The sequence below is a fragment of the Micromonospora sp. NPDC018662 genome (assembly GCF_044391475.1).
Taxonomy (GTDB): Bacteria; Actinomycetota; Actinomycetes; order Mycobacteriales; family Micromonosporaceae; genus Micromonospora.
The window spans coordinates 1-56,937 of the sequence record NZ_JBISAC010000013.1 but is presented as its reverse complement, the minus strand read 5'-3'; the positions used below and the strand labels follow the sequence as shown (position 1 = coordinate 56,937).

The 56,937-nt window shown below is 72.8% G+C and carries 52 protein-coding genes and 2 pseudogenes (1 of these 54 only partly in view); 32 read left to right on the top strand and 22 right to left on the bottom strand.

The annotated features are described in order from the left end of the window. Together ACH495_RS27885 and ACH495_RS27880 are read left to right on the top strand one after the other, a co-directional pair. Positions 1–1,540, top strand: partial view of a tetratricopeptide repeat protein gene (locus tag ACH495_RS27885; protein WP_396860678.1) — the 3' portion only. Its footprint begins 1,070 nt before the window's first position; 1,540 of the gene's 2,610 nt are visible here — the last part of the coding sequence; the start codon falls outside the window, past its left edge; it ends in the stop codon at positions 1,538–1,540. Between the two features lie 236 nt (positions 1,541–1,776). Next, complete coding sequence (locus tag ACH495_RS27880) at positions 1,777–3,852, top strand: heavy metal translocating P-type ATPase (protein ID WP_396860777.1); 2,076 nt, start codon at positions 1,777–1,779, stop codon at positions 3,850–3,852. Here ACH495_RS27880 and ACH495_RS27875 read toward each other — a convergent pair. The 9 genes from ACH495_RS27875 to ACH495_RS27835 form a co-directional block, all read right to left on the bottom strand. Then, positions 3,836–4,078 (bottom strand): DUF6357 family protein, encoded by a 243-nt coding sequence (locus ACH495_RS27875; RefSeq protein WP_396860677.1) that lies wholly within the window; start codon positions 4,076–4,078, stop codon positions 3,836–3,838. The genes ACH495_RS27880 and ACH495_RS27875 overlap by 17 nt on opposite strands. Further along, positions 4,002–4,382: a hypothetical protein gene (locus tag ACH495_RS27870; RefSeq protein ID WP_396860780.1), complete on the bottom strand. Its 381-nt coding sequence runs from the start codon at positions 4,380–4,382 to the stop codon at positions 4,002–4,004. The genes ACH495_RS27875 and ACH495_RS27870 overlap by 77 nt, the downstream gene beginning before the upstream one ends. Before the next feature lie 57 nt (positions 4,383–4,439). After that, positions 4,440–5,840, bottom strand: coding sequence for a GH1 family beta-glucosidase (locus tag ACH495_RS27865; RefSeq protein WP_396860676.1), 1,401 nt, complete (start codon positions 5,838–5,840; stop codon positions 4,440–4,442). Continuing rightward, positions 5,837–8,077 carry an alpha-xylosidase gene (gene yicI / locus ACH495_RS27860; protein ID WP_396860675.1) on the bottom strand — a complete coding sequence of 747 codons (2,241 nt, stop codon included), beginning with the start codon at positions 8,075–8,077 and terminating at the stop codon, positions 5,837–5,839. The genes ACH495_RS27865 and yicI overlap by 4 nt, the downstream gene beginning before the upstream one ends. Then, on the bottom strand, positions 8,074–8,949 hold the full coding sequence (locus ACH495_RS27855; protein WP_396860674.1) for a carbohydrate ABC transporter permease: 876 nt from the start codon (positions 8,947–8,949) through the stop codon (positions 8,074–8,076). Before ACH495_RS27855 ends, yicI begins: the two co-directional genes overlap by 4 nt. Position 8,950: 1 nt before the next feature. Beyond that, positions 8,951–9,925 (bottom strand): carbohydrate ABC transporter permease, encoded by a 975-nt coding sequence (locus tag ACH495_RS27850; RefSeq protein WP_396860673.1) that lies wholly within the window; start codon positions 9,923–9,925, stop codon positions 8,951–8,953. A 67-nt stretch (positions 9,926–9,992) separates the two neighbouring features. Continuing rightward, complete coding sequence (locus ACH495_RS27845) at positions 9,993–11,297, bottom strand: ABC transporter substrate-binding protein (RefSeq protein ID WP_396860672.1); 1,305 nt, start codon at positions 11,295–11,297, stop codon at positions 9,993–9,995. A gap of 85 nt (positions 11,298–11,382) precedes the next feature. After that, positions 11,383–12,411, bottom strand: coding sequence for a LacI family DNA-binding transcriptional regulator (locus tag ACH495_RS27840; protein WP_396860776.1), 1,029 nt, complete (start codon positions 12,409–12,411; stop codon positions 11,383–11,385). Between the two features lie 173 nt (positions 12,412–12,584). After that, on the bottom strand, positions 12,585–13,196 hold the full coding sequence (locus tag ACH495_RS27835) for a DedA family protein (RefSeq protein WP_396860671.1): 612 nt from the start codon (positions 13,194–13,196) through the stop codon (positions 12,585–12,587). 420 nt (positions 13,197–13,616) lie between these two features. Between ACH495_RS27835 and ACH495_RS27830 the strand changes: the two genes are divergently transcribed. From ACH495_RS27830 to ACH495_RS27820, 3 genes are all read left to right on the top strand, one after another. After that, positions 13,617–15,095: an endo-1,4-beta-xylanase gene (locus tag ACH495_RS27830; protein WP_396860670.1), complete on the top strand. Its 1,479-nt coding sequence runs from the start codon at positions 13,617–13,619 to the stop codon at positions 15,093–15,095. A 23-nt stretch (positions 15,096–15,118) separates the two neighbouring features. Then, positions 15,119–15,892 carry a hypothetical protein gene (locus ACH495_RS27825; protein WP_396860669.1) on the top strand — a complete coding sequence of 258 codons (774 nt, stop codon included), beginning with the start codon at positions 15,119–15,121 and terminating at the stop codon, positions 15,890–15,892. 89 nt (positions 15,893–15,981) lie between these two features. Beyond that, positions 15,982–16,128, top strand: a complete 147-nt coding sequence (locus tag ACH495_RS27820) for a hypothetical protein (RefSeq protein ID WP_396860668.1) — start codon at positions 15,982–15,984, stop codon at positions 16,126–16,128. Between the two features lie 73 nt (positions 16,129–16,201). Here ACH495_RS27820 and ACH495_RS27815 read toward each other — a convergent pair whose 3' ends face one another. Further along, entirely contained in the window at positions 16,202–16,516 is a 315-nt protein-coding gene (locus tag ACH495_RS27815; RefSeq protein ID WP_396860667.1) for a hypothetical protein, read from the bottom strand. Between the two features lie 71 nt (positions 16,517–16,587). Here ACH495_RS27815 and ACH495_RS27810 point away from each other — a divergent pair, with 71 nt between their 5' ends. The 6 genes from ACH495_RS27810 (at position 16,588) to ACH495_RS27785 (ending at position 24,917) form a co-directional block, all read left to right on the top strand. Beyond that, a complete protein-coding gene (locus tag ACH495_RS27810) occupies positions 16,588–17,397 on the top strand; it encodes an ABC transporter ATP-binding protein (protein ID WP_396860666.1) in 810 nt (269 codons plus the stop codon). Next, positions 17,382–19,226, top strand: a complete 1,845-nt coding sequence (locus ACH495_RS27805; RefSeq protein WP_396860665.1) for a hypothetical protein — start codon at positions 17,382–17,384, stop codon at positions 19,224–19,226. The genes ACH495_RS27810 and ACH495_RS27805 overlap by 16 nt, the downstream gene beginning before the upstream one ends. A 2-nt stretch (positions 19,227–19,228) precedes the next feature. Further along, complete coding sequence (locus tag ACH495_RS27800; RefSeq protein ID WP_396860664.1) at positions 19,229–19,888, top strand: M23 family metallopeptidase; 660 nt, start codon at positions 19,229–19,231, stop codon at positions 19,886–19,888. Positions 19,889–20,047: 159 nt separating this feature from the next. After that, positions 20,048–21,994: a GTP-binding protein gene (locus tag ACH495_RS27795; protein ID WP_396860663.1), complete on the top strand. Its 1,947-nt coding sequence runs from the start codon at positions 20,048–20,050 to the stop codon at positions 21,992–21,994. A gap of 463 nt (positions 21,995–22,457) precedes the next feature. Continuing rightward, positions 22,458–23,957: a SulP family inorganic anion transporter gene (locus ACH495_RS27790; protein WP_396860662.1), complete on the top strand. Its 1,500-nt coding sequence runs from the start codon at positions 22,458–22,460 to the stop codon at positions 23,955–23,957. Between the two features lie 72 nt (positions 23,958–24,029). After that, positions 24,030–24,917 (top strand): hypothetical protein, encoded by an 888-nt coding sequence (locus ACH495_RS27785; protein ID WP_396860661.1) that lies wholly within the window; start codon positions 24,030–24,032, stop codon positions 24,915–24,917. A 216-nt stretch (positions 24,918–25,133) separates the two neighbouring features. On the opposite strand, the gene ACH495_RS27780 is transcribed toward ACH495_RS27785, so the two are convergent. Next, on the bottom strand, positions 25,134–25,571 hold the full coding sequence (locus ACH495_RS27780) for an OsmC family protein (protein ID WP_396860660.1): 438 nt from the start codon (positions 25,569–25,571) through the stop codon (positions 25,134–25,136). Between the two features lie 30 nt (positions 25,572–25,601). Continuing rightward, positions 25,602–26,885, bottom strand: coding sequence for an alpha/beta hydrolase family protein (locus tag ACH495_RS27775; protein ID WP_396860659.1), 1,284 nt, complete (start codon positions 26,883–26,885; stop codon positions 25,602–25,604). 169 nt (positions 26,886–27,054) lie between these two features. Here ACH495_RS27775 and ACH495_RS27770 point away from each other — a divergent pair, with 169 nt between their 5' ends. Continuing rightward, a complete protein-coding gene (locus ACH495_RS27770; RefSeq protein ID WP_396860658.1) occupies positions 27,055–27,906 on the top strand; it encodes a hypothetical protein in 852 nt (283 codons plus the stop codon). 14 nt (positions 27,907–27,920) lie between these two features. Here ACH495_RS27770 and ACH495_RS27765 read toward each other — a convergent pair whose 3' ends face one another. Continuing rightward, entirely contained in the window at positions 27,921–29,915 is a 1,995-nt protein-coding gene (locus ACH495_RS27765; RefSeq protein WP_396860657.1) for an acyl-CoA dehydrogenase, read from the bottom strand. 174 nt (positions 29,916–30,089) lie between these two features. Between ACH495_RS27765 and ACH495_RS27760 the strand changes: the two genes are divergently transcribed. Next, on the top strand, positions 30,090–31,370 hold the full coding sequence (locus ACH495_RS27760) for a serine hydrolase domain-containing protein (protein WP_396860656.1): 1,281 nt from the start codon (positions 30,090–30,092) through the stop codon (positions 31,368–31,370). 26 nt (positions 31,371–31,396) lie between these two features. Here ACH495_RS27760 and ACH495_RS27755 read toward each other — a convergent pair whose 3' ends face one another. Continuing rightward, positions 31,397–32,803: an alpha/beta fold hydrolase gene (locus ACH495_RS27755; protein WP_396860655.1), complete on the bottom strand. Its 1,407-nt coding sequence runs from the start codon at positions 32,801–32,803 to the stop codon at positions 31,397–31,399. Between the two features lie 354 nt (positions 32,804–33,157). Between ACH495_RS27755 and ACH495_RS27750 the strand changes: the two genes are divergently transcribed. Together ACH495_RS27750 and ACH495_RS27745 are read left to right on the top strand one after the other, a co-directional pair. Next, positions 33,158–33,358: a helix-turn-helix transcriptional regulator gene (locus ACH495_RS27750; protein WP_396860654.1), complete on the top strand. Its 201-nt coding sequence runs from the start codon at positions 33,158–33,160 to the stop codon at positions 33,356–33,358. 377 nt (positions 33,359–33,735) lie between these two features. Continuing rightward, a complete protein-coding gene (locus ACH495_RS27745) occupies positions 33,736–34,494 on the top strand; it encodes a helix-turn-helix domain-containing protein (protein WP_396860653.1) in 759 nt (252 codons plus the stop codon). An 84-nt stretch (positions 34,495–34,578) separates the two neighbouring features. Here the strand turns inward: ACH495_RS27745 and ACH495_RS27740 are convergent, their stop codons facing one another. Beyond that, entirely contained in the window at positions 34,579–35,922 is a 1,344-nt protein-coding gene (locus ACH495_RS27740) for a GAF domain-containing protein (RefSeq protein WP_396860652.1), read from the bottom strand. A gap of 475 nt (positions 35,923–36,397) precedes the next feature. Between ACH495_RS27740 and ACH495_RS27735 the strand changes: the two genes are divergently transcribed. From ACH495_RS27735 to ACH495_RS27705, 7 genes are all read left to right on the top strand, one after another. Beyond that, on the top strand, positions 36,398–39,232 hold the full coding sequence (locus tag ACH495_RS27735) for a Na+/H+ antiporter subunit A (protein WP_396860651.1): 2,835 nt from the start codon (positions 36,398–36,400) through the stop codon (positions 39,230–39,232). Further along, a complete protein-coding gene (locus ACH495_RS27730; protein ID WP_396860650.1) occupies positions 39,229–39,693 on the top strand; it encodes a Na(+)/H(+) antiporter subunit C in 465 nt (154 codons plus the stop codon). The genes ACH495_RS27735 and ACH495_RS27730 overlap by 4 nt, the downstream gene beginning before the upstream one ends. After that, positions 39,690–41,261, top strand: a complete 1,572-nt coding sequence (locus ACH495_RS27725; protein WP_396860649.1) for a Na+/H+ antiporter subunit D — start codon at positions 39,690–39,692, stop codon at positions 41,259–41,261. Before ACH495_RS27730 ends, ACH495_RS27725 begins: the two co-directional genes overlap by 4 nt. Continuing rightward, on the top strand, positions 41,258–41,863 hold the full coding sequence (locus tag ACH495_RS27720) for a Na+/H+ antiporter subunit E (protein WP_396860648.1): 606 nt from the start codon (positions 41,258–41,260) through the stop codon (positions 41,861–41,863). The genes ACH495_RS27725 and ACH495_RS27720 overlap by 4 nt, the downstream gene beginning before the upstream one ends. Then, the gene (locus ACH495_RS27715; RefSeq protein WP_396860647.1) at positions 41,860–42,123 is read left to right on the top strand and encodes a monovalent cation/H+ antiporter complex subunit F; all 264 of its coding nucleotides are present in this window, start codon (positions 41,860–41,862) and stop codon (positions 42,121–42,123) included. Before ACH495_RS27720 ends, ACH495_RS27715 begins: the two co-directional genes overlap by 4 nt. Next, a complete protein-coding gene (gene mnhG, locus ACH495_RS27710; RefSeq protein ID WP_396860646.1) occupies positions 42,120–42,497 on the top strand; it encodes a monovalent cation/H(+) antiporter subunit G in 378 nt (125 codons plus the stop codon). Before ACH495_RS27715 ends, mnhG begins: the two co-directional genes overlap by 4 nt. 68 nt (positions 42,498–42,565) lie before the next feature. After that, positions 42,566–42,988 carry a cold-shock protein gene (locus ACH495_RS27705; protein WP_396860775.1) on the top strand — a complete coding sequence of 141 codons (423 nt, stop codon included), beginning with the start codon at positions 42,566–42,568 and terminating at the stop codon, positions 42,986–42,988. A gap of 30 nt (positions 42,989–43,018) precedes the next feature. Here the strand turns inward: ACH495_RS27705 and ACH495_RS27700 are convergent, their stop codons facing one another. The 3 genes from ACH495_RS27700 to ACH495_RS27690 all read right to left on the bottom strand — a co-directional run bounded on the left by ACH495_RS27700 (position 43,019) and on the right by ACH495_RS27690 (position 44,891). Beyond that, positions 43,019–44,062, bottom strand: a complete 1,044-nt coding sequence (locus ACH495_RS27700) for a polyprenyl synthetase family protein (RefSeq protein ID WP_396860645.1) — start codon at positions 44,060–44,062, stop codon at positions 43,019–43,021. Positions 44,063–44,069: 7 nt separating this feature from the next. Beyond that, entirely contained in the window at positions 44,070–44,477 is a 408-nt protein-coding gene (locus ACH495_RS27695) for a hypothetical protein (RefSeq protein ID WP_396860644.1), read from the bottom strand. 99 nt (positions 44,478–44,576) lie between these two features. Further along, the gene (locus tag ACH495_RS27690; RefSeq protein ID WP_396860643.1) at positions 44,577–44,891 is read right to left on the bottom strand and encodes a TraR/DksA family transcriptional regulator; all 315 of its coding nucleotides are present in this window, start codon (positions 44,889–44,891) and stop codon (positions 44,577–44,579) included. Positions 44,892–45,244: 353 nt separating this feature from the next. On the opposite strand from ACH495_RS27690, the gene ACH495_RS27685 reads away from it, so the two are divergent. Further along, a complete protein-coding gene (locus ACH495_RS27685; protein WP_396860642.1) occupies positions 45,245–45,391 on the top strand; it encodes a hypothetical protein in 147 nt (48 codons plus the stop codon). Positions 45,392–45,439: 48 nt separating this feature from the next. Continuing rightward, positions 45,440–45,670, top strand: a complete 231-nt coding sequence (locus tag ACH495_RS27680) for a potassium transporter TrkA (RefSeq protein ID WP_396860641.1) — start codon at positions 45,440–45,442, stop codon at positions 45,668–45,670. Positions 45,671–45,673: 3 nt separating this feature from the next. On the opposite strand, the gene ACH495_RS27675 is transcribed toward ACH495_RS27680, so the two are convergent. Next, on the bottom strand, positions 45,674–46,903 hold the full coding sequence (locus ACH495_RS27675) for a PucR family transcriptional regulator (protein ID WP_396860640.1): 1,230 nt from the start codon (positions 46,901–46,903) through the stop codon (positions 45,674–45,676). 188 nt (positions 46,904–47,091) lie between these two features. On the opposite strand from ACH495_RS27675, the gene ACH495_RS27670 reads away from it, so the two are divergent. The 7 genes and pseudogenes from ACH495_RS27670 to ACH495_RS27640 all read left to right on the top strand — a co-directional run bounded on the left by ACH495_RS27670 (position 47,092) and on the right by ACH495_RS27640 (position 53,656). After that, positions 47,092–48,642: a phenylacetate--CoA ligase family protein gene (locus tag ACH495_RS27670; protein ID WP_396860639.1), complete on the top strand. Its 1,551-nt coding sequence runs from the start codon at positions 47,092–47,094 to the stop codon at positions 48,640–48,642. Between the two features lie 2 nt (positions 48,643–48,644). Beyond that, entirely contained in the window at positions 48,645–49,085 is a 441-nt protein-coding gene (locus ACH495_RS27665; protein ID WP_396860638.1) for a DUF4188 domain-containing protein, read from the top strand. Then, complete coding sequence (locus tag ACH495_RS27660) at positions 49,082–50,164, top strand: GNAT family N-acetyltransferase (RefSeq protein ID WP_396860637.1); 1,083 nt, start codon at positions 49,082–49,084, stop codon at positions 50,162–50,164. Before ACH495_RS27665 ends, ACH495_RS27660 begins: the two co-directional genes overlap by 4 nt. 1 nt (position 50,165) lies before the next feature. Beyond that, positions 50,166–51,203, top strand: a complete 1,038-nt coding sequence (locus tag ACH495_RS27655; RefSeq protein ID WP_396860636.1) for a nitroreductase — start codon at positions 50,166–50,168, stop codon at positions 51,201–51,203. Positions 51,204–51,320: 117 nt separating this feature from the next. Further along, positions 51,321–51,716, top strand: a pseudogene (locus ACH495_RS27650) (glycoside hydrolase N-terminal domain-containing protein); the annotation flags it as partial. After that, the gene (locus ACH495_RS27645) at positions 51,671–51,943 is read left to right on the top strand and encodes a cellulose binding domain-containing protein (protein WP_396860635.1); all 273 of its coding nucleotides are present in this window, start codon (positions 51,671–51,673) and stop codon (positions 51,941–51,943) included. The pseudogene ACH495_RS27650 and the gene ACH495_RS27645, both read left to right, overlap by 46 nt. 63 nt (positions 51,944–52,006) lie before the next feature. Then, positions 52,007–53,656 carry a cellulose binding domain-containing protein gene (locus tag ACH495_RS27640; RefSeq protein WP_396860634.1) on the top strand — a complete coding sequence of 550 codons (1,650 nt, stop codon included), beginning with the start codon at positions 52,007–52,009 and terminating at the stop codon, positions 53,654–53,656. A 121-nt stretch (positions 53,657–53,777) separates the two neighbouring features. Here the strand turns inward: ACH495_RS27640 and ACH495_RS27635 are convergent, their stop codons facing one another. Then, complete coding sequence (locus ACH495_RS27635; protein ID WP_396860633.1) at positions 53,778–54,494, bottom strand: hypothetical protein; 717 nt, start codon at positions 54,492–54,494, stop codon at positions 53,778–53,780. Positions 54,495–54,567: 73 nt separating this feature from the next. On the opposite strand from ACH495_RS27635, the gene ACH495_RS27630 reads away from it, so the two are divergent. After that, the gene (locus ACH495_RS27630; protein ID WP_396860632.1) at positions 54,568–55,395 is read left to right on the top strand and encodes a PIG-L family deacetylase; all 828 of its coding nucleotides are present in this window, start codon (positions 54,568–54,570) and stop codon (positions 55,393–55,395) included. 18 nt (positions 55,396–55,413) lie between these two features. Here the strand turns inward: ACH495_RS27630 and ACH495_RS27625 are convergent, their stop codons facing one another. Continuing rightward, the gene (locus ACH495_RS27625) at positions 55,414–56,580 is read right to left on the bottom strand and encodes a glutamate--cysteine ligase (RefSeq protein ID WP_396860631.1); all 1,167 of its coding nucleotides are present in this window, start codon (positions 56,578–56,580) and stop codon (positions 55,414–55,416) included. A gap of 94 nt (positions 56,581–56,674) precedes the next feature. Continuing rightward, a pseudogene (locus ACH495_RS27620) lies at positions 56,675–56,937 on the bottom strand (type I glutamate--ammonia ligase); the annotation flags it as partial.

Sequence of the window (56,937 nt, the reverse complement as noted above, 5' to 3'; positions counted from 1 at the left end):
CCAGCAGCGCCTCGACCTCAGCGTCGAGCTTGCCTTCGACCTGTCCTACCAGCACCTGCCCGCCGACCGGCGCCGGCTGCTACGCCTCGTGGCCGCACACCCGGGCGACGACTTCGACGCCCCGGCCGTCGCAGCGCTCACCGGCATCCCCACCTGCGAGGCGCGGACCCAGCTGCGTCACCTTCACCGCGACCATCTGCTGCACCACGCCGCCCCCGGCCGCTACGCCCTGCACGACCTGGTGCGCGCCTACGCCACCAGCCGATGTACCGACGAGGACCCGCCGTCCGAACGCCGCGCCGCCCTGACCCGCCTGTTCGACTACTACGTGGCCGGCGCCCTCGCCGCCGTGGACGTCCTCTACCCCGCCGGGTCGCACCGCAGGGTGCCGTCGAACGGCGTCACCGTCGCCGCTCCGGCCGACCCGGACACCGCCCGCAGATGGCTGGACACCGAACGCCCGACTCTGGTCGCCGTCGCCGCGCACGCCGCCGCGCACGGCTGGCACTCCCACCCCGCGTACCTGTCGGCTGCCCTGTTCCAGTACCTGCACGGCGGACACCCCACCGACGCCCTCGCCATCCACGAGCACGCCCGTCACGCCGCACACCGTGCCGGCGACACGGTCGAACAGGCGCACGCCTCGACCAGCCTCGGCGCCACCTACACCCAACTCGGTCGGTACGGGCCGGCGGCCGAGCACCTCCAACGGGCCAGCACCCTGTTCCGGCAGAGCGGCGACCACGTCGGCGAAGCCCGCGCGCTGATCAACCTCGGCGTCATCGAGTCACAGCTCGGCCGCAACCGGGCCGCCGCCGACACCTACCGCCACGCGCTGGCCCTGTTCCGGCAGGCCGGTCACCGGGCCGGGGAGGCGCACGCGCTGAACAACCTCGGTGAGGTCGAAGCGCAACTGGGTGAATACCGCTCGGCCACGGAACACGTGCGGCAGTCGCTGATCCTCTTTCGGCAACTGGGCGGCCGGGCCAGCGAAGCCTGGACGCTGAACACCCTCGGCGACATCGAGATCCGGCTGGGACGGCACCCGGCGGCCAGGTCCCACCTGGAGCAGGCGCTGGCCCTGTACCGTCAACTCGGCAACCGCACGGGTCAGGCCTGGACGCTGAACAGCCTCGGTACCCTGCACACCCGCCTCGGCCAGCTCACCGACCACCACCAACTGTCGCTCGACATCTTCCGTGAGACCGGCGAACGGTACGGCGAAGCCAGCGCGCTCAACGGGCTCGCCGAAGCGGCCCGCCTGGCGGGAGAGCTGGCCGACGCGCTCCGCCACCACACCGCGGCCCACACGATCGCGGTCGACATCGGCGCGCACCAGGAGCACGCCCGCGCCCACGCCGGCCTCGGTCACGTCCACCGCGCCCTCGGGGCACCCACCGCCGCCCGCCGGCACCTCCAACGGGCGATGATCCTCTACACCGACCTCGACATGCCCGAGGCCGAACAGATCCTCGCCCACCTCGGCGCCCTCGACGACGACGGCGTCGCGCAGGGGAACCACACAGCCCTGCTCATGTGAGCACATGGGGCTGCCGTCGACCCTCGGCCGCGAGCCACCCGAACGATCCCGTCACCCTGCCCGCCGCGACACCACCCGGGGCCCGGCCCGTCGCATCGTCTGCCGGGGGTGGTTCCGGTCGCCAGGTGTCTCGTCCGGCGGGGCGGGTACTCCTTCCCGCCGGCGCCGCACGGCCTGCGCGGCGTACGAGCGGCATCGGTCAGGTACCCGTGCGGGGTAGCCGTGGTGGCGACCACATCCCCGAGGAGGAGCATCGTCGCAGCCGTACCCCCGGCGGGTACGTCTTCGGGGGCGGGGGTGGAGCCGTGACACGTCAGCACGCCGGGCACGACCCGGAGCGGTTCCGGCGCAGGTTCTGGCTGAGCCTGGCGCTGACCGTGCCGATCGTGGCCACCAGCCACATGGTGATGGACTGGTTCGGCTACCGGCTGGACGTCCCCGGCACGACCTGGGTCGGCCCGGTGCTCGGGACGGTGGTGTTCGCCTACGGCGGCTGGCCGTTCCTGGTCGGCGGCGGGCGCGAGGTCCGCGACCGGGCGCCCGGCATGATGCTGCTGATCTCGATGGCGATCACCGTCGCCTACGTCGCGTCCCTGGCCACCAGCCTCGGCGGGTTCAGCCTCGACTTCTGGTGGGAGCTGGCGGCGCTGGTGACCATCATGCTGCTGGGCCACTGGCAGGAGATGAAGGCGGTCGGTCAGGCCCAGGGCGCCCTCTCCGCGCTCGCCGCGCTGCTGCCCGACGACGCCGAACGCCTCGACGACTCCGGCCGCCCCCACCCGGTCCCGGTCGGTGAGCTGCGGGTAGGTGACGTGGTGCTGGTGCGCTCCGGTGGTCGGGTGCCGGCCGACGGTCGGATCGTCGACGGTGCCGCCGAACTGGACGAGTCGATGATCACGGGGGAGTCCCGGCCGGTGCCCCGCGCCGTCGGGGACCGGGTGGTCGCCGGCACCGTGGCCACCGACTCCGCCCTGCGGGTACGCGTCGAGGCGGTCGGCGAGGACACCGCGCTGGCCGGCATCGGCCGACTCGTCACCGAGGCGCAGAGCTCCGCCGGCCGGGCGCAGGTGCTGGCCGACCGGTTCGCCGCCTGGCTGTTCTACCTCGCCACCGCCGCCGCGCTGATCACCTTCGGCACCTGGTGGGCCCTCGGCGACCTCGACCAGGCCGTGGTCCGCACCGTCACCGTCCTGGTCATCGCCTGCCCGCACGCCCTCGGGCTGGCCATCCCGCTGGTGATCGCGCTGTCCACGGCCGTCTCGGCCAGAGCCGGCATCCTCGTCAAGGACCGCCTCTCCCTCGAACGCATGCGGGGCGTCGACGCGGTGCTGTTCGACAAGACCGGCACCCTCACCAGGGGCGCCCACACCCTCACCGCCGTCGCCGCCATCGGGGGACGCGCCGAGGACGACGTGCTGCGCATCGCCGGCGCGGTCGAGGCCGACAGTGAGCACCCCCTCGCCCGGGCCCTCACCGCCGCCGCCCACGCCCGCGGTCCGACGCCCGCGGCCCGCGACTTCCGGTCCCTGACCGGGCGCGGCGTGCAGGCCGTCGTCGACGGCACCGTCTACGCCGTCGGCGGTCCCGCCCTGCTGCGGGAACTCGACGCCACGGTGCCCGCCGACCTCGACGCCGACAGCGCCCGCTGGTCGGCCCGGGGCGCCGCGGTCCTGCACCTCGTGCGGCTGCCCGCCGACGGCCGCGGAGAACCGGTCGGCGCGTTCGCGCTCGAGGACGAGGTGCGCCCGGAGGCCCGGCAGGCCATCACGGAGCTGCGCGCGCAGGGCGTCAGGAAGATCGCCATGATCACCGGCGACGCCCGTCCGGTCGCCGAGGCGGTCGCCGCCGACCTGGGCTTCCGGCCCGGCGTGGACGAGGTGTTCGCCGAGGTCCTGCCCGCCGACAAGGACCGCGCCGTGGCCGACCTGCGGACCCGCGGCCTGACGGTGGCCATGGTCGGCGACGGGGTCAACGACGCTCCCGCCCTGGCCCGCGCCGACGTCGGCATCGCCATCGGCGCCGGCACCGACGTCGCCATCGAGTCCGCCGGCGTGGTCCTCGCCTCCTCCGACCCGCGCGGCGTCACCGGCGTGATCCGGCTCTCCCGCGCCTCCTACCGCAAGATGGTGCAGAACCTCGCCTGGGCCGCCGGCTACAACGTGGTCGCCATCCCCCTCGCCGCCGGCGTCCTGGCCTGGGCGGGCGTCGCCCTGAGCCCCGCCGTCGGCGCGGTGCTGATGTCCGCCTCCACCATCGTCGTGGCGCTCAACGCGCAACTGCTGCGCCGCGTACGCCTCACCCCAGCCGACTGACCGCGCCACGGGTCGCTGGATCTCCGACCGGACGGCGCGGGCGTGGGTTCCCTCCGGGACTACCGGGCACCGCGTCGACGACGCGCGCGCTCGAACTCGGTGGCTTCAGCTCGCCGTCCTCGCGGATCACGGTGGGGATCCAGCCGCTGCTACGCGTGAAGACGATGTCTCTCACCGCTCGGGCGCGGGTCGGGAAACCACTGCCCGAAGTGGTCGAGGCCGGCATAGCCGTTCTCGAAGAACAGCATCGCGCTCGGCAGGTAGCGGTTGCGCCGGTCGACCAGGAGGTGTGCCGACCGAGCGTCGTCCCCGTCCGTGATCCGGGAGATCACCCCCCGACGAGGCATGAGCACCAGACTCTGCCTCGCCGCCTCGTCCCGGATGGTGTAGGTGTCGGACTCTCGACCCCGGAAGAACGCGGAGAACGCCTCGTACGCCTCCTGGGGGTCGCCCACCGAGACGTGGTGATCGTCGCCATCACCGGCCGAGAAGACGAACTGCTTCGGGCCGGGACGGTAGGGGCGGGCCATGGGCGTCCTTCGTCGACGTGTGACAGCTCCGCTGAGCATAGGTGTGCTGCTCGGCGCTCACATGTCCGGCTGACCGGTGGTGGCCAGGTGGCGGTACCAGTGGGCGCTGTCCTTCCAGGTGCGCTCCTGGGTGTCGTAGTCGACGCGGATGATGCCGAAGCGGCGGTCGTAGCCGTAGCCCCACTCGAAGTTGTCCAGCAGCGACCAGACGAAGTAGCCCCGGACGTCCGCGCCCTGCGCGCGGGCGTCGGCGATCGCGTCGATGTGCCGGCGCAGGTAGTCGATCCGCCGGTCGTCGTGGATCCGTCCGTCGGCCGAGACCACGTCCTCGAACGCCGCGCCGTTCTCGGTGATCATCAGCGGCTGGCCCGGGTACTCGTGACGCAGCCGCAGCAGCAGCTCGGTCAGGGCCGGTGGGTCGATGTTCCACCCCATCGCCGTGTGCGGGCCGGGTTGCGGCAGGAAGTCGACGTCGTCGGCGCCCACCCACGGCGAGTGGGCCGAGGCGCCGTGCCCGTCGGCGTCGGAGCGGGCCGAGTGCCCGTCCCCGGCGCGGACCAGGGTGCTGGCGTAGTAGTTGACCCCGAGCACGTCCAGCGGCACCGCGATCAGCCGCTCGTCACCCGGGCGCACGAACGACCAGTCGGTGACGGCGGCGGTGTCGGCCAGCAGGTCGGCCGGGTACGCCCCGTCCAGCATCGGGCCGAGGAACGCCCGGTTGGCCAGGGCGTCGATCCGCCGGACCGCGTCGGTGTCGGCGGCCGAGTCGGACGCGCCCCGGACGACGTGCAGGTTCAACGTCACCGACAGCTCGGCGCTCGGCGCCAGCGTCCGGACCACCCGCCCGGCCAGGCCGTGCGCCAGGTTCAGGTGGTGCACCGCCGCCAGCGCGGCCGCCGGTTCGGTCCGGCCGGGCGCGTGTACGCCGGAGCCGTAACCCAGGTACGCCGAGCACCACGGCTCGTTGAGGGTGGTCCAGGTGTGCACCCGGTCGCCGAGCGCCGTGACGATCCCCGACGCGTACTCCTCGAAGCGCAGCGCCGTCTCCCGCACCGGCCACCCGCCGGCGTCCTCCAGCTCCTGCGGCAGGTCCCAGTGGTACATGGTCGCCACCGGCCGGACGCCGCGTTCCAGCAGGCCGTCGACCAGCCGGGAGTAGAAGTCCAGGCCGGCGGCGTTGAACCGCCCGGAACCGCCCGGCTGCACCCGGGGCCAGGAGATCGAGAAACGGTACGCGCCCAGCCCCAGCTCGGCGATGTGGTCGAGGTCCTGCGGCCACCGGTGGTAGTGGTCGGCGGCCACGTCACCGGTGTCGCCGTTCCACGTACGCCCGGGGGTGTGGCTGTAGGTGTCCCAGATGGACGGGCCGCGGCCGTCAGCGGTGGCCGCGCCCTCGATCTGGTACGCCGCCGTGGCCGAACCCCAGACGAAGCTCTCCGGGAAGTTCCGTGCCGTCATCGTCCCCACCTCTCCGTGCCGGCCACCACGCAGTGGTACGCCGACGACTCGCCCGCCATCAGCTCGGCGGTCGCCACCCCGTCGCGGAAGCCGACCTCGAACTGCGCGCCCGGCCCCTCGCCGGGCGCCGGGATCCGTACCCGTCGCCGTTGCCCCTCCGCCGGGGCGTAGAGCCGCAGCTCCACCCCGTCGGCCCAGTCGTAGTCGGGCCGGTCGGAGCGTGCCCCGAACCCGATGACCGCGCCGGGCCGGGCGAGCACCGGCAGGCTGTCGTACTCGTGTTTCTCGGTCACCCACGCCGGACCGGTGAGTTGCGCGCCGGTGACCAGGTGGGTCCACGTGCCGGCGGGGACATAGAAGGTGACCTGCCCGTCGGCGCTGAGCACCGGCGCGACCAGCACGTCCGGGCCGAGCATGTACTGCCGGTCGAGGTGCGCCACGGCCGGGTCGTCCGGGAACTCCACGACCATCGGACGCATCATCGGGATGCCGTCGCGGTGCGCCTCCTCGGCCGTCGCCGCCAGGTAGGGCATGAGCCGGAGCTTGAGCCGGGTGAAGTGGCGCAGCACGTCCACGGCCTCCTGGTCGTACGCCCACGGCACCCGGTACGAGCCGGAGCCGTGCAGCCGCGAGTGCGAGGAGAGCAGGCCGAACGCGATCCACCGCTTGAACACGGCCGGGTCGGGGGTGCCCTCGAAGCCGCCGATGTCGTGACTCCAGTAGCCGAAGCCGGACGACGCGAGGGACAGCCCACCGCGCAGCGACTCGGCCATCGCGACGAACGTCGACTCGCAGTCGCCGCCCCAGTGCACCGGGAACTGCTGGCCGCCGGCGGTGGCCGAGCGGGCGAACAGCACCGCCTCGCCCTCGCCGCGCTCGGTCTCCAGCAGCTCGAAGACCGCCTTGTTGTAGAGGTAGGCGTAGTAGTTGTGCATGCGCTGCGGGTCCGACCCGTCGTGCCACACCACGTCGGTCGGGATGCGCTCACCGAAGTCGGTCTTGAAGCAGTCGACGCCCATGTCCAGCAGCGCCTTGAGCTTGCCGGTGAACCAGGCGACCGCGTCCGGGTTGGTGAAGTCGACGAGCGCCATGCCGGCCTGCCACTTGTCCCACTGCCACACCGACCCGTCCGGGTTGCGCACCAGGTAGCCGGCCTGGCGGCCCTCCTCGAACAGGTACGAGCGCTGCGCGATGTACGGGTTGATCCACACGCACACCTTCAGGCCCCGCTCGTGCAGCCGCCGCAGCATGCCCTCGGGGTCGGGGAAGGTCGCCGGGTCCCAGACGAAGTCGACCCAGTGGAACTGGCGCATCCAGAAGCAGTCGAAGTGGAACACCGACAGCGGCAGGTCCCGCTCGGCCATCCCGTCGACGAACTCGGTCACCGTCTTCTCGTCGTACGACGTGGTGAACGACGTGGACAGCCACAGCCCGTACGACCAGGCGGGAACCCGGGCCGGCCGGCCGGTCAGCGCCGTGTAGCGGCGCAACACGTCCTTCGGGGTGGGCCCGTCGACGACGTGGTAGGTGAGCGACTGGCCGGCGACGCTGAACTGGGTCTGCGCGACGACCTCGGAGCCGACCTCGAACGACACGTGCTCCGGGTGGTCCACGAACACCCCGTAGCCGGCGCTGCTGAGGTAGAACGGCACGTTCTTGTACGCCTGCTCGCTGGCGGTGCCGCCGTCGGCGTTCCAGACGTCGACGGTCTGACCGTTCTTCACGAACGGGCCGAACCGCTCGCCCAGCCCGTACACCGTCTCGCCGACGCCGAGCGCGAGCCGTTCGTGCACGTACCGGTGGCCCTCGCCGTCGGTGACGATCCCGATGCTGCGCCCGGTGGACGCCGTGATCAGCCGGTCGCCGTGCCGGAACTCGACCCGCCAGCCGTCGACCAGCGCGACCCGGACGGTCAGCTCGCCGGTGGTCAGCGACGCGCTGATGCCGGTGATGTCGACGGTGACCGGGTGGGTGTCGTCGGTGCGCAACCCGAAGTGGGGTTCGCGGGGCAGCCCGCCGCTGTGGTGGCCGATGGTGACCCCGACCACGCCGGGCGCGGGGGAGAAGAAGCGGACGGTGACGACCGGCCGGTTGAGCGTGTCGCCGCGGCCGTTGATCTGACCGGCCGGCGCGAAGACGGTGAAGCCGCGCTCGTCCATCTCGACCGATTCGACAGTGCCGGGGCGCAGCACGCTGACCCCCGGGCGCAGTTGCCAGTACCCGTCGGTGAACTTCACTTCTCGGCTCCTGCCGTGATGCCGCGCGCCAGAGTGCGCTGGAAGATGAGGAAGAAGAGGATGGCCGGCACCAGGCTGATCAATGCGCCGGCGTTTGTCGTCGGGGCGTCCATCAGGCGGTCACCCTGCAACGACGCGAGGGCGACCGGGATGGTCTGCGTCTGGTTGTCGATCAGCATGACCAGCGGGATGAGGAACTCGTTCCAGGTCCAGATGAAGAAGAAGATGAGCAGGACGGCGAGGGTCGGCCGCAGGTTGGGGAAGACCACCCGCCACAGCACCGTCCACTTGCCGGCGCCGTCCAGCGCGGCGGCCTCCAGCAGGGAGCGCGGGAACGTGCCAAGCACCGAGGCGAGCAGGTAGGTGCCGAACGCGCTCTGGATGACGGTGAAGATGATGATCACCGACAGCCGGGTGTTGTAGAGGCCGATCTCCTTGGCGACGTAGTACAGCGGGTAGATCAACGCCTCCTGCGGCAGCATGTTGGCCAGCAGGAACACCCCGACGATCCACAGCCGGCCGCGGACCCGGCCGATGCCCAGGGCGTACGCGTTGAGCAGCGACACGACGACGCCGAGCACCGCCACGGACCCGGCGATGAGCGCCGAGTTCCACAGCTTGAGCGGGAAGTTCACCTCGGCCCAGTACGTCCGCAGGCCCCTGGTGTAGAACTCCGTCGGCCAGCTCAGCGGGCCGCCCGACGAGTAGTCACCGGGCGACTTGAACGCGTTGAGCAGCATGAACGCGAACGGCACCAGCATGACGAGCGCGCCCAGGGTGACTCCGGCGAGCACCACCCAGCGGCTGACGCCCCGGTGGTGCCGGTCGCGCACCGGCCGGCGGACCGGGGCCTCGGTGATCGTGATGGCCATGTCAGATCCCCCGGTCCCGGCGCTCGCTGCGGGCCTGCACCCCGATGAAGACCACTGCCACCACGACGATGATCACCGTGAGCACTGTGGAGATCGCGGAACCGTACCCGACCTGGAGCTTCTTGAAGAACGTGTAGTACGCGAAGTACGACGGCACGTTGGTGGCGTTCTCCGGGCCGCCCCGGGTCAGCGCGAAGATCGGCCCGAACACCTTCAACGCGGCGATGGTGCAGGTCAGCGCCACCACGAAGGTCTCTGGCCGGATCTGCGGCAGCGTGATCGCCCGGAACCGGTGCAACCAGTTCGCCCCGTCGACCTCGGCCGCCTCGTACAGTTCCGGGTCGACCCGCTGCAACGCCGCCATGAACACGACCACCGGGTAGCCGATCTGCACCCAGATCATCACCGCCATCACCGCCGGCAGCGCGGTGTCCGGGTCGCCGAGCCAGTCGTGGCGCAGCGCCCCGAGACCGACCGCGTCGAGCAGACTGTTGAACGCGCCGTCCGGGCGCAGGATCCAGCCCCAGACGATGCCGGCCACCACCACGGGCAGCACCTGCGGCAGATAGAACGCGGCCCGCAACGCCGCCGCCGTACGTGGCCTGAACCGACGTCCGACGACGTCGAAGAGCACCGAGGCGAGCAGCAGCCCGAGCACTGTCGGCACCACCACCATCGCGACGATCATCGCCACGGTGTTGCGGAACGACGCCCAGAACACCTCGTCGTGCAGCAACCGCTGGTAGTTGTCCAACCCGACGAAGGTGGGGTCACCGACGCCCGACCACCGGGTCAGCGACAGGTAGCCGGTGCCGACCAGCGGCGCGCCGATGACCAGGATGAACAGCGCCGCTCCGGGGAGCAGGTAGAGCCAGTACGCCGCGTTGCGGCCACGCGGTCGGCGGCGGGGCGGGGGCGCGGGGGTGGGGGTGGGGGACGCCGACGGTGTGGCGGCGACGGTGTCGGGGACTGCCATGGAAGATCCTTCCCGGCGGGGCGGGCGGGCGCGCCGGTCGTGCCGGTCGCGCCCGCCGCTCGCCGTGTCACTTGCCGGTGATCTCCTTGACGCCGTCGGCGTACGGCTTGGCGATCGTGTCGAGCACCTGGTCGGGGGTCTTGGACCCGTTGATCAGGGCCTGGAACCCGCCGACCAGCACGTCGTAGTAGCCGGGCACCGGCCAGTCCGGGTAGAAGGCCAGACCGTCCTGCTTGCTGACCGTGTTGAAGTCCTCGATCAGCTTGCGGTCCTTCGGGTCGCTGATCCTGGCGGGGTCACCGGCCACCGGGACACCACCGTTGTTGCCGATCAGGTCCTGGATCTCCGGACGCAGGGTGATGTCGATGAAGTCGTACGCCAGGCTCTTGGCCTTGCTGTTCGTCGGGACGACCCAGAGGTTGCCGGACGAGCCGGCGTTCAGCGTGTTGCCCGGGAACAGGAAGGTGTCCCAGTTGGCCTTCATCTCGGCCTTGAAGCGGCCGTACCACCAGCTCCCCGAGACGATCATCGGCGTCTTGCCGGCGATGAACGCGGTGCCCATGTCCTCGGCCTTGAGGCTCGCCGAGTTCTTGGCCACGTAGCCCTTCCGCACCCAGTCGGCGAAGGTGTCCGCGCCGTACTTCAGCGGGTCCGCCGTGAAGTCGACCGGGTTCTTGTAGAGCTGGTAGTCGTCGACGAACTGCCGGTCGGCCTTCGACAGGGCCAGCTGGTAGAAGAGCTGCCCGGCTGGGTACTCGGCGCCGGCCATGCCCAGCGGGGTGATCTTCTTGCTGACGAAGGTGTCCATCGCGGCGGTCAGCTCCGCCATGGTGGTGGGCACCCTGACGCCGTTGCGGTCGAACAGGTCCTTGTTGTAGTAGACCGTGACGTACTCACCGTAGTTCGGCACGCCGAACCAGTTGCCCGACCCCATCACGCCCTTGTCGCTGTAGCGCGCGGTGGTCTGGAGGCTGGGGCTGAGCTTGTCGGCCCAGCCGCGCTTCTCCGCCTCGCCGCTGAGGTCGGTGAGCAGGCCCTGAGAGGACAGCAGACCGGCCGTCGCGTTGCCCTTGTTGTACTCCATGATGTCCGGGCCCTCGGACGAGTTGATGATCATGCCGGCGTTCTGCTGGATCTGCTCGAACGCCTTGCGCTCGAAGCGCACCTCGACGCCCGGGTGCTCGGCCTTGAAGATCTCGATGGCCCGGTCCCAGCCGACTCCCATCGCGCTGTTCTCGCCCTCGTAGTGCCAGAGCTTGAGCGTCTTGGCCCCGCTGTCGTCACCGCTGTCGTCGCCGCTGCACGCGGCCACGGTGGTCGTCGCGGTCGCCGCCAGGGCGAGCGCCGCGACGATCCGGCGGAATCGCTGCATTGCTATCCTCCTCGTTGAGTATCGAGCCGGTACTTCACTGGGTCCGTCGTCGCGTTGCCGCGCGGCGACGGGCCGTTTCTACTGGTCAGCCCCTCATCGGTTGGGGGCGTCGTGGGGCTGCGGTCGAGCCCCGGATCTCGAGCGTGCACGGCAGCAGTTGCTGGTGGCGCTCGTCACCGGCCCCGTCCAGGTGGCGCACCAGCGCCTCGATCGCGATCCGACCCATCGCCGACCCGGGCGACGTCATCGCGGTCAGCGCCGGGGTGGCCAGCTCGGCGACCTGCGGCGAGGTGACCATCGAGACGACCGAGACGTCGTCGGGCACGGACCGCCCCCGCGCGGTCAGCTCGCCGAGGATGCCGAAGATCGCCGTCTCGTTCATGGCCACCACGGCCGTCAGGTCCGGCGCCCGCGCGAGGGCGGCGGCCAGCGCCGCCCGGCCGCCGTCGGCGCTGTCCTCGGCCGGGATCATGACCGGTTCCAGGCCGTGGCCGGTCATGGCCGTGACGAAGGCGTCCCGGGTACGCAGAGCCGGACCGTAACCACTGGCCAGGGTCTCGGCCGAGTGGTTGACGTAGACGATCTGCCGGTGCCCCAGGCCGACCAGGTGCGCCACCGCCGCCCGCACGGTCTGATCGAAGTCGATGTCGACGTAGGAGAGCCCGTCGGTGTCCCCGGTGCGCCCGATCAGCACCAGCGGCACACCGGCCTGCTGGAGCGCGCTGACCCGCTCGTCGGCGAGCTGCACCTCCATCAGCACGACGCCGTCGAACATCCGCTGGCTGGCCAGCCGGCGCAGGTCGTCGAGGTCACCGCCACCGCCGACGGGCGACAGCACCAGGTGGTAGCCGACGGCGCTGGCCGCCGCGGCGGCCCCGGTGACGAACGCCGTCTCGGTCGCGCCGAGGCCGCGCTCGTCCATCGGCAGCAGCAGGCCCAGGATCCGGCTGCGCCGACTGGCCAGGCCACGGGCCATGGCGTTGGGCTGGTAGTCGAGCTCGGTCATGGCCGCGAGCACCTTGGCCCGGGTGGCCTGGGAGATCGGCCGGGTGCCGGTGAGCACGTAGGAGACGGTGCTGACCGAGACCTGCGCCAGGCGGGCGACGTCATGCATGGTGGCCACCGCGCACCTCCTCCGGCCAGGCAGGGAACCGCATCCGAATGATCGTCGAAGCGGTTCGACGAAGCGGTTCGACAGACGCTAGGCCCCCGGTTACGGCGACGTCAATAGCCGATGTCGAAAGACGTCGCGTCGCCGCCCGTGCGCCGCGCTCCGCAGCGGGTGGCCTACGTCGGTTCGCCGCGTCGGCGGCGCACCAGTCGCCATCCGACGTAGCTGAGCGTGAGGACGACCGCGCCGGCGATCAGGTACCACTCGAACCGGTGCAGGTCCACGAGCACGGCGCGCAGATGGTCGCCGGTCAGGTAGCCGGCCGTCGTCCACAGCCCCACCCAGGCGGCGGCGCCGAGCGCGTTGAAGGCCACGAAGCGCCGCCACGGCATGCCGGTGGTGCCGGCGACGACGCCGTTGAACTGCCGCAGGCCGTCGACGAAGCGGGCGGCGGCGACCAGCTTCGGGCCGTGGCGGCTCATCACCGCCTCCAGGCGGGCGAACCGGTCCGGGCCGAGACGCAGGCGACGGCCGTGGCGCAGGACGAGCCGGCGGCCCCCGAGGCGGCCGATCAGGTAGCCGATGCTGTCGCCGATCACCGCGGCCAGGAACGCGGTGGCCGCCACGCCGACGACGCTCAGCCGGCCGTGCGACGCGTATCCGGCGGCCAGGACGATCGCGGTCTGGCCGGGTGCGGGGACGCCGAAGCCCTCCACGCCGACGAGCAGGGCGAGCCCCGGGTAACCGTAGTGGCCCACCAGGTCGGTGAGGACGCGGAACGGGCTCACCGGCCGGTCCTGGAGAGGCGGCTCGGCACGCCGACGAGCCTAGCCGGTGCGGGGCGTGGGCGAGTGGCCACGCGTTCCCGGCTCACCCCTGCGGGGGAGGGCGCGGACGGAGCCTGCCGTGCCCCGGCCCGCCGGAGTCGGCTCCCGACCCGATCTGTTGCATCGAATCAATTCGATATAGTATCGCGCCAGGGCAGCGTCACTCCGCAGGGGCGTACGCGACGGAGTGTTCGCCATCCACCGGGCGGACCGGGTAGCCGGCCGGTGGTCATCCATTCGGGCGCGGCCGGGCGGACGCCGGGACGGCGTCACCTGCCGCGTGCTGGTCCCGCCGTGAGCGCGGTGCGCCGACCGTCCACCGGCCGGATCCCGTGCCGCGTGCGGCAACGGATCAGACAGCACACCGAGGAGTAGGCACAGATGAATGACGTACCCGCTCAACCGCGACACCGGACCAGGCGTGCCGTCAGGCTGCTTCTGGGTGGGGCCTGCGCCCTGGCGGTCACCGTGTCGTCGATGGCCCTGGCCACCTTCGCCCGCGCCGACCTCAGCGGGCCACCCGGAACCACCCTGAAGGCCGCGGCCGAGCGCAGCGGCCGGTACTTCGGCGCCGCCATGGGAGGCGACCGTCTCACCGACTCGGGCTTCCTGACCATCGCGAACCGCGAGTTCGACATGATGACGGCCGTCAACGAGATGAAGCCCGACGCGACCGAGCCCAACCCGGGCCAGTTCGACTTCCGTGCCGGGGACGCGATCTACAACTGGGCCACCCAGCACGGCATGCGGGTCCGTGGTCACACGCTGGCCTGGCACGCTCAACAGCCGAGGTTCTGGGGAAGTCTCAGCGGCAGCGCCCTGCGCACCGCGATGATCGACCACATCAACGGCGTGATGGCCCACTACCGGGGCAAGCTGGCCTACTGGGACGTGGTGAACGAGGCGTTCGCGGAGAACGGCAGCAGGCGGTCGTCGAACCTCCAGTCCACCGGGAACGACTGGATCGAGGTGGCGTTCCGGACCGCGCGCGCGGCCGACCCGAACGTGAAGCTCTGCTACAACGACTACAACATCGAGAACTGGACGTACGCCAAGACGCAGGGCGTCTACAACATGATCAAGGACTTCAGGTCCCGTGGCGTCCCGGTCGACTGCGTCGGGCTGCAGACCCACTTCACCGGTGGCAGCTCGCTGCCGGGCAACTTCCAGACGACGCTGTCCAGCTTCGCCGCCCTCGGGGTCGACGTGGCGCTGACCGAGGCCGACGTCACCAACGCCTCGACCAGCCAGTACCAGGGCCTGACCCAGGCCTGCGCTAACGTCCCCCGCTGCGTCGGCATCACGACGTGGGGCATCCGGGACAGCGACTCCTGGCGCGGCAACGAGAACCCGCTCCTGTTCGACCGCAACAGCAACCCGAAGGCGGCGTACACCGCCGTCCGCGACGCGCTCAACGCCGCCTCCACGACGGTGCCGGGCACGACCCCGCCGCCGACCACCGTCCCGCCGACCACCGTCCCACCGACCACGACCCCGCCGACCACCGTCCCACCCACCACCGCTCCGCCGACCACGCCCCCTGGCACCGGGCAGCCGGGTGCGTGCACCGCGACGTACCGCACGGTCAACAGCTGGAGCGGTGGCTTCCAGGGTGAGGTCACCGTGGCCAACACCGGCTCCACCACGCTCACCGGATGGACCGTGCGGCTGACGCTGGCCGGTGGGCAGACCGTCGCCAACGTCTGGAACGGCATCAACACCGGCACCAGCGGCACGGTCAGCGTCCGCAACGCCGACTACAACGGGTCCCTCGGCGCGAACGCCTCGACCACCTTCGGATTCCTGGTCAACGGCAGCAGCAACGCCGCCCCCGGTGGATTCTCCTGCACCAGCCCCTGACCGACGAGACGTGGAGGACGACCATGCGTAGCTACCTCGCGGTGTTCACCGCCGCCCTGATCCTCGGCACCGCCGCCGGCAGCGTTCCGGCCGGCGCGTCGCCCGCCGCCTCGCGTTCGTGCCCCCGTGGCCTGCTCTTCTGTGAGGACTTCGAGCGACTGCCTCCCGGCGGGCCCAGCACGGTGAACTGGGGCGTCGACACCCGCCACGGCACGCTCACCGTCGAGCGGGCCCGCCGCGGCAACCAGGTGCTGCACGTCCACACCGTCGACAACGGTCGCGCCTTCCTGCGCGTCGACGACGTCGCCGCGCCGGGCAACCGCTTCTACGGCCGGATGCGGCTGCGCGTCGACGCCTTCCCCACCGCCCCGGACTGGGCGCACTTCACGCTGGTGGAGGCGACCGGCGCCGGCAGCGCGGAGGTCGTCCGTCCGGTCGGTGGCCAGTACGCGCCCACGGTCCCCGGAACCTTCTGGGGGATCGGCGCCGACGGCGGCCCGACCGGCGACTGGACCAACTGGCGGGAGTCCGCCCCGGTCACCGAGGACACCTGGCAGTGCGTCGAGTGGAAGATCGACCCGACGGACAACCGGGTCGCGGTGTGGATCGACGGCGTGGCGAACCCGGGGCTGACCGCCTCCACTACCGAACACGGTGGCAACGACGTGCCCTTCGTCCTGCCGGCGGTCGACACGGTGAAGATCGGCTGGCAGCTCTACCAGGGCGGCACCACGCCGGGCGAGTTCGACCTCTGGATCGACGACATCGCCCTGTCCGGTAAGCGGCTCGGCTGCTGACCCGACCTCCGGGCAGGCGCGGGTTTCCCGACCGGGTCGGCGGGGGTAGACATCGCACCGCCATCAGCCAACCTCCCGAGGAGACTGCCATGTCGGTGCAGGCGTTTCTCTATGTCGTCGCGGTCATCCTGCTCGTGCTCGCCGCGCTGCCCATTCCCACCCGCGGTTTCTCGCTCGCCCTGCTCGGTGCGGCGTGCGCCCTGCTGGCCTACGCCTGGCCGGTGATCACCGGTTAGGTGTCGACGGGTCGGGTCGAGGGCGGGCGGGCCGGGGTGGCCGCGCCCGCCCTCGTGGTCGAGGCCGCCGGGCTCAGGCGCAGCCGCGGTACTGCAACGCGGCGTCCTTCATGTACGCCCAGAGCGGCAGGCCGTTCCAGTAGTCGTAGGTGAGCGTCCAGCCGTTGGCGGTGTTGCCGGTCGGGCCGGTGACAACCTGCCCGTAGCGGCGGGTGCCGTACAGCGTCGACTCCTTGGGCTCGGTGTACATGCCCGCGTAGTCCCAGACGACGGTGAAGCTGCTCGTCGTGCACGCCGCCTGCGCCGTCCCGGCCGGCGTCAGAGCCGTCAGCGCGGTCGCCACGAGGCAGCCGGTCATCGTCCGCTGCAGAAGTCGTCGAACGGTCATCGCGTCCTCCACCTCATCGTCACTGATGAGTACCGTAGCGAGGTCGACGCCGAGTGACAGCGGGGGAAGCCATGGAGCCAGCGACCACCGGGTACGCCGGAGCGGAACGTCCTGACGCGCCGGGCCGGCCGGCGGCGCTGCGACTGTCCGGCCTGCACAAGGCGTTCGGCGCGAACACCGCGGTCGACCACGTCGACCTCGTGGTCCCGCAGGGCTCGTTCTTCGGGCTCGTCGGCCCGAACGGGGCAGGCAAGACGACGTCGTTGTCCATGGCGGTCGGCCTGCTCCGCCCGGACGAGGGCGCCTCGCACGTGTTCGGGGTGGACGTGTGGTCCGACCCGGTCGGGGCGAAGGCGCTGATGGGCGTCCTGCCCGACGGGCTGTCCATGCCGGAGCGGCTGACCGGACGCGAGCTGCTGACGTACCTCGGGCAGTTGCGCGGCATCGAGGCCGGCGTGCTGGCCGGCCGGGTCCAGGAGCTGCTCGACGTGATGGAGCTCGGTTCGGCCGAGCGCACCCTGGTGGTCGACTACTCCACCGGCATGCGCAAGAAGATCGGGCTGGCGACGGCGCTGCTGCACGGACCCCGGCTGCTGGTGCTGGACGAGCCGTTCGAGGCGGTCGACCCGGTGTCCGCGGCCGCCCTCAAGGCGATCCTGATCGACTTCGTGGCCGGCGGTGGCTCGGTGGTGCTCTCCAGCCACGTGATGCCACTGGTCGAGCAGTTGTGCGACACGGTGGCCGTGATGGCCGGGGGGCGGGTGGTGGCGGCCGGCCCGCTCGCCGAGGTCCGCGGCGACGGCACGCTGGAGCAGACGTTCGTCCGGCTGGTCGGCGGCGGCGAGCACACCCGGAAGGGGCTGTCGTGGTTGGCGTCCTGATCCGGATGAAGCTGACGATCATCAGGAACTCGATGACCGGTGGCCGGGCCGCGTGGATGCTGGTCGGCGCCGTCCTCGGTCTGCTGTTCGCGGCCGCCACCATCTGGCTCTCCCTGGTCGAGCTGCCCGACGACGACGTGCTGGGCGACCTGCTGGCGGGCGTCTTCGGGATGTGGACGCTCGGCTGGCTGATCGGTCCGCTGTGGAGCGGCTCGGCGGTGCTGCGCGCCGACCACTTCGCGCTGCTGCCGGTGCCGCGCCGCCGGCTCGCGGTGGGACTGCTGGGGGCGGCGTTCGTCGGAATCACCACGGCGGTGACCGCGCTGGGCTTCGTCGGCCTGATCACGTACGGGGCCCGGCAGGGTCTGGCCGCGGCGCTGCTGGCGACGCCGGTCGCGGCCCTGCAACTGATCTTCGTGGTGCTGCTGTCCCGGGTGGTCCACGCGCTGTTCGGCGTGGTGGCGGCGTCGAGGGCGGGTGCGGCGATCACCGGCGTGCTGTTCGCCGCGATGCTCGTGCTCACCCAGTCCGGCTGGATGATCGTCGTGGCCGTGATGTACTCCGACGTCCTCACGACCGGGTTCTCCCACGCGACCACCGTGACGCTGCGGGCGATCCCGTCGAGCTGGGGGGTGGTGGCGGTGGACGCCGCGGGCCGCGGGGACTGGCCGCTCGCGCTCGCCGCGCCGGCCGGCCTGGTCGTGCTTTGCGTGCTGCTGCTGCTCGTCTGGTCGGTCGAGCTGGGCAATCCGCGCCGGGCCCGGGCCACCATCCGGGGCAGCGCCGGTCGCGCCCCGGTGAGTGGCGGCCCGCTCGGCGGTACGACCGGCGCGGTCGTCCGCAAGGAGCTGCGCACCTGGTGGCGTGACCCGTTGCGGACCACCACGGCGGTGGTGCCGATCGTCTGGGCGCTGGGCACCGTGCTGCTGCCGCTGACCTTCGACACCCGGCTCCTGCTGCCCTGGGCCGGCCCGGCGCTGGCGCTCTTCGCGATCACCTCCGCCGGCAACCTCTACAGCCAGGACGGCACGGCGCTCTGGCAGACCCTGACGATCGGCGCCCAGCGCGCCGACGTACGGGGCCGGCAGTGGGCGTACCTGATCGTCTTCACGCCGCCGGCCGTCGCCCTGAGCATCGCCTTCGCCTGGTGGAGCGGTCTGACCTGGACCTGGCCGTGGGTCGCCGCGGCGGTGCCCGCCCTGCTCGGCGGCGGCGCCGGCCTGATCATCCATTCGTCGGTGTTCGGCCTGGTCCCGGGCCCCGACGCCCACAAGCGGCCGAGCAACCCGCTGGAACGCGCCGACACCACCGGCCGGTCCAACGTGCTGTTCTGGGTCGGGCTGCTGCCGCCGGCGCCCGCGCTCGTCCTGGTCCATCTCGGTGCCCGGTTCGACCAGCCGTGGCTGACCTGGGCCGGCGTGCCGGTCGGCGTGCTGACCGGCATCGCCGTCGCGTGGGTGCTGGGCGGTCTGGCGATCCGGAAGCTCACCGAGGACGGCTCCGACCTGCTGCACACCATGCGCACCGGCCGTCCCACCGTGGCCCGGAACGCCGGCGGCGCCCCGGCGGCCGGGAAGGGCGGCACGGTCGAGGGGCTCAGCTGGGGCCTCGGCTCGATCCTGCTGATCCCGCAGGGGATCGTCCCGCTGGTCTTCATCCTCTCCGACATCCACGTCAGGTCCTGGTTCCTGGCGATGTACGTGCGGCCCCGCTACGGCGTGCCGATCGCCGTGGTCGGCATCCTGGCCGGCGTCACGCTGTACGCCCGGGCGCTCATGACCAGGGTCGACCGGCGGGCCGACCAGGGCTCGCACATGTCACTGTCGTAGCCATGACCTCCCACCGTCCGCGCGACCTCCGGCCCCACCGTGGGCCGCACCGCCGCGCGATTCGCGTCGCGTCGGTTGTCGGCGGCCTCGCGGCACTGGTCGCCGGTGCGGTGGTCGTGGTGCCGCTACTGCGACCGCCGGGACCGCGGCCGGTCTTCCAGCTCCCGGTGACCTGCGGCGAGACGTGGCGGCTGTCCACCTATCCCGGGCACGACGACTACGACGTCGACCTCTTTCCGACCACGGGCGAGGCGTGGGGGCGGCCGGTGCTGGCCTCCGCCGCCGGCACGGTCACCGTGGCGGGGATCAACGGCTCGCTGGGCGGTCGCACCCCGCAGGATCCGGACGGGCCGAGGGGACGGGGCGGCGGATACTGGGTCACGATCGATCACGGCGGGAAGTGGGAGACCCAGTACCTGCACCTGCTGGAGCCGCCGCTGGTCGCCGCCGGCCAACGGGTGGCCCGCGGCGACCAGCTCGGGCGGGTCGGCAGCACCGGCAGCACCGGCAACTCCGGCGCCCCGCACCTGCACTACGAGCAGCGTCGGGGCTGGGAGAAGGTGGAGACCCACTTCGACGGCGTGCCGTCCGGCATCACGTCCGACGACCGCGAGTACACGGTCCGACGGACCAGCGTGAACTGCGACCCGGTCGGCCGGTAGCCGGAGCCGGCACGGGCAGGGATCGAAACCGGTGGTGGCGACGCCGTCGGTGTGCGAACCTGGAGACGGCCCACCGTTGACCAAGAGGAGTGACGATGCGAGCAGATTCCACGCCCCGGACCCTGGACCGTCCTACCGTGGAGTTCTGCCTTGGCCTTGTTGAATCTCGGAATCGTCGCCCATGTTGACGCCGGAAAGACCAGCCTGACCGAACGCCTGCTCTACGAGGCGGGCGCCGTCTCCCGCCTGGGCAGTGTCGACGCCGGCACGACGCGGACCGACTCGATGGAGTTGGAGCGCCGGCGCGGCATCACCATCCGGGCCGCGGTCACGTCGATCGCGATCGGCGACCTGAGCGTCAACCTGTTGGACACCCCCGGCCACCCCGACTTCATCGCGGAGGTCGAGCGTTCGCTGGCCGTCCTGGACGCCGCCGTGCTCGTGGTGTCCAGCGTGGAAGGGGTTCAGCCGCAGACCGTCGCCATCTGGCGGGCGCTGCGCCGCATCGGCGTGCCGACGCTGTTCTTCCTCAACAAGGTGGACCGCCGCGGCGCCGACGTCGACCGGGTGATGACCCAGGTCCGCCAGCGGCTCGGAGCGTCTCCGGTCATGCTCACCACGGTCGTCGGTCAGGGCGCACGTGACGCCCGGGTGCGGGCCGTACCCCTCGACGCCGAACCGGTGGTCGCGGCCGTGGCGGAGGTCGACGACGCGGTGGCGGCGCGGTGGCTGACCGACGAGCCGGTACGCGTCCGTGACGTCCGGCGCGCGATCCGCGACGCGGTACGCCGCGGCGAGCTCAGCCCGGTGGCGTGCGGCTCGGCGATCACCGGAGCCGGGGTCCGGCAACTCGTTCATCTCCTGGCCGACCTGCTGCCGCGCGGCGAGCAGCGGGACGGCCCGCTGGCGGGCACGGTCTTCGCCGTCGATCGGGACGGCCACGGCCGGCGGGCCTGGCTGCGGCTGTGGTCCGGGCGGCTCCGGGTACGGGACCGGGTCCGGCTCGCGGGGGCCGATCCCCAGACGGTGACCCAGATCGCCGTCACCGAACCCGACGGCGTCCTGGTGCGCCCCTCGGTGTCCGCCGGGCAGATCGCCGCGGTACGCGGCGTGTCGGCCCGGATCGGCCAGCACATCGGGGACCCGCCGCGGCGGCACGCCTACCGGTTCCCGCCGCCGACCCGGCAGGCGGTCGTCGAGCCGGTGGAGCCGCACCAGCGCCTGGCGATGTTCGCCGGCCTGGCCGAGCTGGCCGACGAGGACCCGCTGGTGGACCTGCGGCTCGACGAGCAGCAGGCGGAGGCGGTGATCCGCCTGCACGGTGAGGTCCAGAAGGAGGTGCTGGCCGCCCTCATGGAGGACCGGTACGGCGTCCGGGTGCGGTTCTCCGGCACGCTGACCGCCTGCATCGAACGGGTCGCCGGCACCGGCGCCGCCGAGGAGCGGGTACAGGAGCGGGGCAACCCGTACCTGGCCGGGTTGGGGTTGCGCATCGAGGCCGCGCCGGTGGGGCACGGCGTCGAGTTCCGCCCCGGGGTCGAGCCCGGCCGACTCCCGCCGGCGTTCGTCGCCGCCACGGAGGAGGGCGTGCGGGCCGGGCTGCGGCAGGGCCCGCACGGCTGGCCGGTCACCGACTGCACGGTCACCATGACGGCGTCCCGGTACGCCCCGCGCCAGAGCCGGCCGCACCAGAAGTTCGACAAGTCCATCTCGACGGTGGCGGCGGACTTCCGCAATCTCGCCCCGGTGGTGGTCGCCGCCGCGCTGCGCCGGGCCGGCACCCGGGTGTGCCAGCCGATCGAGCGCTTCGACGTCAACCTTCCGCAGCATGCGGTGGAGACCGTGCTGGCCCTGCTCGGCCGGCTCGGCGCGGTCGTCCACGACACCGCCGTCGCCGGGGGGTATCTCGAGGTGGGCGGCACCCTGCCGTCGGCGCGGATCCCGCAGGTCGTCGCGGCCCTTCCCGACCTCACCGGCGGCGAGGCGGTCCTGACCACCAGCTTCGACCACTACGCGCCGGTCACCGGTGCGGAGCCGCCGACGTCGCCCCGGCGCGGCCCCGACCCCGCCGACCGGGAGGAGTGGTTCCGGGCCGTGCCCCGGTAGACCCCGGCCGCGCCATCCAACCGGGTCCAAATGGTGAGCCGAACGTCTGCGCGCTGTGCGAATAATATTTATCCCGATATATTGGCGAGGGTTGCCGGCGAGCCGTCGCTGAAAGACCGGAATCGGATTCCTGATGCGCCTGGTCGTCGCTGGCGCCGGTGCGGCGTCGCTCGGTCGGTCGCCTTGGTCGCCGTGGGTCGACGCGGTCGCGGTCCAGTCGGTGGCACCCACTCCACCAGCGCTGACGCGACGACGGGAGGAGAGCAGTCCGGATGGGAACAGGGGATCGCCGCCCCCGGTCGCGGTTCCGCCCGCCGCGCCGTGACAGAAATGAACCTCGCTCTTTTTCCGGCACCCGACCACGCCTGTCGAATGGCGCTCCCCGTTCGCCGACAATGCCTTTCCCGCCGTGCTGCGTCTCGGGGAAAACAGTTGCCCCGTCCACTCTTTCCGGATGTGAACGATGTCGTCTCCGACCCTGCCCTGGCGTGCCGTGGGCGCCGACCTGTCCGCCTCCGTCGTCGTCTTCCTCGTCGCGCTCCCGCTCTGCGTGGGCATCGCCGTCGCCTCCGGCGTACCGGCCGAACTGGGCCTGGTCACCGGCATCGTCGGCGGTCTCGTCGTCGGATGCCTGCCCGGCAGCACCATGCAGGTCAGCGGTCCGGCCGCCGGCCTGACCGTGCTGGTCGCGGACACCGTGAGCCGGCACGGCCTCGGTGGCCTCGGCACGGTCGTGCTGGTCGCCGGCCTGATCCAGGTCGTCCTGGGGTTCCTCCGACTCGGCCGCTGGTTCCGGGCCATCTCCGTGGCCGTGGTGCACGGCATGCTCGCCGGCATCGGCCTGCTGCTCATCGTCGGCCAGCTCTACGTGCTGTCCGGCCGCGAGGCGCCGCATACCGGATTCGGGAAGTTCGCCGGTCTGCCCGGGTTGTGGAGCGACGTCCTCGGCTCCACCACGGTCCGCATGTCACTCGCCGTCGGCGTGGCCACCCTCCTGGTCATGCTCTCGTGGGACCGGCTGCCGGACCGGCTGAGAAAGGTGCCGGCGGCGCTGGTCGCGGTCATCGCTGCCGCCGCGGCGGCCGGCGTCCTCCACCTGCCGGTGGCGACGATCAAGGTGGCGGGCCTGCTCTCGGTCGTGCAGCCGTCGATCGGACACTGGACCATGCTGACGGAGCTGAGCGTGCTGGCCAGCGTCGCCACGTTCACCATGATCGCGTCGGCGGAGAGCCTGTTCAGCGCGGCGGCGGTGGACCGGCTCCACCACGGGCCGCGTACCGACTTCGACAAGGAGCTGGTGGCCCAGGGCACCGGCAACGCGATCTGCGGGATGCTCGGCGCGCTGCCGATGACGGCGGTCATCGTGCGCAGCTCCGCCAATGTCCGGGCCGGTGCGCGAACCAGGGCCGCCCGCGTCCTGCACGGGGTGTGGCTGCTCCTGTTCGCCGCCGCGGCGCCCGGCCTGATCGAGCTCATCCCGCTGCCCGCCCTGGCCGCCGTGCTCATCCACGCCGGGACGAAGCTGCTGCCGCTGCGGTCCATGCCCGAGCTGTGGCGTGGACACCGGGGGGAGGTGCTGGTGCTGGCGGTGACCGCCCTGACCATCCTCCTGACCGACCTGTTCGTCGGCGTGCTCGTCGGTCTCGGCCTGGCCATCGTCAAGACCGCCTGGGAGACCTCCCACGTGCGCGTCGGTGTGGACGACGGGGGCACCGGCCCGATCGACGTCACCCTCACCGGCAATGCCACCTTCCTGCGCCTGCCCACGATCCTCACCGCGCTCAACGCCCTCCCGGCCAGCCGGCCCGTACACCTGGACCTGGGTGGTCTGCGGCACGTCGACCTCGCCTGTCGGACGGCGTTGAACACCTGGATCGAGACGCACAACCGCAGCGCGGGCGTCCTGGTGCGGGTAGCCGGCGCGGACGGTACGCCGGACGGCCCGCCCGATGGCCGGGACTGACCGGCACCGGCATCGGCGAAGCGCTGGTCAGGGCTCGCGGAGCGGAAACCGGGCCGTGACATGATGACGCCCATGGGCGAGCAGCGGGACGCGGGCGGACACCACGGCGTGAGCGAAGCGACCGGGGCGGGTGTCGATGCGCGGCTCGCCCTCGCGCAGGACCCCGCCACGTCCCAGATGGCCCTCATCGACCTGGCGTCCGACCCGTCGGCCGTGGTCCGCAAGGCGGTCGCGACCCGCACCGACGCGCCGGCGCAGGCCCTGCGACCGCTGGCCCGCGACCACGACCGGCACGTCCGGGAGGCGGTGGCGCGGAACCCCTCGACCTCGGTGGGCAACCTCCTGCGCCTCGTGAAGGACGCCGACCGCTGGGTCCGCTGGGCGGTCGCCGGCAACCCGGCCTGCGACGAGTCGGTCCGCCGGGCGATGGCGGACGCCCCCGACAAGGAGCTGCGCGGTCTCCTGGCGGAGCGCCGCGACCTGGAGCCCGAGCTGGCCGCGCGGCTGGTCGACGACGTCTCACCCGAGGTACGGGAACGACTCGCCACCCACACCCACGACCCCGACACGATCACGGCCCTGATGGCCGATCGCACCGCACGGGTCCGCAAGGGGCTCGCCCGTAACCCGCGGACCACCACGACCCAGCGCAGCGCGCTCGCGCAGGACCCGGTGGCGGACGTCCGCGCCGCGCTGGTGCTCGCCGTCGAGCTGGACGAGGCGGACCTGCGACGCCTGCTCGACGACCGCTCGGTGCAGGTCCGGATGGCGATGGCGAGGTCGGAGCTGATCCCGGCGGACATCCGCCGGGCGCTCGGTCGCGACCCCGACGAGATGGTGGCCGGCGTCGCGCGGGACTTCCGCCCCGGCGCGAGCGCGGCCCCGGTGGTACGGGCCGCGCGCGGCGCTCGCCAGTCCTCCGGCGCCGGCCGGGGCCGACCGGGTGGCGCCCGGCGCTGAGGCCGGCGACCGGTCCGGACACGTCATTCGCGGCCGCCCATGGCCTCGACCGGCGGGGGGCGGAAACCCGTCCACAAACACATCGGCACCATCTTCGCCAAGCTCGGACTCGCCGTGACCGACAGCGGGCACCGGCGCGTGCTCGCGGTCCTCACCTACCTCAACGCCGCGGGCGGGACGAGCGGCGCCACCCGATGACGGCCATCGCCGGGCTCGTCACTCCTCGCCGGCGACGTCGACGATCGTGACGGGAGTGCCGAGCTGGACCGTACGGGAGACGGTACAGAGCCGGTCGTGCGACTGACGCAGTGACCGGGGGAGCGCCTCACGGGCCCGGTCGCCGTCCGGCCCCTCCGGGAACGTCACGGTGAACTCGACCCGGAGGTCGCGCATCCGGTTGCCGCCGGCCTCGTCGCGGATCTTCTCGCCGGTGACCTCGACCGCGAAGCGGTCCGGCTCGGCGCGGCGGCTGGTGATGTGGTCGACGTCGATGGCGGTGCACCCACCGATGGCGGCCAGCAGCAGCTCCACCGGCGTGAAGGTGTCGTCCTGGCCCGAGCCGAGGGAGATCGAACCGCCGCGGGCGTTCCGCACGGTGTAGGTCCCCAGGCCGGTGCGCTCGATGTCCACCGAGCGGAAGGTGTCGTCACTCATGCCCGCGAACCTACCCGGCGGCCGGCGTCGTCAGCGGATGAACGTGACGTCCGGGAGGGCGGGGGAGGGCCCGTCCAGCACCCGACCGTCCCGGCCCCGTAGCCACCTGTCGAAGAAGGCGGCGACGACCGTCTCCTCGGTGCGGACGGCCCGGGTCAGGTCGATGCTCCCGACGGCGGCGGTGACGAAGCTGTCGGGGAGGCCGAGCTGCCGGGCGATCTGCGGGATCAACGGCACCGTGTCCTTGTAGGAGTCCTCGCCCTTCGCGCCGCGCAGGTGCAGGTCGATGCGCCAGCCCCGGCTGTTGTCCCACAGCATCCTCCAGGACGGGGTCCGGTGGTGGTCGGTGCCGGGGTCGCCCATCAGCATGAACGGCCGGTCCAGGCCGTGCCGGGCCACCGGCCACAACCCGATGGGGTCCGGCAGGAGCGGTGACTCGACGTTGCCGCCCACGTCGACGCCGGCCCTGATGCGGGGGTCCTCGTCCATGACCCGCAGGGCGGTCATCCCGCCCGCGGAGACGCCGAGCATGCCGGTCCGGCGCAGGTCCACGGCGCCGGCGACACCGGCGGGCAGCGGCCGGCCCTCCGCGTCCGGGTTCGCGCCCCGGTTCAGCGCCGTGAGCTGGTCCAGCACGAAACGGGTGTCCGCGAGCCGGACGTCGAAGATCGTGGCCGCCAACCGCTGGAAGTCCTCGGGCTGCCGGGCCTCCTGGAGCAGCCGCGTCAGCACGCCGGCGGCGACCCGGCCGTCCGGGAACTCCACCTCGGACGCGTCGCCTGTGTGGTCGATGGTCACCACCACGTACCCGCGACTGGCCAGATCCTGCACCAGCGTGGTCCCCCAGGTCCGCGGGTCGCCGGCACCGGGCGAGTAGAGGATCACCGGGAACGGCCGCCGGTGCCGCGCCACCGGCGCGGCCCGGTGGCCGCTGGTCCGGGTCGCGGCGAAGTCCACCGACCCTGCCGGTATGCCGTACAGGCCGGGACCGGCGCCGTCGGCGCTGCCGAAGTGCGCCGCCGCGCCTGGCGACATGTGCGGCGTACGCGGGAAGCGGTCCACGTCCCGGGCGGGGTACCAGAGGCTGACCATCAGTTCGCGATCGACCGGGGTGGCCGTCCACGGATCGGCGCGGGACCGGTCGACCAGATGCAGCTCCACCGTGCCCACCGGGTACGGGCCGGTCGGCGCCGGCAGGGTCAGCCGGGCCGGCCCCGCGCCGTCTTCCGAAGCGGACGACGGCGTCGCGGAGCTGACCGTGACGCAGCAGGCGACCAGCGAGGCGAGCAGGGCGGTACGGACTACACGGATCATGGACGACTCCTCGGGAACCAGGGCCGCCCGGACGGCGGCCCCGCACCGGCTTCACGCTATGAGCGGCGGGCGTCCGGGATAAGGAGGCTGGCACCCGTTGTCGTGCCGGGGGCTGGCCCCCACCTCCCCGCGCGACGCAGCGTTGGCGGTCGATGTCTACCCTGGCCGCGTGACCTTCCTGACGGTCGTCGTCGCGATCCTGGGATTCGTCGGGTACGCCATGCTGGTGCTGGCGCCGGTATGGCTGGCCCTGGCCGTGTCGAGCGGCCGTCAGCACCGGTGGGTCCGCCGACACCCGGTGTCCCCGTGTGCCGCGCTGCGCCCGGGGACCCGGCTGCCCCGACGGATGGCCGTGTACGGCGAGACCGCGCCGGGGCCCGCCGGGCTGGTGGTCGCGCCGCTGTCCGGCGTCGAGGCGGTGTGGTTCCGCACCATGGTGTACACCGTCGACAGTTCCGGTGACCCGCCGCACACCAGCACGGAAGTGCTGTGGGAGCAGTCCGCGGGGGACCCGTTCGGGGTGGCCGACGCCACCGGCACAGCCGCGGTGTCGGCGCGGCTCCTCCAGGCGGCCACCAGCGACCCACGACTGTCCGCGTGGGCGCGGACGCGGCTGCCGGTGGCGCACGCCGGTCCCACGCCGGTACGGACCGTCGTCGGCGAGGAGACCACCAGTCCTCGCCGCCACGGCCGGTGGCTCCAGGACCTCATCGACCGCGGGCTGGTCCCCGCGGACGCGGCGCGGCGCGTGGAACGGGTGTGGGTGGTCGAGCAGGTCGTGCCCCCGGGCCTCCCGCTGCACGTGATCGGCCGGCCGGTGCTCCTCGACAGCGGGGCCGCCGCGCTCACGCTGCCGAGAACCGGTCGCTACCTCGCCGTGAGTTGGGAGCCCACGGAGACCGAGCGGGTACTCGCCGGCGATCGCAAGTACGGCATGGGGTGTGCGCTGTGGGCCGCGGTGGTCGGCGTGGCCTCCCTCGCCGTCGTCTGGGCCATCAGCAACTTCGCGATGAGCCGGTAGGCGGCGCGGGCGCGTCAGGTGGTGGCGGCGTCGTGGACGGCCATGGTCTCCTGTCGGTCGGGTTCCTCGCGCAGGACGGCGCAGTGCAGCCAGGCGTCCGGGATGGCGAAGCCGTCCACGAGCGTCCGCAGGTGCGGGCGCAGCTCCTTCAGCAGACCGTTCACCACCGCGGTGATCGCCTTGGCGCGGGCCGGGGTGAGCCGGCCGTGCTCCAGCAGCCAGCCCTTGTCGGCCTCGACGACGCTGAGCGCGTAGAGGTCGCAGACCCGGGAGAGCAGCGCCCGTACGGCCGGGTCCGTGGTGGCGTCGATGGCGGCGACGAACGCCTCGAGCGTCACCCGGTCGACGTGGGCGGCGGCCACGGCGAGGACGTGGTCCTGCACGTCGTTGAAGATGTCGAAGGGGCGGTCCTTCTTGGTGGCGGCGCCGTTGCGCAGCCGGCGGACCGCGCCGTCGAGGCGGTGCCGCTCGCGGTCCTCGAAGACCGTGAGCTGCCAGCCGCGGTCGGTGACGGCGACCTCGTCGTCGCGGCCGGGCACGGCGCTGGTCAGCCGCTCGATGAGCGCCCGCGCGGCGGTGCGTTCGAGCACCATGTCGCGGATCTGGTCGGCGACGAAGGAGGCGCGTCCCCAACCGTCCAACGAGCCGAACTCGTCGCGGTGGCCGGTGAGCAGCCCCTTGGCCACCAACTGCAGCAGCACCGTGTTGTCGCCCTCGAACGTGGTGAAGACGTCGGTGTCGGCCTTGAGGCTGGGCAGCCGGTTCTCGGCCAGGTAGCCGGCGCCGCCGCACGCCTCCCGGCACATCTGGATGGTGCGGGTCGCGTGCCAGGTCTGCGCGGCCTTCAGGCCGGCGGCCCGGGACTCCAGCTCCCGTTGCCGGTGCTCGTCGACCGGTCCGTCGCCGCCCTGCACCTCGGTGAGCGCGGTCACCAGCTCGGCCTGGGCGAAGGTCAGCGCGTACGTGGTGGCCAGCGCGGGCAGCAGCTTGCGCTGGTGGGCCAGGTAGTCGTTGAGCAGCACCTCCCGGTCGGCGTCGGGGGTGCCGAACTGGCGGCGGATGTCGCCGTAGCGCACCGCGATGGTCAGCGCCGCCTTGGTGGCCGCCGAGGCGGCGCCGCCGACGCTCACCCGGCCGCGGACCAGGGTGCCGAGCATGGTGAAGAAGCGCCGGGAGTCGTTCTCGATCGGGCTGGCGTAGGTGCCGTCCGCCGCGACCTGGGCGTAGCGGTCCAGCAGCATGTCGCGCGGCACGCTCACGTGGTCGAAGCTGAGGCGTCCGTTGTCCACGCCGAGCAGGCCGGCCTTCGGCCCGGCGTCGCCGATGGTCACACCGGGCAGCGGGTTGCCGTGCGCGTCGCGGATCGGGACCAGCCAGGCGTGCACGCCGTGTCGCCGCCCCTCGATGATCAGCTGGGCGAAGACCACCGCCATCCGGCCGTCGCGAGCCGCGTTGCCGATGTAGTCCTTGCGCGCCGCCTCGTGCGGGGTGTGCAGGTCGAACGTCTGCGTCCGTGGGTCGTACACGCAGGTGGTGCGCAGGTGCTGGACGTCCGAGCCGTGGCCGGTCTCCGTCATCGCGAAACAGCCGAAGACCTCGCCGGCGATGATGTCGCGCAGGTAGGCGTCGTGGTGGCGCCGGGTGCCGAGGGCCGCGACCGCGCCGCCGAACAGGCCCCACTGCACGCCCGCCTTCACCATCAGCGACAGGTCGACCTGGGCCAGCATCTCGATGGCGACGATCGAGGCGCCGACGTCGGAGTCGCCGCCGTACTCGGTGGGGAAGCCCCCGCCGATCCCCAGCTCGACCGGAAGTTCGCGGAGCAGCCGGCTGATCCGCTCGCGCGCCTGGTCGCCGGTCTCGCCGTACACCGGTAGGAAACGCCCGTCGAGGTGCTCGCGGTGCGCGTCGCGGACCCGGGCCCACGGTCCGTCGAGCACGGCCCGCAGGCGGGCCGGGTCGACCGGGCCGGTCTCGTTGCTCATGGCTACCTCGGATACCGACGTCATGCCTACCGCTCCTACCCGGTGAACGCCGCTGATCAGCCGCGGTGACGCGGTGAGAGCCGTCACGGCGACCGGGTCGGCGGACGTATCGAAAAAGGCATACGCCGGCGCAACAGCGTCCCCACTTGGGTGGAGGCACGGAACCACACGCCAGAACGAAGGGAACGGAGTGTGATCATGGAATCGGATCCCGTACGCGGTGTCGACCGGCGGCGACTGCTCGGGTGGGGCGGGCTGGCCGCGGCCGGTGTGGCGGCCGGCGCGCCGCTGCTGGGGGCCGGCCCCGCCCACGCCGCCCCGACCGTTCCCGCCCCTGGCCCGCCCGGTGCCACGTCGTCCGGGCACGGCCGGATCCCGCGGGCCACCCGACCCGGCGGCGCGTACGACCGGTTCGTGGCGGAGCTGGCGGCGCAGGACAAGTTCTCCGGCGTGGTGCTGCTGTCGTACCGAGGGCGGACGGTGCTGTCCCGCAGCTACGGCATGGCCGACCGGGAGCGGGGGATCCGCAACCACCAGGGCGTGGCGTTCAACCTCGCCTCGGCGAGCCAACCGTTCCTGACGGTGGCGATCCTGCAACTGGCCCAGCGGGGCACGGTGTCGCTGTCGGATCCGGTGGGCACCCACCTTGCGGACCTGCCGCCGGCGATCGCCGAGCGGGTGACCATCCACCACCTGCTCGTCGGCACCTCCGGGCTGGACGCGCCGATGCCCGACTGGGCGCGCGTCTTCCACAGCCGGCCGGAGGTGCACGAGTACCAGCAGTGGTGGATCCGGCAGGCGACGCTGCCGGGGGTGCCCGGCGCCGGATCCAACGGCCACCTCCCCGGCGCCGGCGTCGGCCTGGCCATGGCGGCGCGGATCGTCGAGGTGGTGTCCGGCCTGACGTTCTGGGACTACGTGCACGAGCACGTCTTCGCCCGCGCCGGCATGCGCGGCTCGGGGTTCTACACCCGGACCCAGTGGCTCACCGACCGGCACATCGCGCACCCGTACATGCGCCAGGCCGGCGGCAGCCGGGTGGACGCCGTGCGCCACCTGGACCGGGGCAGCGTGGAACCGCCCATCGCGGGCCGGAACCCGGGCCGCGACTTCATCGGTCACGCCTCGGGCGACGGCTTCGCCACCGCGCCGGACCTGGTCCGGTTCGCGGAGGCGCTGCGCGACGGCACGCTGCTCGACCGCCCCTACGCCGACCTGTTCGCCGCGGCCAAGCAGCCCGGCCCGGCGCCCACCTCGTTCGACGGGTACACGATGCCGGTCTCGATCATCGGCGGCCAGTGGGTGTTCGGGCGCGGCGGCGGGGCCGGCGGCGTCGGTGCGAACTGGACCGTCTACCCGGACACCGGGTGGGTCGGCGTGGTCCTCAGCAACTACGACGACTTCCCGCTGTTGGAGATCTGCCTGGCGGAGGCGGAGGCGGTCACCGGCGAGCACGTCGAGTCGCCCGAGGGCGGCTGACGCGCCCGCCGCGCGCCGTCCCCGGTTCAGCCCGCCGGGCAGCGGGCGCCGGGGGCGGGCACCGTCCGGTCGACGAGGTAGCGGTCCACCACGGCGGTGGTGCAGTCGGTACGCAGGTACGTGCCGTGGCCCCAACCCTCGTAGGTGACCAGCCGCCCGTGCCGGCCCAGTTGCCGGGCGACGTCGGTCGCCCAGGCGTAGCCGGTGCGCGGGTCGTGTCGGGCGTTGAGCAGCAGCAGTGGCGTGCGGGTGCGTACGTGCAGGCGGTGCGGCGGGTTCCGGACCGGGGACGGCCAGCCGAGGCAGGTCTGCACCGCCAGCAACCCGGCGCCGTAGCGGACGTCCGGCGCGACGGCCGCCGCCTCCCGGACCAGACCGGCGTACTCGTCGTAGGTCCGCACCGGGACCGGCCAGTCCGCGCAGAAGGCCGCCACGGCGATCGGCAGCCTCACCTCGTCGGGCGGGGTGCCGGCGGCCATGTTCCGGATGGCGGTGGCCAGTTGCGGCCAACGCGGGCCGGCCAGCTCGCGGAGGGCCACGGCCGTGACGTCGAAGGCGGTACGGGGCGCGTACTCGCCACGGTCGGCGCGGGACAGCACCCCGGCCCAGACCGAGCGCACGTCCCGGCCGTGCAGCACACACTCGGCCGATCGGTCGCACCAGGACACGAACTCGTCGAACGCGTCCTGCAACGCGTCGGCCTGGGTGCGCACGAACGGCCGGACGCCGAGGCTGTGGTCGAACACGCCTTCCAGCACGACGGCCCGCACCCGGCCGGGGTACCGCTCGGCGTACTGCTGGCCCAGCAACGTGCCGTACGAGCTGCCGTGGAAGGTCAGCTGCCGTTCGCCCAGCGCACGCCGCAGCGCCTCCAGGTCGTCCACCGTGCTGAGCGTGTCCGCGTGGTCGAAGACGGGGCTGGTCGGACGGCATCGCGCCCACCAGGCCCGGTTGTACGCGACCAGGGCGTCGAAGTCGGCCGGGCCGGCCAGCGGGATCGGCGGTCGGCGCAGCGTCGGGTCCGGCACGCAGACCGGGGCGGCGCTGCGGGCCACCGTACGCGGGTCGAAGCTGACCAGGTCGAACCGGTCGAGCAGTTCGTCGCTGAACCGGTCGCCCCGGCGGATGCGCTCCACCCCGGAGTCTCCGGGGCCGCCCGGCCCGAACACCAGCGTGCCCACCCGCCGCTCCGGCACCCGGGCGGCCCGGCGCGCCACGGCGAGCTCGAACGTCGCCCCGTGCGGTCGGGCCCAGTCCACCGGTAGCCGGAGCCGGGCGCACCGCACGCCCGGGTCGGGCGGAACGTTCGGCAGGTCGTCGGCGCACTCACCCCAGGCAAGACCCGGTGGCCCGGGATCGGCTGTCGCGATCGCGGGCACTGCGGCGAGCAGGGCCAGCGCGGCGACGGCTACGGCCAACGGACGACGGAACATCGGGCCTCCAGGGGTCGGGACGTCCGTCCATCGTCGACCCGCCCCTCACCCGAGTCCCATGGGCGATCCCCCGGAGGGGACCCTGAGGTTTGTCTCTCAGTCCTCGTGCGGGTGCATGACCGTAATTCCTGGGCACGCGGCGAACCTCGAAGTACAGCTCCGGTCCGACCGCCCGGTGGCTTGACCGGGACGCCATCCCGGACCAGATCCCAGTACCGGCAGATGAGATTAATTCGGACATCCTTGCGAAGACCTCCCGAGGTTCGGTGACCCCACTGGACTCACTTGCCACTTCGCCACCGTCAAGTAGGCAAGTGACGAAGTAGCAACGCAAGTCGTGCCTACGGTCAAACTGTGAGACTCGTGGCCTTGGCAGACGTCGCCGAGATGCTCGGCGGTGTCTCACGCACCCGGGCGACGGAGATCGTCAGGCGACCCGGCTTCCCGGACCCGCTGGACGTGGTCGGCAACGGCCGGATGCGCATCTGGGCTCGTGTCGACGTTGAGGCGTGGATCAAGGCCAACCGGCCGCACCAGCACTCGGACGAGCGGTAACCGCTAACGCCTCTGTGGACCGAGCTTTGAGATCACCACTGCTGGCAGACGTGTAAGCGGTTCGAACTTGTCGTAGCTGATCGGTAGCCTCGCCCTGTGGCCGAAGCGCGCCCCTTCCAGGCGCTTGACGACCGACTCGCTGGTAAGCCTCTGGACAGAACCCTCTATCCGTCGCCTCGCCGCCTCCCGCTCGGCCGCCTGGATCTGCTCACCGTGGCTCTTGCCCTTACCCGGCATCTCCACCTCCGTCAGTAGAAAGCGGCGGCACGCTGACCGTCGCAGATCCACAGTGACGTCAGCGTGTCACCTGCTGCGACGGCACAAGACCCGACAATTAGGCCGCTCAGCCGGCGACATTAAGGCGACATATCGCTAGGGTGTCGGGCATGACCGCTCCCAACACCGCCTTGCGCGCCGTCCGCACCGGGATGCGGATGAGCCAGGACGACTTCGCTCGCGCGCTGCAAGCCGCCGGCCACCGCGTCGGTGAACCCAACGACGCCAACAAGCGGCTCGTCCAGCGATGGGAGTCCGGCGCCATCGCCGCACCGCGCCCGATCTACGCCCGCGCGCTGGAAGTCGTCACCGGTCTACCCATCTCGCTGCTCGGCTTCGCCGCGGTGCCCGGCGGCCACGTCGCCGACGACGATCGCGGTGGCCACGACCTGACATCTCCCATGTCCAGCCTGGCCACACCGATACCCACGTCCAGGCCCACCACCGCCCACCGGTCGTACGAGGGCGTATGGCTCAGCCGCTACCAGTACTACTCCAGCGGCCGGGGCGACTCCTTCGCCGGACAACACTTCGTCGTCCTGCTCCAGCACGGCGACAGGCTGACCGCCCGTAGCCTGCCCGGCTCGGCGTCGTCGTCACTCTCCCTGGACCTGAGCGTGGACGGCGCCGTCGTCACCGGCACCTGGGTCGAGCAGACCGACCCCACCGGCTACTACCGGGGCGCCAGATATCACGGGGCGATCCAACTCATCGCCGAGCCCACCGGCCGAAGGATGGCCGGGAAGTGGATCGGCTTCGGTAAGGACATGGACGTGAACACCGGCCCCTGGGAACTTGTCTTCCGCGACGCCTCAACCTCCAAGGCGACACTTGATCGCTACAACACGTCCGTGACGTAGCACGCCGTTGCCCGGCAGCCCCCGATCGCAGCAGGGGAGCCCGATGTGAACGCAGCCACCAGGGGCCTCCGGCCGCTGCGGCCGTCAACGGTTGAGATAGGCGGCCAGGCCGCCCAGCTCCTCGTTGGCGATGAAGACCGACCGCACGTTCAGGATGGCCTCCTCCACGTGGCGGGGGCAGCCCCACGCGGAGTCACCCCATGAGTCGGCGAGCTTGATCTCGGCCGCCGCCTCGCACCCGTCGGCGCCGCCGAGCTGGCACCGGTCGGGGTGCGGCGTGGTGGCCAGCGCGGCGGCCGCGGCGCGTACCCGGGCGGTGATCTCCGCGGCGGCGGCGGCGCGCTGCTCGGCCTCGGCCCGCAGCTCCCGCTCCGCCCGCACCACCCTGGCCAGCTCGTCCCGGGCCGCCCTGACCTCGGCGTCGACGGCGGCCTTGGCCTGCTCGATGTGGTGCCGTTCGATGGCCAGCGCCGCGGTGCCGGTGAAGACCCGGGCGAGCGCGAGGTCGGCGTCCTGCGGGACGCGCGGGGTGCGGTGGTAGACGGCGAAGGTGCCCAGCAGGCTGCCGTCGCGACCGATGATCGGCGTCGACCAGCAGGCGCCCAGCCCGGCCCGCTCGGCCAGGGCGCGGAAGTCGGTCCAGAACGGGTCGGTGGCGATGTCGGTGACGACGACCGGCTGCCGCCGGTGCGCGGCGGTGCCGCAGGAGCCGACGCCCTCACCGGTGGCGATGCCGTCGATGGCCTGGTTGTAGAAGTCGGGCAGGCTGGGTGCCGCGCCGTGGCGCAGGTGCCGGCCGTCGGGATCGGCGAGCAGGACGGAGACCAGCACCTCCTCCGGTGCGAGCTGCTCGATGCAGCGGGCCATCCCGTCGAGCACCTCGGCCAGCGGCGCCTGCCGCGCGATCTGCTCCACCAGAGCCCGGTGCTCGGCCATCAGCCGCTGCGCGTGCTTCACCTGGGTGGTCTCCAGGCCGATCACCCGGATGCCGACGACCGCACCGTCGGCGTCCCGCCGCGGCTCGTAGGTGACGTCGAAGAACGCCTCCCGCGCGTGCGCTCCGGTGCCCAGCACCACCCGGACGTCGCGACCGGTGTAGGGCTCGCCCGTGCGGTAGACCTGGTCCAGCAGCGTGATGAAGCCCTGGCCGGCCAGCTCGGGCATCAGCTCCGCGAGCGCCACCCCGGTGTTCGCCCGTTCCTCGCCGATGGCGGTGAGGAACGCCTGGTTCGCGCTCCGCACCACGTGGGTCGGCCCGGCGAGCGACGCGAAGACCGCAGTGGACTGCCCGAACAGCGACCGCATGTCCTCCTCCGCGCCCGGCCCGACGACCGCGGCGTCCGCAGTAACGGGCTGTTGGCCCTCCACCGCCGTCATGGTGGTCTGCCTCTCTGCCGAGTCGAGCGGACCGGTCGAGACGCCGATCATGCCGGCGAGCGTAACGGATGTCCGAGGCCGTCGGGCGGGCGCGGCAGCCGGGACGCCGGGCGCGCTGGACCTCCTGTGTCGACCTGAACAGGCGGGGAACGGCACCGTCGTCAAGGGCGGCGAGGGGGACACCAACACCGTGGTCACCGTGAACCATCCGGACCGCCGGGACGGGTGAACCGCACCCCCATGTCGACGACGAGCACCGGACCGATCCGCCGCTCGCCCTCCGGCGCTCCCACGCATCACGGCATCTCCTCGTCGTCCGGGGCCGGCGTCGGCCCGCCCGCCGCGCGTCGAGGCCGGCGAGCCGGTCCGGTACGGCGGGGACGCCGGCCCGACCGCGCGTGACCTGGTGCGGTACCCGGCCGACCCGGTCCCGATGCGTCCCGACGGGCGTGACGCTGTCGACGTGGTCGATCCCCCCGGTGCCGGTTAGGGTTGACTAACCACGTGTCGATCTTGAGGGGGCTGTGTGCTGGTTCTGGTGGCGGTCCATGCGCTCGCAGCCGTGACCGCCCCGGCGCTGGTACGCATCTGGGGCCGTCGGGCGCTCTACCTGCTGGCGGCCGTCCCGGCCGCGGCGGCGATCTGGGCCCTCACCCGCACCGGTGGCGTCCGCTCGGGCGCGCCGGTCGTCGAGACGGTCACCTGGGTGCCGCAGCTCGGCCTGGACCTCGCGCTGCGGATGGGCACGCTGTCCTGGCTGATGGTGCTGCTGGTCGGCGGCGTCGGCGCGCTCGTGCTCGCCTACAGTGCCCGCTACTTCCGCTCCGACGATCCCGGCCTCGGCCGGTTCGCCGCGGTGTTCGTCGCGTTCGCCGGCGCGATGCTGGGCCTGGTGGTCTCCGACGACCTCCTGCTGCTCTACGTGTTCTGGGAGCTGACCACGGTCTTCTCGTACCTGCTGATCGGCAGCGACCCGACCCGACGGGCCAGCCGGCACGCCGCCATGCAGGCGCTGCTGGTGACCACGCTCGGTGGCCTGGCGATGCTCGCCGGTTTCGTGATGCTCGGCGAGCACGCCGGTTCGTACCGGTGGTCGGAGATCTCGCAGAACCTGCCGGACGGCGGCTACCTCACCGTCGCGCTGGTGCTCGTCCTGCTCGGGGTGACCAGCAAGTCGGCGATCTTCCCGTTCAGCTTCTGGCTGCCGCGCGCGATGGCCGCGCCGACCCCGGTCAGCGCCTACCTGCACGCCGCCGCCATGGTGAAGGCCGGGGTGTTCCTGGTCGCGCTGATGGGCCCGGCGGTCGGTCAGGCCACCGCGTGGCGCGGCGTCCTGCTGGCCGGCGGCCTGCTCACCATGTTCCTCGGCGGCTGGACGGCGCTGCGGCAGGTCGACCTCAAGCTGCTGCTGGCGTACGGCACGGTCAGCCAGCTCGGCCTGCTGATGGTGATCCTCGGCGCCGGCACCCGGGACACCGCGCTGGCCGGCGCCGCGATGGTGCTGGCCCACGCCCTGTTCAAAGCGACCCTGTTCCTGGTCGTCGGCGTCGTCGACCACGTCGCCGGCACCCGGGACCTGCGCGAGCTCAGCGGCCTGGGCCGGCGGGCGCCCGCGCTGGCGGTGGTGGCCGGGCTCGCGGCGGCCTCCATGGCCGGCCTGCCGCCGCTGGCCGGGTTCGTCGCCAAGGAGGCCGCGCTGGAGGCGTTCCTCCACGGTGGCGCCACCGATCTGGTGGTGCTCGCCGGGCTGGTGACCGGCTCGGCGTTGACCGTCGCCTACACGGTGCGCTTCCTCTGGGGCGCGTTCGCCGCCAAGCCCGACGTGGCCGCCACCCGGCCCGAGCCGGTCGACCGGGCGTTCGTCGCGCCCGCTGCGGTGCTCGCCGTCGCCGGCCTCGCGGTCGGCGTCCTCGCCCCGGCCGTGGACCGGGTGCTCGCCCCGTACGCGGACCAGTATCCCGACGCCGATCCGGGCTACCACCTCGCGCTCTGGCACGGGCTGACCCCGGCGCTCGGCCTGTCGGCGCTGGCCGTCGCCGCCGGCGTCGCGCTGTTCCTGCTGCTGCACCGGCGCCGGCCGCACCTGCCGCGGCTGCCCTTCGACGGCGCCACCGGCTACGACCGGCTGGCCGGCGCCGTGGACCGCGCGGCGGTCGAACTCACCGGCGCCACGCAGCGCGGATCGCTCCCGTTCTACCTCGGCGTCATCCTGCTGGTGCTGGTCGTGCTGCCCGGCGGCGCGCTGCTGGTCGGCGTGCCGTGGCCCGAGCGTTACCAGCTCTGGGACACCCCGCTGCAGGCCGCCGCCGGCGCCGCCGTGGTGGTCGCGGCCGTGGCGGCCGCGCGGGCCCGCCGCCGGCTGACCGCGATGATCCTCGTCGGGGTGACCGGCTACGGCACGGCGCTGCTGTTCATCCTGCACGGCGCGCCCGACCTGGCGCTGACCCAGTTCCTGGTGGAGACCGTCACGATCGTGATGTTCGTGCTGGTGCTGCGCCGGCTGCCGGCGAAGTTCTCCGCCCGCCCGATCCGGTCCAGCCGACGGGTGCGGGTCGCGCTCGGAGTGGCCGTGGGCGTGGTCACCGCGGGCATGGCGTACGTGGCGGCGGGCGCCCGGGTGGCGACGCCGATCTCGGTCGGGTTCCCCGAGGAGGCGGTGTCGTACGGCGGCGGCAAGAACGTGGTCAACGTGACGCTCGTCGACATCCGGGCCTGGGACACGATGGGCGAGATCGCCGTGCTGGTGGTGGCCGCCACCGGCGTGGCCAGCCTGATCTTCCGCCGGTCCCGCGCCCTGGACCTGCGCAGCGGCATCCCCGGCGCCGGCCGCCAGAACTCGGTGCGCCCACGCTGGCTGACCGGCGGCGCCACCACCCGCGCGCAGTCGGTGATCCTCCAGGTCGTCACCCGGCTGCTGTTCCACGCCATCCTGCTCTTCTCGATCTATCTGCTCTTCTCCGGCCACAACCAGCCCGGTGGCGGGTTCGCCGCCGGCCTGGTCGCCGGCCTCGGCCTGGCGGTGCGCTACCTGGCGGGCGGGCGTACCGAGCTGAACGGCGCGGCGCCGGTGGACGCCGGCCGGGTGCTCGGCGCGGGCCTGTTCGTCGCCGTCGGCACCGGGGTCGCCGCGATGCTGCTTGGCGGCGACTTCTTGCAGAGCGCGGCGCTCGACCTCCACCTTCCGGTGCTGGGTCACGTCCACTTCGTCACGTCGGTCTTCTTCGACGTCGGCGTCTACCTCATCGTGGTCGGCCTGGTGCTGGACATCCTGCGCAGCCTGGGCGCCGAGATGGACCGTCAGCAGGAGGCCGACCAGGGGGAGACCACCCCGACCGACGTACGGGAAGAGGAGTTGGTGTGAGCCCCAACCTGGTCTACGTCGTGGTGGTCGGCGTCCTGTTCGCCACCGGGGTCACGTTGCTGCTGGAACGCAGCCTCACCCGGGTGCTGATGGGGGTCATCCTGCTCGGCAACGGCGCGAACCTGCTGCTGCTCACCGGTGGCCGGGCCGGCGGTCCGCCGATCGTCGGCACCACCACCGAGGAGGAGATGTCCGACCCGCTGCCGCAGGCGATGGTGCTGACCGCCATCGTCATCACGCTGGGCATGACCGCGTTCCTGCTCGCCCTGGCGTACCGCAGTTGGCACCTCAACGGGCACGACGAGGTGCAGGACGACGTCGAGGACCGCCGGATCATGGAGCTGGCCGACCGGGACGAGGGCCCCGGCACCGCCGACCCGGAGACCGCCTACCGGGTTCCGGTGGCCGTGCCGCACGACGACCGGCGGGTGGCCGCCGGTGAGCCGGGGAGGACCCGATGAGCTGGCTCGTCCCGCTGCCGGTGGTGATGCCACTGTTCGGTGCCGCCCTGACGCTGCTGCTCGTCGGCCGGGCCCGTGCCCAGCGGTGGGTCAGCATCACCGTCCTCGCCGCCACCGTGGCGGTCGCGGCGCTGCTGCTGGTCCGCTCCACCCTCGACGGCCCGCTGGTGGTCGAGGTGGGCGGTTGGGTCGCGCCGCTGGGCATCGTGCTGGTCGCCGACCAGCTCGCGGCGCTGATGCTGGTGGTCTCCGCCGCGGTCACGCTCTGCGTGCTGGTCTACTCGATCGGGCAGGGCATGGCCGACGGCAACGAGGAGACGCCGCTGTCGGTCTACCACCCGACCTACCTGGTGCTGACCGCCGGCGTGTGCAACGCGTTCCTCTCCGGCGACCTGTTCAACCTCTACGTCGGCTTCGAGATCCTGCTGGTCGCCAGCTACGTGCTGCTGACGCTGGGCAGCACGGAGAACCGGATCCGCGCCGGCACCACGTACGTCGTGGTCAGCCTGCTGTCGTCGCTGATCTTCCTGGTCGCGATCGGCCTGATCTACGCCGCCACCGGCACGCTCAACCTGGCCCAGCTCGTCGACCGGCTGGACGCGCTGCCGGACGACCTGCGACTGGTCCTCCAGGGCATGCTGCTGCTGGCGTTCGGCATCAAGGCCGCCGTGTTCCCGCTCTCGGCCTGGCTGCCGGACAGCTATCCCACCGCGCCGGCGCCGGTCACCGCGGTCTTCGCCGGCCTGCTCACCAAGGTCGGCGTCTACGCGATCATCCGGACCGAGACGCTGCTGTTCCCCGGCGGCCGCACCGCCGACCTGCTGCTGGTGATCGCGGCGCTGACCATGGTGGTCGGCATCCTCGGCGCGGTGGCCCAGTCGGACATCAAACGGCTGCTGTCGTTCACGCTGGTCAGTCACATCGGCTACATGCTGTTCGGGGTCGGCCTGACCACCGCCATCGGCCTGTCCGCCGCGATCTTCTACGTGGTGCACCACATCACCATCCAGACCACCCTGTTCCTCGCCGCCGGCCTGGTCGAACGGCGCGGCGGCAGCACCGCGCTGGACCGCCTCGGCGGGCTGGCCCGGCTGTCGCCGCTGCTGGCGGTGCTGTTCTTCGTGCCCGCGCTCAACCTGGCCGGCATCCCGCCGTTCTCCGGGTTCCTCGGCAAGGTCGGCCTGGTCCAGGCCGGTGTGTCCGACGGTGGGGTGCTGGCCTGGGCGCTGGTCGCCGGCGGGCTGCTCACCAGCCTGCTCACGCTCTACGCGATCGCCCGGGTGTGGAACCTCGCGTTCTGGCGGGCCCCGCACCCGGACATGCCGGGCCCCGACGACACCGTCCGGGCGGCCCGCACCGACGGCGCGGAGCAGCCGCACGACGATCCGGCGCCGGCCGGCGCCGTGCTGCCCCGGCTGATGACCGCTTCCACCGCAGCCCTGGTGGTGCTCGGTCTCGGGCTGACGGTGGTGGCCGGGCCGCTCTTCGACATCAGCACCGACGCCGCCGACGACCTGCTGCGCCGTGCCCCGTACGTCGAGGCCGTCTTCCCGGACGGTGCGCCGTGACCACTCCTGCGCGTGAGCCGCTGACCCGCCGCGTGCGGTGGCGTAACCGGGCCGTCGCGGTGACCGGCCTGGTCACCGTCTGGGTGCTGCTGTGGGGCACGTTCACCTGGGCGAACGTGATCAGTGGCCTGGCGGTCGCGGCCGTGCTGCTGGTGGTCTTCCCGCTGCCGCCGGTGACGTTCGGCGGGCGGATCCGGCCGGTGCCGCTGGCGCGCTTCCTGGCCCGTTTCCTGTGGGACCTGGTGGTCGCGTCCGCGCAGGTGGCCTGGCTCGCGGTCCGGTTCGGGCACACCCCACGCGGGGCGATCATCGCGGTGCGGCTGCGGGTGAACACCGACCTCAACCTCACCCTCACCGCCGAGGCGCTGTCGCTGGTGCCGGGCAGCCTGATCCTGGAGGCCGACCGGGAGACCGGCACGCTCTACGTGCACGTCATCGGCGTCCGGACGCTCGGCGAGGTGGAACGGTTCCGGCGCGGTGTGCGGGAGCTGGAGGAACGCATCGTCGCCGCCGTCGGCTCGGCCGAGGAGCTGCGCCGGCTCCGCCAGCTGGACCCCACCGGCCCACCCGAGCCGGTCGACCTGGAAGGGGCACCGACGTGACAGTCGTGGCCGTGATCGTCACCGTGCTGCTCACCGTGGCCGGTGGACTGACCCTGTTCCGCATCATCCGCGGGCCGTCGATCCTCGACCGGGCCGTCGCCACCGACGTGCTGCTCGCCGTCGCGGTCGCCGCCATCGCCACCGAGGCCGCCTACAGTCGGGACGCCACCGCGCTGCCGGTGCTGGTGGTGCTCGCCGTCGTCGGGTTCGTCGGCTCGGTCAGCGTCGCGCGGTTCGCGACGCGGAGAGACCCGAAGTGACTGTCGACGCCGTCCTCGACACCGCCGCCGGCGTCTGCCTGATCGCGGGCGCCCTGCTCAGCCTCGCCGCCGGCATCGCCCTGGTCCGCTTCCCGGACGTGCTGTCCCGGATGCACGCGGCCGCCAAGCCGCAGGTGCTCGGGCTGCTGCTGGTCCTGACCGGGTGCGCGTTGCGGCTGCGTACCGGTGTGGACATCACCACGCTGGTGCTGGTGGGCATGTTCCAGCTCGCCACCGCCCCGGTCGCGGCGCACATGGTCGGGCGGGCCGCCTATCCGCACGACGACATCCGGCGGGACCTGCTGCTCACCGACGAGCTGGCCGGCCGGCTGGACCAGGTCCGCGCCAACCGGACCGCGGAGCCGTCGGCCTGAGCGGTTCTTCGCTATCCTGACCGGGCGGGTTGACGTGTTGGTTGGTTCGGGTGGCGGGGTTGGTGGGCATGGAGAAGGGCACGATCGTCCGGTTCGACGACGTCCGGGGTTACGGGTTCATCGCGCCGGTGCGCGGCGGCGACGACGTCTTCGTGCACGCGAACGACTTCGGCGACCAGCGGCACTCCGTGGCGGTCGGCATGAAGGTGAGCTACGAGGTCGTGCAGTCCGATCGTGGCCTCAAGGTCGCGCGCGTGACCCTGGACCCGCCGCCGGTGTCGCTGAGCGGAGCGAGTTCCGTCGTGCCGGCCGGCGCCGGTTCGTCGCCGATGGAGGACGACGAGTTCGACGTCCTGACGGTCGTCCAGTTCGAGGCCTCGGTCGCCGAGCTCCTGCTGTCGAACGTGCCGACCATGACCGGCGAGCAGATCCTCCAGGCCCGGCGGGCGCTGGTCGCCCTGGCACGCCAGTGCGGCTGGGTCGAGGACTGACCGGCCCGGTGCCGGCGTCACGGCGGCCCGCTAGCGGTCGCGTTCCACGACGTAGTCCGTCAGATCGAGCAGGAAACGACCGTCCTCGGTGTCGGCCGCCGCGCCCAGCGCCCGTTCGCCTTCGCGCCGGGCCGCCTCGGCCAGTTCCCGGGCGCTGCGCCGCGCGGACTCCACGCAGTCGTACGCGAGCAGCCGCCCGTGCAGCCAGCGCACCTCCGACGCGGTACGCCCCGCCCGGGTCCGGCCCAGGAACCGGAGCAGCCGAGCGTGTTCGTCCGGCGTGCACCGCCGCATGAAGTCGATGAGGACGAGCGTCCGCTTGCCCTCCCACAGGTCGCCGGCGATCTCCTTGCCATAGTGGGCGTAGTCGCCGGTGAGGTTGAGCGCGTCGTCCTGGATCTGGAACGCGGCACCCAGATACCAGCCGTAGCGGTCCAGGACGTCGACCGCGTTCTCCCGGCCGGTGGCGACCAGGACGCCGGTGCGGCACGGGTAGATGCAGGTGTACCAGGACGTCTTCTTCAGGCACATCCGGTAGTAGTCGTCGGCGTCCAGGTCGCACACGTTGTCGCGGATCCAGCCGACCTCGATCGCCTGCCCCTCCAGCGAGTGGCGCAGCATGAGTTCGGTCTCGGCGAACAGCCGCCACGAGATCCCGGAGCCGAGCGCCACCCGGTTCGCGGCGAGCCGCTGCAACGCCAGCAGGTTCGTCATGTTGCCGACGTTGAGCGCCACGCCGACGCCGTACTCGGCGTGCAGGGTCGGCCCGCCGCGCCGCTGCTCACTGGCGTCCTGGATGTCGTCGTGGATGAGGAACGCGTTGTGGAACAGCTCGACGGTCACCGCGGCGTTGAGCCCCACCGCCTCGGCGCCGCCGAACGCCCGGCAGGTGGCGAGGCACAGCGCCGCGCGCAGCCCCTTGCCCCACCGCCGGGGATACTCCGCGACCAGGTCGTAGAGGTAGCGCGGCCCGCCGGCGGGCAGGTCGTCGAGGAGCGCGTCGAGGGCGAGCCCGCGATAGCGCGCCAGCATGCGGTCCACGTGCCCGCCGGCCACCCCGGTGGTCGGCGCCATCGCGCCGCTACCGGTTCGGGCCGGTCGGGCCCGGTGACGTCAGCCGGTCCGCGAGCCCGTTGGCCACGTCCGGCGCCAGCCGCGCGAGATTGAGTACGGTGTCGAGCGCGTCGTGCGCGTCCGAGGTGTAGCGGCGGATCACCTCACCGCGCTGGTCGTCGGCCATCTTCAGTTGCCCGACCACGGTGTCGATCAGGGCGTGCCCGTCGGTGCGGACGCGCGCGACCAGCTCGTCGAACGCCTCCGGGTCCACCCGGCGGCTCTCGCTCAGCTTCTCCTCGAGCCGCCGCGCGCCGGCCAGCCCCGCCGCGAGTTCCTCCTCCAGCACCGTGGCCGCGTGGGTCACGGTCTCCGAGGTCTCCTCGGCCACCTTCTCGAAGCGCTCGTTCGGACGCTCCCGCTCGCCGTCTGTCATGGCCGAAGTGTCACCGGGCCACTGATGGCACGCCAGGGGACTGTCGCCATGGTGACTCAGCGTGGTCGGCCGGACGTGCCGTCCGCGCGGTGGGCCGGGTCAGCGGGGCCGCTGGCACGGCACGCAGAAGCGGGCCGCGGGCCGGATCTCCAGGCGGGCCGTCGGGATGTCCTGACCGCAGCGCTCACAGACGCCGTACCTGCCCTCGGCCATCCGCGTCAGCGCCTGGGCGGTGTCCGCGGCGCCCTGCTCGGCGGCCTCGATCAGCCGGCGCAGGGTGTCCGGGTCGTGACCGCCGTGCCCGGGCTGGCGGTGCTGCCCGGTCAGCTCCCCGAGCTGGGCGGTGTAGTCCGCGGACTGCCGTTCCAGCAGTTCGCGCAGCGTTCGGGTGCGGTCGTCGAGGGTGTGCGTCATGGCCGGGTGGTCCTTTCGGTGAGGTGATGACGGCCTGGCCGCCCGGGCGTCGGGGCGGGTGCGGCGGGCCGGGTTCCGGGGTCGCGCTCGACGACGTCGAGGCGGCGTCGCCGCATCGTCGGCGGGGCCCGCCCGAGGCGGGTCGGACCTCCATCGTCGTCGGCGCGGGGAGGACCGGCACTGCCAGCGGCCGACCAACAAGTGGGTGCCTGTTTGCCGGTGGCCGGCGAGGAGTATGCGTCCGGTCCGCCGCGTCCGGCGCCGATCCCGCTGCTCCACAACGCTTTTCCCGGCCCGGGGCGGCGCGCGGGACGGAGCCGGGGGCGGCGACCGGCGGACGCTACGGTTGGCGCATGGGCATCGACCAGCGCCACCACGGCATCCACCGGCCGCGCGTGCGGTCGGCGCGGGCCGTGCCGGGCGATGTCCCCGCCTGGTCGGCCGACCGGGCGCCGCCCACCACCACGGTCCACGTCCACCCGTCCACCGCGTCGCCGTAGTGTCCGCCCGCTCCCGGGCGGCTCGGCCGCCGTCCCTGGGGAGTCCTCGTGATCATCGAACGCACCGTCCTGCCCGGCATCGGGGTACGGCACACCATGACCACCGAACAGGGGCGTCGGATCGGCGTCGTCGTGTATCGACTCGGTGGCCGGCGCGACGTCGTCCACGACGACCCGGCCGACCCCGACGGCACTGTCAACCTGGCCCTCACCCGCGACGAGGCGTCGGCCCTGGCGAACCTGCTCGGGTTCCCGGAGCTGGCGGTCGTCCCGGCCTGACGCCTAGGCGGGCAGCGGCCGGCGGGGCCAGTCCAGCGCCCGCGCCCCGAGCACGGCGGCGTGCAGGGTGAACCGGTCCCGGGGGTCGGCGGGGTCGTAGCCGCTCAACGCGCGCACTCGGCCCAGCCGGTAGGTGACGGTGCGTACGGACACGTGCAGGCGGCCGGCCGCCTCGGTGGCGACCTCACCGCAGGCGAAGTATTCGGTCAGCGTGTCCAGCAGCGGACCGGCACCGCCCCGGGCCTGGCCCAGCGGGGTGAGCACAGCCCGCACGAGATCCACCATCGCCGGTTGGTCCCGCAGCAGGACGCGGTAGATGAGCAGGTCGTGGGCGTCGATCACCGGTGTGTCGGCGCGCAGCCGTCGGGCCGTGGTCAACGCCTCCCGGGCCTCCTCGTAGGAGCGGGCGATGCCGTAGAGCCCCGGATGCGGCCGGCCCACGGCCACCTGCCACGGGCGGCCCCGCACCAGCCGGTCCAGCTCGCCGTGCATCAGCCGGCCCAGTTCCCCGGCCGGCTCACCGCCGGCGGGGCCGCGGCCGGGCGACACCGCGTCGGCCGGCGCGATCACCACGAGCAGCCCCTCCTTCGTGGCCACCAGCACGTCCCGGTCGCCCAGCCGGTCGAAGATGACACGTTCGAGCGTGCTGATCGCCGCGCCGGTGTCCGGCAGTCGCCGGCCCGGTGCGGCGAGCGCGACCTGGTGCACCCGGGCGAGGTCCAGCCCGAACGGCTCGGCCCGCTCCACCAGGCCGCCGAGGTCGGAGTCGCCCCGCAGCAGGTCGTCGACGAGGTCCCGGCGCAGCGACTCCTCACGGCGTACCAGGTCCCGGCGGGCCGCCGCGTAGCCCTCGGCGAGGGTGGCGACGGCGGCGTCCACCACGTGCAGGACGGCCTCCGCGGTGGCGCGCACCGTCTCGCTGTCGGTGGACCGGTCGAGGTGCGGAAGCTGTTGCCACAGCCGGCGCGCCGCGGACAGGTAGAGCTGGACGACCCGGCCGGCCGACACGCCCTGCTCGGCGGCCCGCCGGCCGAGGGCCTCCACCGCGTCGAGTTCGCCGCGGCGCGGCCGGCGGCCGGTGACCGCCGCGTCCCGCAGGAGCGGTAGATAGTCGCCGAGCAGCTCCACCGGTACGCCGGCGGCGTCGGCGCTCGCCTCGCGGGCCACGCTCGTCAGCCACGTGTCGTCGCCGCCGGTCCCGGCCGGTCCCGGCCGGCGGCCACCCTCGGTCATCGCGATCTCCCCGTCCGGGCCGGCCATCGGCCCGGTTTCCCCCAAGGTTAGGCCCCGACCTGCCCCGTGCCGGCCCAGGTCCGGCGGCGCGTCGCTGACCCCGTAGGCACCGCTGGGTACGCGTACTCAGCACGAATCCCGTCCCGTGGCTCAGGTGTCGGCGCGGCAGCGTCGGCAGGATCCTTGGCATGGCCGAGACACTGCACCGACCCGCTGCCCTGCGTACCGTCGAGACGCCGTTGCCGGGGGAGGCCGCCGGCCGCGCGGTGGCCGCGCTGGTCCGGCTGGTCGGCCGGCACCCGGCCGGCTGGCGGTGGCTGGCCCGGCGGCACCACCCGGCGCTCGACCGGCTGGCCGCGGCGAACGCGCGGTCGGCCTGCGTGCGGGCGGCCCGCCGGGTGCCGGCCTACCGGGCGTTCCTGCGGGCCCGTCCGGCGGGCGCCCGCCGCCGGCTGCGGGACTTCCCGGAGACCGACAAGCTCGGGTACGTGGTGGGCCACGACGCCGCCGCGCGGTGCTGGGACGGGCGGCTGCCGGAGCGGGGCGTGGTGGTCGACGAGTCGGCCGGGTCGTCGGGGCGGCCGTTCAACTGGCCGCGCGGCGAGCGGGAGCTGCGGGCGGTGCACCGGGACATCGCCGGCTACACCGGGCTGGTCTTCCCGATGCGCCGACCGTTCGTGATCAACGCGTACTCGATGGGGGCCTGGGCGACCGGGACCACGACCGGCGCGGCGATGGCCCGGATCGCGGTGGTGAAGAACACCGGACCGGACCTCGGCAAGATCGTCGACACGCTGCGCGAGTTCGGTCCGGAGCACGACTACCTGGTCACCGCGTACCCGCCGTTCCTCAAGCACCTGCGGGACCGGCTGGACGCCGAGGACTTCCCGTGGTCGCGCTACCGGATCTTCGGCAGTTGCGGCGGGGAGGGGATGACCGAGGCGCTGCGGGACTACCTGGAGCAGCGGTTCGTGCGGGTGCGTTCGGCGTACGGGGCGTCGGACCTGACCATCGGCATCGGCGCGGAGACCCGGTTCACGGTGTGGCTGCGGCGGCGGCTGCGCACCGACCCGGGCCTGCGGGCGGACCTGCTCGGCGACGGCGAGCAGCGGCTGCCGATGGTGTTCCAGTACAACCCGTTCGCGACCTACCTGGAGACCAACGAGCGGCGGGAGCTGGTCTGCACGGTGGCCGGGCCGGACGTGCTCCAGCCCCGGCTGCGCTACAACGTCGGCGACGAGGCGCTGCTGGTGCCGTACCGGCGGATCGCCGAACTGGCGGCGGCCGACCCGGTGCGCGCCGCCGAGTTCCGCACCGCGACGGCCGAGGAACGGATGACGCTGCCGGTGCTGCTGCTGTTCGGCCGGCGCGACTCCACGATCTCCTACCTGGGCGCGAACCTCTACCCGCAGGACGTCGAGTACGGCCTCTACACCGGCAACCCGCACGCCGCCGCGATCAGCCGGTTCTGCCTGGCGCTGGTCGAGGACGCGGCGCTGGAGACCCGGCCGGTGATCCACGTCGAGCTGCGCGGCCCGCTGGCCGCCGCCGACCGCGCGGCGCTCGCCACCGCCTGCCGCGACGGGGTACGCCGACACCTCACCTCGGTGTCGCGTGACTTCGCGCAGTCCCTGATGGAGGACCCGTCCGCCGGTGACCTACGGGTGGAGCTGCACGAACCGGGAACCGGCCCGTTCGCCGGCCCGCAGAAGATCAAGAACGCCTACCTGGTGAGGTGACCATGCGTACCCGAGACTTCTCCCGCGCCCCGGCGCAGGCCCGCGCCGGCGCGATGTTCATCGGCGGCACCCGCTACGCCAGCCCGCTGGTGCTGCTGCGGTTGGCCCCCGACTGGTTCCGGATGGTGCGCGACATGCGCCGGATGTCCGGCTACTGCTGGCACACCGTCTACTGGCAGTTCCCGCTGACGTTGGGCACGATCGCGTTCTTCACCGACCGGGACGCGATGCTGCGCTTCGCGCGGACCCGGCACCACCGCCGGCTGATGGCCTGGCTGACGGACGGCGGGCGCAACGCGACCGCCGGGTTCATCCGGCTCTACACCGCCTCGCCGGACGGCTACTCCAACGGCGCGTGGCGGGCCGAGGACGGCGCGATGGGCCACATCGACACGTTCACCCCGCTGGGCGCGGAGACCACCGGACCGGCGGTACGGCGGTGAGCGGCCACCGGTTCGAGCGGGTCACCGGCCGGCGCGGCCTGGCCGAGTTCCTCGCGCTCACCGACCGGCTGTACGCGGACGAGCCGCGGTACGTGCCGACGCCCCGGCAGCAGATCCGCCGCTGGTGGGCCGACGGCGTGCCGCTGTACGTGCTGCGCGACGCCGACGGCACGGTGGTCGCCCGCACCACGCTGCACACCGACGCGGACCTCGACGCGAAGCTGGGCCGCCGGTGCCAGTTGTTCGGGCTCACCGAGTTCACCGCGCCCGCCGCCGGGCCGCTGTTCGACGCCATCACCGCGCACGCCGGCGCCGACCGGGACCTGCTGTTCGGCCCGGTGGCGCTGCTGCCCAACCAGGCCGGCGGCGTGATCACCGCCGGGTTCGACGACCGGGGCTTCGTGGACAGCGCCTGGAACCCGCCGCGCTACCCGGCCGCCTACGAGGCGTACGGGTTCGCCCGCCGGTTCGTCTCCGACACCTGGATCTGCCCGGTGCCCGCGCCCGGGGAACCGGCGCCGACGCTGGGCGGACAGCCGGACGGCGCGCGGCTGGAGCTGCACCGGGGGAACGCGCGGCGGCTCGACGAGCAGCTCGACCTGCTGCGCGGCATGCTGAACGACTCGTTCGCCCAGCTCGGCTACTACACACCGATCTCGGCGGCGCAGTTGCGCCGGCAGACCGACGGGTTGGCGTACCTGCTGGACTCCGCGCTGCTGCTGTACCTGACCCGGGACGGGCGGCCGGTGGCGTTCGTGCTCTGCGTACCGGACATCAGCGCGTTCCTGGTCGCGGCGCGCGGCGACCTGGGTCCGGTCAACCAGCTCCGGCTGCTGGCCACCCGCCGCCGGTACCGTCGCGAGGCGGTGCTGATCGTCAAGGGCGTGCGGCCGGAGTTCCAGGGGCGCGGCTACCAGCGGCTGCTCTCCGCGCACCTGCACCACAACCTGCACGCCGGCGGCTACACGACGCTGCGCAGCACCTACGTCGGGCGGGACAACCCGGCGTCGGCGGCGCAGTACCGGCGGCTCGGCGGCCGCCCGCTGCACGGGTACACGTTCTACGCGAAGGAGCGTTGACATGGACCTCGCCGCGTTCCGCGCGTTGGAGCCGTTGTGCTGGCGCGCGCCGAGCGCGCACAACACCCAGCCGTGGCGACTGCGCTACGAGCGCTGGGCGATCACGGTCGGCTGGGACCCGGCGGACGCGCTGCCGGCCGGCGACCCGACCGGACGGGACCTACGGCTGTCGCTGGGCGCGTTCGTGGAGACCTGCCTGATCGTCGCCGCCGACGCCGGATTGCGGCTGGACTGGGTCGCCGACCACGACGCGTCCGACCACCGGGTGGGGCGGCTGCGCCCGGCGCGGCAGCCGTACCGCACGCCGTTCCGCACCTCGGAGGTGTGGGACCGGCGTACCGACCGGGGCCGGTTCACCGGCGGCCCGGACGCCGACGTGCTCGCCGCCGTCGACGATGTCGCCGGCCGGGCCGGGGGCGCGGTGCGCGTCGTGCCGGCGGCCGGGCGTCTCGGCGCGCTGCTGCGCGCCGCCGACCGGCAGGTGTACGCGGACCCGGCGGTGGTGGCCGAACTGCGCCGGTGGCTGCGGCTGGACCCGGCGCGGCCGGACTACCGGGTCGACGGGCTCAGCGACCGTTGCCTCGGGTTGTCCCGGCCGGCCGCCGCCGGGCTGCGGGCGGCGCTGGCCGCCTACCCGGTGCTGCGCCCGCTGGGGCTGGCCCGGCTGCTCGCCGCCGGCGACGATCCGCTCGCGCGCGGCGGCGCGGTGCTGGCGCTGGTGGCCCCGCCCGACCTGGACGCGGCCGGCGAGGTCGAGTTCGGCCGGGTGCTGATGCGGGTGTGGCTGACGGTGCACGCGGCCGGCCTGGCGGCGCACCCGTTGAGCCAGCTCGTCGACGTCGCCGCCACCCGAGACACGCTCGGCGCGCTGCTGGACGTGGCGCCGCAGCGGGTCGTGCACGTGACCCGGGTGGGCCGGCCGGTCGCGCCGGCGCCCCGCTCGGCCCGCCGGATCCGAGATGGCAACGTTCGCAAAACCTGCTCGTCACTTCTTGACGATCGAACTCTCATCCATGAAAGTCCATATGGGCTGATGTAGCACTCGGCAGGGGAGCTCCGACGTGCGCATCGAGACAGTGGGCGTCATGGCCTGCAGCGATTTGTGTTAGCGCTAACACTCATTCGTCACCGCTGATCCGCGTGACTGGGAGAGATCATGTCCGAAGTGACCCGAAGAAACATCCTCAAGGCTTCGGCGGCGGGCGCCGGCGCCGCGCTGGCGCCGGCCGCCTGGACCGCCGCCGCCCGCGCCGGCTCGGTGGCGCCACCTGAGGTGCTCGCCGCGAACGACCTGGCGCTGTGGTACGACGAGGAGGCCGGCACCGACTGGCTGCGCGCGCTGCCCATCGGCAACGGGCGGCTCGGCGCGATGGTGTTCGGCAACGTCGACACCGAACGGCTCCAGCTCAACGAGGACACCGTCTGGGCCGGTGGCCCGTACGACTCCGCCAACACCCGGGGCGCGGCGAACCTGGCCGAGATCCGGCGCCGGGTCTTCGCCGACCAGTGGACCTCGGCGCAGGACCTGATCAACCAGACCATGATGGGGACGGCGCGACCGCGATCCGCGGCTGGACGGTGTCCTGGACGTTTCCCAACGGGCAGGTCATCAGCCAGATCTGGGGCGGCTCGCACACCCAGAGCGGGGCGAACGTGACGGTGCGCAACGTCGACTACAACGGCGCGCTGGCGGCCGGGGCCTCCACCACGTTCGGCTTCATCGGCGCGGTCACCGGCGCCAACAACCCACCGACGAACCTCACCTGCACGACGACCTGACCTGCCGCTCGTCCCCTCAGGCACGACGAACCGCTACCACCTTCGTGGAAGGAATCGAAGATCATGAGACAGGTTGCTCGCCGGCACCGGGTCCTCACCGCGATGGCGGCGGGACTGCTCGCCGTCACCGGGGCCACGACAGTGCTGCGCACGACGGAGGCGATGGCGCTCGAGAACGGCGCGGCCCGCACCCCGCCGATGGGCTGGAACAGTTGGAACACGTTCGGCTGCAACATCAACGAGACGTTGATCCGGCAGATGGCGGACGCGATGGTCAGTTCCGGGATGCGGGACGCCGGCTACCAGTACGTGGTGGTCGACGACTGCTGGATGAACCCGAACCGGGACTCGGCGGGGAACCTCCAGGGCGATCCGAGCCGGTTCCCGTCGGGGATGAAGGCGCTGGGTGACTACATCCACGCCCGGGGGTTGAAGTTCGGGATCTACCAGGGTCCGTTGACGAAGACGTGTGCGCAGTACTTCAACAGCTATCCGGGGTCGACGGGCGCGCAGGGGCACGAGGCGCAGGACGCGCGTCAGTTCGCGGCGTGGGGGGTGGACTACCTGAAGTACGACTGGTGTTCGCCGAGCGGGACGATCGACGATCAGGTGCGGGTGTTCAACCTGATGCGCGACGCGCTGGCGGCGACGGGTCGGCCGATCGTCTACAGCATCAACTCCAACAGCGTCCACTCCAAGACCGGTCCGCAGCGGGACTGGGGGGACGTGGCGAACATGTGGCGGACCACGGAGGACATCACGAACACGTGGAACTCCGGGCAGACCAACGGCTACCCGATGGGCATCCAGAACATCGTGGACGTGACGGTGCCCCTGGCCGGGCGGGCGAAGCCGGGGGCGTTCAACGACATGGACATGTTGGAGGTCGGCCGGGGTGGGATGACCGACACGGAGATGCGCAGCCACTTCGCGCTGTGGGCGGTGATGGCGTCGCCGTTGATCGCCGGCAACGACCTGCGCACCATGACCGCGGCCACGCAGACGATCCTGAAGAACGCGAACCTCATCGGCATCAGCCAGGACCCCCTCGCCCGGCAGGCGGGTCAGGTGTCGTTCGACGGCACCCGGAGGGTGCTCGCCAAGCGGCTGGCGAACGGCGACGTCGCGGTCGCCCTGTTCAACCAGGGCTCGGCCGCGACCACGATCAGCACCACCGCGTCCGCGATCGGGCTGTCGGGCGGCTCGTTCACGCTCCGCGACGCGTGGACCGACGCGGTCAGCACCACCTCCGGCGGCATCTCGGCCAGCGTGCCCGGCCACGGCACCGTGGTCTACCGGGTCAGCGGCGGCTCCGGCACCCCCACGCCCACGCCGACCGGCCCGAGCCCGACCCCCACCCCCACGCCGACCACCAGCACCCCGCCGCCGACCGGCGCCTGCCAGGTCACCTACGCGATCACGAGCCAGTGGCCGAGCGGATTCCAGGGTGACGTGACGATTCGCAACACCGGGACCACGCCGGTCAACGGGTGGACCCTGCGCTGGTCGTTCGCCAACGGACAGCAGCTCAACCAGGCCTGGGGCGCCACCTACGCCCAGAGCGGCGCGCAGGTCACCGCCACGAACGTCGCCTACAACGGAAGCATCGCCCCGGGCGGCACCGCGACGTTCGGATTCATCGCCAGCCAGTCCGGGAGCAACACCGCACCGACCGCGTTCACGCTCAACGACCAGGCGTGCGGTAGGGCCTGACCGGGTCCGCCCGGCACGGGAGGCGGCATCGGCACGGGGTGCTCCCGGCCGGAGCGCCGTGCCGGGCCGCCTCGGTCGCCGCGCGCAAGGAAGGTGGCGCGCGGCGACCGAGCGTCGGCGGTCAGGCCAGCAGCGTCTCCCGCAGCCGCGCGCCCAGGTTGATCCGGCCGACCACCCGGGGGCCGGCCGGGTCGTACACGTCGATGCTGTGGTTGCGGCGCATCATCTCCCGCACCGGCGGTGGCAGCCGGGGCGGGTCGTCCATGGTGGCGAGCACCTGCGCGGCGGTGCCGGTGAGTCGCTCGACCAGCGTGGCGCTGTCGGTGTCCACCCGCACCCGACCGAACTCCCAGCCGGTGGTGGTGAGGTCGAGCACCTCGAACAGGCGGGTCACGAACGGCTGTGGGTCGGTCACCTGGTCGAGGCGCTTCGCCCGGCCGCCGACCACCGTGACGGCGGCGGCCACCTGCGCGTACGGGTGCAGCCCGCTGGGCAGCGCGCCGAGCGGCCAGCGCAGCCACTGCCCGGCCTCCTTCCACAGGGGCCGGTAGTTGCGGCGATGCACCAGCAGTCGCCGGCCGGTGCGCCGGAACACCTCCTGGGCCTGCAACTGCAGGTCGGCGTGGGCCTCCTCGGCGGCCTCGCACACGATCCCGGCGGCCACCACCAGGCCGTCGTCGTCGGCGAGCAGCCGGCCGATCGCGTCGATCTGGTCGGGGAACCGGATCCGGGCGTGCGCGCCGTAGGAGTGCCGGACGTCCCGCAGCAGCGCCTGCTGGCGTTCGGGGTCCAGTGCGACGCCACCGCCGCCACCCAGCAACCGCCGGAGCCAACCCATCGTGCCTCGCTTCCGTCGCCGTCTGCGGACCGGGCAATGCTAGTGCGTCGGTGGATGCTCGTATGGTGACGGGGTGGCTGAGCGATCCCTGACCCTGATGGCGGTGCACGCGCACCCCGACGACGAAGCGACCAGCACCGGCGGCGTGCTCGCCCGCTATGCGGCCGAAGGCGTCACGACGGTGCTCGTGACCTGCACGGACGGCCGGTGCGGCGACGGCCCCGACGGCGTCAAGCCGGGCGATGACGGGCACGACCCGCAGGCCGTGGTGGCGATGCGCCGGGCGGAGCTGGCGGCCAGTTGCGAGGCGTTGAAGGTCACCCACCTGGAGACGCTCGACTATGCCGACTCCGGGATGATGGGCTGGGCCACCAACGACGCGCCCGGCGCGTTCTGGAACACGCCGGTGGCCGAGGCGGCCGACCGGCTGGCCGAGCTGATCCGGCGCTACCGCCCCGACGTGGTGGTCACCTACGACGAGAACGGCTTCTACGGCCACCCCGACCACATCCAGGCGCACCGCATCACCATGGCGGCGGTGGAGCGCACCGGCATCCCGGCGAAGGTCTACTGGACCACGGTGCCGCGCAGCGCGTTCCGGCAGTTCGGCAAGGTCATGCAGGAGATCGGGGTGGAGTTCCCGGAGCCGGAGGCGGCCGACGAGATGCCGCCGCTGGGCCTGCCCGACGACGAGATCACCACCTGGGTGGACACGAGTGCCCACGGCGGGCAGAAGTTCGCCTCGCTGGCCGCGCACGCCAGCCAGGCGGAGAACATCTTCTTCCTGCGCCTGGGGCAGGAGCGGTTCACCGAGCTGATGGGGATGGAGACGTTCGTCCGGGTCCGCGACACCTCCGGCGCGCCGACGCCGGAGGACGACCTGTTCGCCGGGCTGCGCTGAGGTCACGGGCGGCGCCGGTCAGGCCGGGGTGGTCTGCGCGGCCAGGTGGTCCAGCACGGCACGGACGTCACCGTCGGTGTCGGCCATGATCCGCCGTTGCCGGGTGGCGCCGGTGCCGTCCCGGCGGAGCCGCTCCGCCTCCCGCAGGACCAGTTCGCGGTCGCCGTGCCGGGTCAGTGCGGGCGCCACGGTGACGAGCAGTTCGTCGACCAGGTCCCAGGCCGGCCGGGGCCGGCCGGTGCGCAGGTCCACCAGCTCACCGTCCAGACCGTCGTGGGCGGCCCGCCAGTGCGCGGCGGCGACCAGGCAGTCGCGGATCCGCGGGGCGGGGACGCCCGCGCGGATTTCGTCGATCATGGTGGCGACCAGGGCTCGGACCAGCCCGGCGACGAGCACGGTGTCGTCGACGGTGGGGCAGACGTCGCCGACCCGGACCTCCACCGTCGGGTAGGACGCGGACGGTCGGGCGTACCAGTAGACCATCGCGGCGTCGAGCATGATGCCGGCGGTGATCAGCTCCCGCACGGTGGCGTCGTAGTCGGCGGCGGAGTCGAAGTGCGGCGTGGGCCCGATGCTCGGCCAGCGTTCCAGCTGCATCGAGCGCCAGCTCGCGTGCCCGGTGTCCCGCCCGTCGTGCAGCGGCGAGTTGGTGGTGAGCGCCTGCACCACCGGCAGCCACGGGCGCAGGTAGTTGCACACCCGCACGGCGAGTTCCCGGTCGGGCACCCCGACGTGGATGTGACAGCCGCAGACCGCCGGGTCGTGCGCCACCGGCCCGAACCGACGGGACATGTCGTGGTAGCGCGCCTCGTCGGGCACGGTGCGGTGGGCCTCGCAGACCGGAGTGGCCCCGACCGCCACCAGCCGCGCCCCGACCGCGTCGGCGGCGCGGGCGGCGGCCCGGCGCAGCGCGACCAGGTGCTCCCGCAGCGACGCGAGGTCCGGGCTGACCGGGGTCACCATCTCCACCATGCTGTGCCGGAACTCCTGCCGGCTCTGCTCGCGGGCGACCCCGGAGAGCGCGTCGCGGACCCGGTCGGCGACCGGCATGCTCTCCCCGGTCACCGGGTCCAGCAGCAGGAACTCCTCCTCCACCCCGACCGTGAGCGGGTCGGCGGTCGCCGGCGCGTCGGTCGGTCGCGGCCGTACCGCCGTGCCGGGCCGGTCGTCGCGGGGCTGCGCCATGTCTCGACGGTACGAGGCCGGCAGCCTCCCGGATGCCGTTTCCACCGACCCCGCGCGGGCTGGCACGCGGGGTCGGTGACGAACGGGTACGGCGTCAGCAGTCGAAGTACATCGCGAACTCGTGCGGGGTGGGCCGCAGGCGGACCGGGTCGACCTCGTTGGCGTTCTTCCAGTCGATCCAGGTGGAGATCAGGTCGTCGGTGAAGACCCCGCCGTCGAGCAGGTAGTCGTGGTCGTCCGCCAGCGCCTCCAGCGCGTGCGACAGCGAGCCGGGGACCTGCTTGACGTCGCCCCACTCCTCCGGGGGGAGGTCGTAGAGGTCCTTGTCGATCGGGGCCGGGGGTTCGATCTTGCTCT

Excerpts from the sequence above, each read along its gene's own strand:
- ACH495_RS27875 (WP_396860677.1), bottom strand. The coding sequence starts at position 4,078 with ATGCCGGCCTCGACCACTTCGGGCAGTGGTTTCCCGACCCGCGCCCGA.
- ACH495_RS27870 (WP_396860780.1), bottom strand. The coding sequence starts at position 4,382 with ATGGCCCGCCCCTACCGTCCCGGCCCGAAGCAGTTCGTCTTCTCGGCC.
- ACH495_RS27865 (WP_396860676.1), bottom strand. The coding sequence starts at position 5,840 with ATGACGGCACGGAACTTCCCGGAGAGCTTCGTCTGGGGTTCGGCCACG.
- ACH495_RS27855 (WP_396860674.1), bottom strand. The coding sequence starts at position 8,949 with ATGGCCATCACGATCACCGAGGCCCCGGTCCGCCGGCCGGTGCGCGAC.
- ACH495_RS27850 (WP_396860673.1), bottom strand. The coding sequence starts at position 9,925 with ATGGCAGTCCCCGACACCGTCGCCGCCACACCGTCGGCGTCCCCCACC.
- ACH495_RS27845 (WP_396860672.1), bottom strand. The coding sequence starts at position 11,297 with ATGCAGCGATTCCGCCGGATCGTCGCGGCGCTCGCCCTGGCGGCGACC.
- ACH495_RS27840 (WP_396860776.1), bottom strand. The coding sequence starts at position 12,411 with ATGCATGACGTCGCCCGCCTGGCGCAGGTCTCGGTCAGCACCGTCTCC.
- ACH495_RS27830 (WP_396860670.1), top strand. The coding sequence starts at position 13,617 with ATGAATGACGTACCCGCTCAACCGCGACACCGGACCAGGCGTGCCGTC.
- ACH495_RS27825 (WP_396860669.1), top strand. The coding sequence starts at position 15,119 with ATGCGTAGCTACCTCGCGGTGTTCACCGCCGCCCTGATCCTCGGCACC.
- ACH495_RS27820 (WP_396860668.1), top strand. The coding sequence starts at position 15,982 with ATGTCGGTGCAGGCGTTTCTCTATGTCGTCGCGGTCATCCTGCTCGTG.
- ACH495_RS27815 (WP_396860667.1), bottom strand. The coding sequence starts at position 16,516 with ATGACCGTTCGACGACTTCTGCAGCGGACGATGACCGGCTGCCTCGTG.
- ACH495_RS27810 (WP_396860666.1), top strand. The coding sequence starts at position 16,588 with ATGGAGCCAGCGACCACCGGGTACGCCGGAGCGGAACGTCCTGACGCG.
- ACH495_RS27800 (WP_396860664.1), top strand. The coding sequence starts at position 19,229 with ATGACCTCCCACCGTCCGCGCGACCTCCGGCCCCACCGTGGGCCGCAC.
- ACH495_RS27790 (WP_396860662.1), top strand. The coding sequence starts at position 22,458 with ATGTCGTCTCCGACCCTGCCCTGGCGTGCCGTGGGCGCCGACCTGTCC.
- ACH495_RS27785 (WP_396860661.1), top strand. The coding sequence starts at position 24,030 with ATGGGCGAGCAGCGGGACGCGGGCGGACACCACGGCGTGAGCGAAGCG.
- ACH495_RS27780 (WP_396860660.1), bottom strand. The coding sequence starts at position 25,571 with ATGAGTGACGACACCTTCCGCTCGGTGGACATCGAGCGCACCGGCCTG.
- ACH495_RS27775 (WP_396860659.1), bottom strand. The coding sequence starts at position 26,885 with ATGATCCGTGTAGTCCGTACCGCCCTGCTCGCCTCGCTGGTCGCCTGC.
- ACH495_RS27765 (WP_396860657.1), bottom strand. The coding sequence starts at position 29,915 with ATGACGTCGGTATCCGAGGTAGCCATGAGCAACGAGACCGGCCCGGTC.
- ACH495_RS27760 (WP_396860656.1), top strand. The coding sequence starts at position 30,090 with ATGGAATCGGATCCCGTACGCGGTGTCGACCGGCGGCGACTGCTCGGG.
- ACH495_RS27755 (WP_396860655.1), bottom strand. The coding sequence starts at position 32,803 with ATGTTCCGTCGTCCGTTGGCCGTAGCCGTCGCCGCGCTGGCCCTGCTC.
- ACH495_RS27740 (WP_396860652.1), bottom strand. The coding sequence starts at position 35,922 with ATGATCGGCGTCTCGACCGGTCCGCTCGACTCGGCAGAGAGGCAGACC.
- ACH495_RS27725 (WP_396860649.1), top strand. The coding sequence starts at position 39,690 with ATGAGCTGGCTCGTCCCGCTGCCGGTGGTGATGCCACTGTTCGGTGCC.
- ACH495_RS27705 (WP_396860775.1), top strand. The coding sequence starts at position 42,566 with ATGGAGAAGGGCACGATCGTCCGGTTCGACGACGTCCGGGGTTACGGG.
- ACH495_RS27700 (WP_396860645.1), bottom strand. The coding sequence starts at position 44,062 with ATGGCGCCGACCACCGGGGTGGCCGGCGGGCACGTGGACCGCATGCTG.
- ACH495_RS27695 (WP_396860644.1), bottom strand. The coding sequence starts at position 44,477 with ATGACAGACGGCGAGCGGGAGCGTCCGAACGAGCGCTTCGAGAAGGTG.
- ACH495_RS27690 (WP_396860643.1), bottom strand. The coding sequence starts at position 44,891 with ATGACGCACACCCTCGACGACCGCACCCGAACGCTGCGCGAACTGCTG.
- ACH495_RS27685 (WP_396860642.1), top strand. The coding sequence starts at position 45,245 with ATGGGCATCGACCAGCGCCACCACGGCATCCACCGGCCGCGCGTGCGG.
- ACH495_RS27675 (WP_396860640.1), bottom strand. The coding sequence starts at position 46,903 with ATGACCGAGGGTGGCCGCCGGCCGGGACCGGCCGGGACCGGCGGCGAC.
- ACH495_RS27670 (WP_396860639.1), top strand. The coding sequence starts at position 47,092 with ATGGCCGAGACACTGCACCGACCCGCTGCCCTGCGTACCGTCGAGACG.
- ACH495_RS27665 (WP_396860638.1), top strand. The coding sequence starts at position 48,645 with ATGCGTACCCGAGACTTCTCCCGCGCCCCGGCGCAGGCCCGCGCCGGC.
- ACH495_RS27655 (WP_396860636.1), top strand. The coding sequence starts at position 50,166 with ATGGACCTCGCCGCGTTCCGCGCGTTGGAGCCGTTGTGCTGGCGCGCG.
- ACH495_RS27640 (WP_396860634.1), top strand. The coding sequence starts at position 52,007 with ATGAGACAGGTTGCTCGCCGGCACCGGGTCCTCACCGCGATGGCGGCG.
- ACH495_RS27635 (WP_396860633.1), bottom strand. The coding sequence starts at position 54,494 with ATGGGTTGGCTCCGGCGGTTGCTGGGTGGCGGCGGTGGCGTCGCACTG.
- ACH495_RS27625 (WP_396860631.1), bottom strand. The coding sequence starts at position 56,580 with ATGGCGCAGCCCCGCGACGACCGGCCCGGCACGGCGGTACGGCCGCGA.